This window comes from Ruegeria sp. BHSB058 (assembly GCF_059613285.1).
Genome location: NZ_JBXWSF010000016.1, coordinates 1 through 56,692, shown reverse-complemented (window position 1 = coordinate 56,692; position 56,692 = coordinate 1). Strand labels below are relative to the sequence as shown.

The 56,692-nt window shown below is 59.4% G+C and carries 55 protein-coding genes; 33 read left to right on the top strand and 22 right to left on the bottom strand.

Annotation, left to right across the window (positions count from 1 at the left end; all coding sequences use genetic code 11):
* Positions 1-11: 11 nt before the first annotated feature.
* The 12 genes from regB (at position 12) to AC2FNB_RS06440 (ending at position 15,124) form a co-directional block, all read left to right on the top strand.
* Positions 12-1,409, top strand: coding sequence for a sensor histidine kinase RegB (gene regB, locus AC2FNB_RS06495; RefSeq protein WP_480750016.1), 1,398 nt, complete (start codon positions 12-14; stop codon positions 1,407-1,409).
* A gap of 70 nt (positions 1,410-1,479) precedes the next feature.
* Positions 1,480-2,994, top strand: coding sequence for a PAS-domain containing protein (locus tag AC2FNB_RS06490; protein WP_496745204.1), 1,515 nt, complete (start codon positions 1,480-1,482; stop codon positions 2,992-2,994).
* A 41-nt stretch (positions 2,995-3,035) separates the two neighbouring features.
* On the top strand, positions 3,036-3,509 hold the full coding sequence (gene tsaE / locus AC2FNB_RS06485) for a tRNA (adenosine(37)-N6)-threonylcarbamoyltransferase complex ATPase subunit type 1 TsaE (RefSeq protein ID WP_480750018.1): 474 nt from the start codon (positions 3,036-3,038) through the stop codon (positions 3,507-3,509).
* A complete protein-coding gene (locus AC2FNB_RS06480) occupies positions 3,506-4,510 on the top strand; it encodes an aminoglycoside phosphotransferase family protein (RefSeq protein WP_496745202.1) in 1,005 nt (334 codons plus the stop codon). The genes tsaE and AC2FNB_RS06480 overlap by 4 nt, the downstream gene beginning before the upstream one ends.
* Positions 4,507-5,193 carry a nucleotidyltransferase family protein gene (locus tag AC2FNB_RS06475; protein ID WP_496745200.1) on the top strand — a complete coding sequence of 229 codons (687 nt, stop codon included), beginning with the start codon at positions 4,507-4,509 and terminating at the stop codon, positions 5,191-5,193. The genes AC2FNB_RS06480 and AC2FNB_RS06475 overlap by 4 nt, the downstream gene beginning before the upstream one ends.
* Positions 5,186-8,113 (top strand): double-strand break repair protein AddB, encoded by a 2,928-nt coding sequence (gene addB / locus AC2FNB_RS06470; protein ID WP_496745198.1) that lies wholly within the window; start codon positions 5,186-5,188, stop codon positions 8,111-8,113. Before AC2FNB_RS06475 ends, addB begins: the two co-directional genes overlap by 8 nt.
* Entirely contained in the window at positions 8,110-11,472 is a 3,363-nt protein-coding gene (gene addA, locus AC2FNB_RS06465; RefSeq protein ID WP_496745196.1) for a double-strand break repair helicase AddA, read from the top strand. Before addB ends, addA begins: the two co-directional genes overlap by 4 nt.
* A gap of 60 nt (positions 11,473-11,532) precedes the next feature.
* Positions 11,533-11,853, top strand: coding sequence for a thioredoxin (gene trxA / locus AC2FNB_RS06460; RefSeq protein WP_480750023.1), 321 nt, complete (start codon positions 11,533-11,535; stop codon positions 11,851-11,853).
* 162 nt (positions 11,854-12,015) lie between these two features.
* Positions 12,016-13,383: an MFS transporter gene (locus AC2FNB_RS06455; RefSeq protein ID WP_496745194.1), complete on the top strand. Its 1,368-nt coding sequence runs from the start codon at positions 12,016-12,018 to the stop codon at positions 13,381-13,383.
* A gap of 97 nt (positions 13,384-13,480) precedes the next feature.
* Positions 13,481-13,831 carry a Lin0512 family protein gene (locus AC2FNB_RS06450; RefSeq protein WP_480750025.1) on the top strand — a complete coding sequence of 117 codons (351 nt, stop codon included), beginning with the start codon at positions 13,481-13,483 and terminating at the stop codon, positions 13,829-13,831.
* On the top strand, positions 13,828-14,190 hold the full coding sequence (locus tag AC2FNB_RS06445; RefSeq protein ID WP_496745192.1) for a Lin0512 family protein: 363 nt from the start codon (positions 13,828-13,830) through the stop codon (positions 14,188-14,190). The genes AC2FNB_RS06450 and AC2FNB_RS06445 overlap by 4 nt, the downstream gene beginning before the upstream one ends.
* Positions 14,191-14,302: 112 nt before the next feature.
* The gene (locus tag AC2FNB_RS06440; protein WP_496745190.1) at positions 14,303-15,124 is read left to right on the top strand and encodes a class I SAM-dependent methyltransferase; all 822 of its coding nucleotides are present in this window, start codon (positions 14,303-14,305) and stop codon (positions 15,122-15,124) included.
* A 101-nt stretch (positions 15,125-15,225) separates the two neighbouring features.
* Here the strand turns inward: AC2FNB_RS06440 and AC2FNB_RS06435 are convergent, their stop codons facing one another.
* Positions 15,226-15,420 (bottom strand): DUF1127 domain-containing protein, encoded by a 195-nt coding sequence (locus tag AC2FNB_RS06435; protein ID WP_480750028.1) that lies wholly within the window; start codon positions 15,418-15,420, stop codon positions 15,226-15,228.
* Between the two features lie 198 nt (positions 15,421-15,618).
* Between AC2FNB_RS06435 and hslV the strand changes: the two genes are divergently transcribed.
* Positions 15,619-16,176, top strand: a complete 558-nt coding sequence (gene hslV, locus AC2FNB_RS06430) for an ATP-dependent protease subunit HslV (RefSeq protein WP_480750029.1) — start codon at positions 15,619-15,621, stop codon at positions 16,174-16,176.
* Positions 16,177-16,180: 4 nt separating this feature from the next.
* On the opposite strand, the gene AC2FNB_RS06425 is transcribed toward hslV, so the two are convergent.
* The 3 genes from AC2FNB_RS06425 to AC2FNB_RS06415 form a co-directional block, all read right to left on the bottom strand.
* The gene (locus tag AC2FNB_RS06425; RefSeq protein ID WP_480750030.1) at positions 16,181-17,422 is read right to left on the bottom strand and encodes an MFS transporter; all 1,242 of its coding nucleotides are present in this window, start codon (positions 17,420-17,422) and stop codon (positions 16,181-16,183) included.
* Positions 17,423-17,546: 124 nt separating this feature from the next.
* Complete coding sequence (locus AC2FNB_RS06420; RefSeq protein ID WP_496745187.1) at positions 17,547-19,076, bottom strand: adenylate/guanylate cyclase domain-containing protein; 1,530 nt, start codon at positions 19,074-19,076, stop codon at positions 17,547-17,549.
* Positions 19,077-19,214: 138 nt separating this feature from the next.
* Positions 19,215-20,075, bottom strand: a complete 861-nt coding sequence (locus AC2FNB_RS06415) for a LysR family transcriptional regulator (protein WP_496745185.1) — start codon at positions 20,073-20,075, stop codon at positions 19,215-19,217.
* A gap of 116 nt (positions 20,076-20,191) precedes the next feature.
* Between AC2FNB_RS06415 and acdA the strand changes: the two genes are divergently transcribed.
* Entirely contained in the window at positions 20,192-21,412 is a 1,221-nt protein-coding gene (acdA, locus tag AC2FNB_RS06410; RefSeq protein ID WP_496745184.1) for a 3-sulfinopropanoyl-CoA desulfinase, read from the top strand.
* 24 nt (positions 21,413-21,436) lie between these two features.
* Here the strand turns inward: acdA and AC2FNB_RS06405 are convergent, their stop codons facing one another.
* Complete coding sequence (locus tag AC2FNB_RS06405) at positions 21,437-22,285, bottom strand: class I SAM-dependent methyltransferase (protein WP_496745182.1); 849 nt, start codon at positions 22,283-22,285, stop codon at positions 21,437-21,439.
* A 125-nt stretch (positions 22,286-22,410) separates the two neighbouring features.
* Entirely contained in the window at positions 22,411-22,806 is a 396-nt protein-coding gene (locus AC2FNB_RS06400) for a DM13 domain-containing protein (protein WP_480750035.1), read from the bottom strand.
* 191 nt (positions 22,807-22,997) lie between these two features.
* Here AC2FNB_RS06400 and hslU point away from each other — a divergent pair, with 191 nt between their 5' ends.
* The 3 genes from hslU to AC2FNB_RS06385 all read left to right on the top strand — a co-directional run bounded on the left by hslU (position 22,998) and on the right by AC2FNB_RS06385 (position 26,769).
* Positions 22,998-24,305, top strand: a complete 1,308-nt coding sequence (gene hslU / locus AC2FNB_RS06395; protein ID WP_496745180.1) for an ATP-dependent protease ATPase subunit HslU — start codon at positions 22,998-23,000, stop codon at positions 24,303-24,305.
* 140 nt (positions 24,306-24,445) lie between these two features.
* Positions 24,446-25,552: an alpha/beta hydrolase gene (locus AC2FNB_RS06390; RefSeq protein WP_496745178.1), complete on the top strand. Its 1,107-nt coding sequence runs from the start codon at positions 24,446-24,448 to the stop codon at positions 25,550-25,552.
* On the top strand, positions 25,549-26,769 hold the full coding sequence (locus tag AC2FNB_RS06385; RefSeq protein ID WP_496745176.1) for an MFS transporter: 1,221 nt from the start codon (positions 25,549-25,551) through the stop codon (positions 26,767-26,769). Before AC2FNB_RS06390 ends, AC2FNB_RS06385 begins: the two co-directional genes overlap by 4 nt.
* Here AC2FNB_RS06385 and AC2FNB_RS06380 read toward each other — a convergent pair.
* The 3 genes from AC2FNB_RS06380 to AC2FNB_RS06370 are packed head-to-tail and all read right to left on the bottom strand — an operon-like array spanning position 26,766 to position 29,049.
* The gene (locus AC2FNB_RS06380) at positions 26,766-27,353 is read right to left on the bottom strand and encodes a Smr/MutS family protein (protein ID WP_480750039.1); all 588 of its coding nucleotides are present in this window, start codon (positions 27,351-27,353) and stop codon (positions 26,766-26,768) included. The two genes, AC2FNB_RS06385 and AC2FNB_RS06380, sit on opposite strands and share 4 nt — an antisense overlap.
* Positions 27,353-28,396 carry a murein transglycosylase A gene (gene mltA / locus AC2FNB_RS06375; RefSeq protein WP_496745174.1) on the bottom strand — a complete coding sequence of 348 codons (1,044 nt, stop codon included), beginning with the start codon at positions 28,394-28,396 and terminating at the stop codon, positions 27,353-27,355. The genes AC2FNB_RS06380 and mltA overlap by 1 nt, the downstream gene beginning before the upstream one ends.
* Positions 28,393-29,049 (bottom strand): Tim44/TimA family putative adaptor protein, encoded by a 657-nt coding sequence (locus AC2FNB_RS06370; protein ID WP_480750041.1) that lies wholly within the window; start codon positions 29,047-29,049, stop codon positions 28,393-28,395. The genes mltA and AC2FNB_RS06370 overlap by 4 nt, the downstream gene beginning before the upstream one ends.
* 108 nt (positions 29,050-29,157) lie before the next feature.
* On the opposite strand from AC2FNB_RS06370, the gene AC2FNB_RS06365 reads away from it, so the two are divergent.
* Together AC2FNB_RS06365 and secB are read left to right on the top strand one after the other, a co-directional pair.
* The gene (locus tag AC2FNB_RS06365; protein WP_496745172.1) at positions 29,158-29,658 is read left to right on the top strand and encodes an FxsA family protein; all 501 of its coding nucleotides are present in this window, start codon (positions 29,158-29,160) and stop codon (positions 29,656-29,658) included.
* Between the two features lie 54 nt (positions 29,659-29,712).
* On the top strand, positions 29,713-30,222 hold the full coding sequence (gene secB, locus AC2FNB_RS06360) for a protein-export chaperone SecB (RefSeq protein ID WP_496745170.1): 510 nt from the start codon (positions 29,713-29,715) through the stop codon (positions 30,220-30,222).
* A 27-nt stretch (positions 30,223-30,249) separates the two neighbouring features.
* Here the strand turns inward: secB and dnaQ are convergent, their stop codons facing one another.
* From dnaQ to AC2FNB_RS06340, 4 genes are read right to left on the bottom strand one after another with little or no spacing between them, the layout of a single operon-like run.
* A complete protein-coding gene (gene dnaQ, locus AC2FNB_RS06355; protein ID WP_480750044.1) occupies positions 30,250-30,978 on the bottom strand; it encodes a DNA polymerase III subunit epsilon in 729 nt (242 codons plus the stop codon).
* Positions 30,971-31,564, bottom strand: a complete 594-nt coding sequence (gene coaE / locus AC2FNB_RS06350) for a dephospho-CoA kinase (RefSeq protein ID WP_496745168.1) — start codon at positions 31,562-31,564, stop codon at positions 30,971-30,973. Before coaE ends, dnaQ begins: the two co-directional genes overlap by 8 nt.
* On the bottom strand, positions 31,561-32,394 hold the full coding sequence (locus tag AC2FNB_RS06345; RefSeq protein WP_496745166.1) for a shikimate dehydrogenase: 834 nt from the start codon (positions 32,392-32,394) through the stop codon (positions 31,561-31,563). Before AC2FNB_RS06345 ends, coaE begins: the two co-directional genes overlap by 4 nt.
* Positions 32,391-32,990: a Maf family protein gene (locus AC2FNB_RS06340; protein ID WP_496745165.1), complete on the bottom strand. Its 600-nt coding sequence runs from the start codon at positions 32,988-32,990 to the stop codon at positions 32,391-32,393. Before AC2FNB_RS06340 ends, AC2FNB_RS06345 begins: the two co-directional genes overlap by 4 nt.
* Before the next feature lie 408 nt (positions 32,991-33,398).
* Here AC2FNB_RS06340 and hemJ point away from each other — a divergent pair, with 408 nt between their 5' ends.
* The 7 genes from hemJ (at position 33,399) to AC2FNB_RS06305 (ending at position 40,777) form a co-directional block, all read left to right on the top strand.
* Positions 33,399-33,848 (top strand): protoporphyrinogen oxidase HemJ, encoded by a 450-nt coding sequence (hemJ, locus tag AC2FNB_RS06335; RefSeq protein ID WP_496745163.1) that lies wholly within the window; start codon positions 33,399-33,401, stop codon positions 33,846-33,848.
* Between the two features lie 124 nt (positions 33,849-33,972).
* Positions 33,973-35,244, top strand: a complete 1,272-nt coding sequence (gene rho, locus AC2FNB_RS06330) for a transcription termination factor Rho (RefSeq protein ID WP_480750050.1) — start codon at positions 33,973-33,975, stop codon at positions 35,242-35,244.
* Positions 35,245-35,275: 31 nt separating this feature from the next.
* Positions 35,276-36,562: a tRNA uridine-5-carboxymethylaminomethyl(34) synthesis GTPase MnmE gene (gene mnmE, locus AC2FNB_RS06325; protein WP_496745161.1), complete on the top strand. Its 1,287-nt coding sequence runs from the start codon at positions 35,276-35,278 to the stop codon at positions 36,560-36,562.
* 12 nt (positions 36,563-36,574) lie between these two features.
* The gene (mnmG, locus tag AC2FNB_RS06320; RefSeq protein WP_496745159.1) at positions 36,575-38,443 is read left to right on the top strand and encodes a tRNA uridine-5-carboxymethylaminomethyl(34) synthesis enzyme MnmG; all 1,869 of its coding nucleotides are present in this window, start codon (positions 36,575-36,577) and stop codon (positions 38,441-38,443) included.
* Positions 38,440-39,063 (top strand): 16S rRNA (guanine(527)-N(7))-methyltransferase RsmG, encoded by a 624-nt coding sequence (gene rsmG, locus AC2FNB_RS06315; RefSeq protein WP_496745157.1) that lies wholly within the window; start codon positions 38,440-38,442, stop codon positions 39,061-39,063. The genes mnmG and rsmG overlap by 4 nt, the downstream gene beginning before the upstream one ends.
* Complete coding sequence (locus AC2FNB_RS06310) at positions 39,056-39,859, top strand: ParA family protein (RefSeq protein WP_480750054.1); 804 nt, start codon at positions 39,056-39,058, stop codon at positions 39,857-39,859. The genes rsmG and AC2FNB_RS06310 overlap by 8 nt, the downstream gene beginning before the upstream one ends.
* Positions 39,860-39,880: 21 nt before the next feature.
* Positions 39,881-40,777, top strand: coding sequence for a ParB/RepB/Spo0J family partition protein (locus tag AC2FNB_RS06305; protein WP_496745155.1), 897 nt, complete (start codon positions 39,881-39,883; stop codon positions 40,775-40,777).
* On the opposite strand, the gene AC2FNB_RS06300 is transcribed toward AC2FNB_RS06305, so the two are convergent.
* The 4 genes from AC2FNB_RS06300 to rph are packed head-to-tail and all read right to left on the bottom strand — an operon-like array spanning position 40,767 to position 43,595.
* Positions 40,767-41,120, bottom strand: a complete 354-nt coding sequence (locus tag AC2FNB_RS06300; RefSeq protein WP_496745153.1) for a YbaN family protein — start codon at positions 41,118-41,120, stop codon at positions 40,767-40,769. The genes AC2FNB_RS06305 and AC2FNB_RS06300 overlap by 11 nt on opposite strands.
* A gap of 3 nt (positions 41,121-41,123) precedes the next feature.
* Positions 41,124-42,281 (bottom strand): radical SAM family heme chaperone HemW, encoded by a 1,158-nt coding sequence (hemW, locus tag AC2FNB_RS06295; protein ID WP_496745151.1) that lies wholly within the window; start codon positions 42,279-42,281, stop codon positions 41,124-41,126.
* Positions 42,271-42,885 (bottom strand): RdgB/HAM1 family non-canonical purine NTP pyrophosphatase, encoded by a 615-nt coding sequence (gene rdgB / locus AC2FNB_RS06290; protein ID WP_496745149.1) that lies wholly within the window; start codon positions 42,883-42,885, stop codon positions 42,271-42,273. Before rdgB ends, hemW begins: the two co-directional genes overlap by 11 nt.
* Positions 42,882-43,595, bottom strand: coding sequence for a ribonuclease PH (gene rph / locus AC2FNB_RS06285; protein ID WP_480750059.1), 714 nt, complete (start codon positions 43,593-43,595; stop codon positions 42,882-42,884). The genes rdgB and rph overlap by 4 nt, the downstream gene beginning before the upstream one ends.
* A 111-nt stretch (positions 43,596-43,706) precedes the next feature.
* Here rph and hrcA point away from each other — a divergent pair, with 111 nt between their 5' ends.
* Both hrcA and AC2FNB_RS06275 read left to right on the top strand, forming a co-directional pair.
* Positions 43,707-44,771, top strand: a complete 1,065-nt coding sequence (hrcA, locus tag AC2FNB_RS06280) for a heat-inducible transcriptional repressor HrcA (protein ID WP_480750060.1) — start codon at positions 43,707-43,709, stop codon at positions 44,769-44,771.
* A 10-nt stretch (positions 44,772-44,781) separates the two neighbouring features.
* Positions 44,782-45,345: a nucleotide exchange factor GrpE gene (locus AC2FNB_RS06275; RefSeq protein WP_480750061.1), complete on the top strand. Its 564-nt coding sequence runs from the start codon at positions 44,782-44,784 to the stop codon at positions 45,343-45,345.
* Positions 45,346-45,408: 63 nt separating this feature from the next.
* Here AC2FNB_RS06275 and mutS read toward each other — a convergent pair whose 3' ends face one another.
* Positions 45,409-48,024 carry a DNA mismatch repair protein MutS gene (gene mutS / locus AC2FNB_RS06270; RefSeq protein WP_496745221.1) on the bottom strand — a complete coding sequence of 872 codons (2,616 nt, stop codon included), beginning with the start codon at positions 48,022-48,024 and terminating at the stop codon, positions 45,409-45,411.
* A gap of 161 nt (positions 48,025-48,185) precedes the next feature.
* Between mutS and AC2FNB_RS06265 the strand changes: the two genes are divergently transcribed.
* Positions 48,186-50,441, top strand: a complete 2,256-nt coding sequence (locus AC2FNB_RS06265; protein ID WP_480750062.1) for an NADP-dependent malic enzyme — start codon at positions 48,186-48,188, stop codon at positions 50,439-50,441.
* 3 nt (positions 50,442-50,444) lie between these two features.
* Entirely contained in the window at positions 50,445-51,320 is an 876-nt protein-coding gene (locus tag AC2FNB_RS06260) for a ribokinase (RefSeq protein WP_496745146.1), read from the top strand.
* On the opposite strand, the gene msrA is transcribed toward AC2FNB_RS06260, so the two are convergent.
* The gene (gene msrA / locus AC2FNB_RS06255) at positions 51,317-51,979 is read right to left on the bottom strand and encodes a peptide-methionine (S)-S-oxide reductase MsrA (protein ID WP_496745144.1); all 663 of its coding nucleotides are present in this window, start codon (positions 51,977-51,979) and stop codon (positions 51,317-51,319) included. The two genes, AC2FNB_RS06260 and msrA, sit on opposite strands and share 4 nt — an antisense overlap.
* A 161-nt stretch (positions 51,980-52,140) precedes the next feature.
* Here msrA and AC2FNB_RS06250 point away from each other — a divergent pair, with 161 nt between their 5' ends.
* Complete coding sequence (locus AC2FNB_RS06250) at positions 52,141-52,854, top strand: sulfotransferase-like domain-containing protein (protein ID WP_496745142.1); 714 nt, start codon at positions 52,141-52,143, stop codon at positions 52,852-52,854.
* 49 nt (positions 52,855-52,903) lie between these two features.
* Here the strand turns inward: AC2FNB_RS06250 and AC2FNB_RS06245 are convergent, their stop codons facing one another.
* The 3 genes from AC2FNB_RS06245 to AC2FNB_RS06235 form a co-directional block, all read right to left on the bottom strand.
* Positions 52,904-53,188 (bottom strand): SCP2 sterol-binding domain-containing protein, encoded by a 285-nt coding sequence (locus AC2FNB_RS06245; protein ID WP_480750066.1) that lies wholly within the window; start codon positions 53,186-53,188, stop codon positions 52,904-52,906.
* Positions 53,189-53,261: 73 nt separating this feature from the next.
* Complete coding sequence (locus tag AC2FNB_RS06240) at positions 53,262-53,666, bottom strand: DUF1810 domain-containing protein (RefSeq protein WP_480750197.1); 405 nt, start codon at positions 53,664-53,666, stop codon at positions 53,262-53,264.
* Positions 53,667-53,698: 32 nt separating this feature from the next.
* Positions 53,699-54,925, bottom strand: coding sequence for an argininosuccinate synthase (locus tag AC2FNB_RS06235; protein WP_496745140.1), 1,227 nt, complete (start codon positions 54,923-54,925; stop codon positions 53,699-53,701).
* A 118-nt stretch (positions 54,926-55,043) separates the two neighbouring features.
* On the opposite strand from AC2FNB_RS06235, the gene AC2FNB_RS06230 reads away from it, so the two are divergent.
* Both AC2FNB_RS06230 and AC2FNB_RS06225 read left to right on the top strand, forming a co-directional pair.
* Positions 55,044-55,832 carry a hypothetical protein gene (locus tag AC2FNB_RS06230; RefSeq protein WP_496745138.1) on the top strand — a complete coding sequence of 263 codons (789 nt, stop codon included), beginning with the start codon at positions 55,044-55,046 and terminating at the stop codon, positions 55,830-55,832.
* Between the two features lie 60 nt (positions 55,833-55,892).
* Positions 55,893-56,692: pyridoxal-phosphate dependent enzyme (locus AC2FNB_RS06225; protein ID WP_496745136.1), on the top strand; the 800-nt coding region annotated here is incomplete at its 3' end.

Below are 56,692 nucleotides of genomic sequence, written 5' to 3'. Positions count from 1 at the left end.
ATAATCAACCGATGCCGAATTCCAATATGAGCCTTTGGCGCGGACAAGAGCGCAGCAGCTGGATTCGCCTGCGAACGCTTATTCTGTTGCGCTGGGTGGCTATCGCCGGTCAGATCATCGCAATCACCGTCGCACAGCGGTTCTATGACCTCCAACTGGAACTGGGGCTTTGTTATTTTGCCATCGGAATCTCGGTCATGGGCAACCTGGTCGCGATTTTTCTGTTTCCCGAGAACAAACGGCTGTCAGAGTTCGAGAACTTTCTGATGGTATTGTTCGACCTGCTGCAACTGGCATTCCTTTTGTATCTCACGGGAGGTCTGCACAACCCGTTTGCATTGTTGTTGCTGGGTCCGGTGACCATTTCGGCCAACGTGATGAGCTTGCGTTCGACCATGATCATTGGCGCGGTGGCGGTCATTCTAGTGACGCTTTTGGCTATTTTTCACCTGCCCCTCAGAACCGACATGGGCTTTATCCTGCGAATCCCCGACATATTCGTGTTCGGCAACTGGGCCGCCATCGTTATCGCGATCGTGTTTCTGGGAGGATACTCCTATCGGATCAGTTCCGAGGTTCAATCCATGTCCGAGGCACTGGCAGCGACCCACATGGCGCTGGCGCGGGAACAAAAGCTGACCGATCTCGGCGGTGTTGTTGCCGCTGCAGCACACGAATTGGGAACACCGCTGGCAACCATCAAACTGGCGAGCTCTGAACTTATCGAAGAACTTGATGACCGGCCAGAGCTGCGCGAAGACGCGGTTCTAATCCGCGAACAGGCGGACAGATGCCGGGATATCCTTCGCAACATGGGGCGAGCGGGAAAGGATGATCTGCATCTGCGTCAGGCGCCTTTGTCGACGGTGATCCACGAATCCGCCGAACCGCATGTGAACCGTGGAAAGATCGTACATTTTCACGAAGGCCCAAGTGCTGGTGGCGATGTGCAGCAACCCTCGATCCTGCGCAAGCCCGAGATCATTCATGGGCTTCGAAACCTGATCCAGAATGCGGTGGATTTTGCACGCAAGAATGTCTGGGTCGAAGCGGAATGGACCGACAATTGGATCATCATCAACATCATGGATGACGGACGCGGTTATCCGCACCACATGATAGGTCGAATCGGTGATCCTTTCGTGCGCAAGCGCCGCGCGGAATCCGACCACAAGGAGCGCCCGGAATATGAAGGCATGGGTCTGGGATTGTTCATCGCGAAAACATTGCTGGAACGCAGTGGTGCCGAACTGAAATTCGCCAACGGCGCTGATCCGTATCAAACTCTCACCGACTTGTCCGACCGCCGCGGCGCCATCGTTAAGGTTATCTGGCCGAGAAACCTGATCGATGCACAAACCGGAGATCACCCGGTTCCGTCCGGGCACAATCAGCAGATCCCGATTTGAGTTAACGAACCATTAACCATTCCTGCCCAAGGATCACTCATGGTCGTACGGAATTTCGCAGCATTCACTCATGGTTGATTGGCTCCTGCTGGCAGGGCTTTGCACTGTGACTTCGGTCCTTGCCGTCCTGTGGCTGGCACCGCGAAAGCGGTCCCGAAATATGGCCTATGGGCTTTTGTCGCCCGACATGCTGCACAATTCGGTTTTCCTCTTTGCGGGGAATGATCTGGTTACGCATTCCGACATTTCGCTGGCTGGGCACGAAGACGTCACGGACTGGGGTGGTCTGAGGCGATTGTTAAGACGCAATTTTCCCGCGTTTCCGGAAAGTCCCGAAGATGTCTGCGTCGCAGGTACGATCGTGGTTCCCGCAATCAACAGCATCTTGATGCAGGACGTTTTGTGCGAATGGATAGACGGGATCGTGCGCGTGCAAATCCGTGACCTGCCCGAGCAGCACGAAGGGCGCCAAGTGCAAGACAGCTCTAATACGCCTCTGCGGTTGACAATGGACAAGGCTCCCTATCCGGTCTGGCTGACAGATCACAAGAACACGGTAAGCTGGTGCAACACCGCCTATGTGTCGTTGGCCCGCAAGATTCGCGGCAAAGACACCGACCTGACCGCGCCTATGTTTCCAGACGCGGACGAGGATATGCAGCCCGGGAAGAAATACCGGTTCTCGCTGACGGCCGGTGATACCGAGAGAAAGCTGTGGTTCGACCTTTCGATCGTTCCCCATGACGAGGGAACTCTCTGTTATGCCGTCGATGTCAACGCAATCGTGGAGGCCGAGGTCGCCCAGCGCAAGTTCGTACAAACATTGGCAAAAACCTTTGCACAACTTTCGATCGGTTTAGCTATCTTTGATCGCAACCGGCAACTGGCCCTGTTTAATCCAGCTTTGGTTGATCTGACCTCGCTGCCTGCGGATTTTTTGAGCTGCCGGCCAAAAATCTCTACTTTCTTCGACCGCTTGAGAAATCAAAACATGATGCCGGAACCCAAGAATTATGGCGGGTGGCGAAAGCAAATGAACGATCTTCTCGAAGCGGCCACTGATGGCAGTTTTCAGGAAACTTGGTCCTTGCCTTCTGGGTCGGTCTATTGTGTCAGCGGCCGGCCACATCCCGACGGCGCTGTTGCGTTCCTGTTCGAAGACATCACCGCCGAGATAACCCTGACGCGACAGTTTCGTGCCGAACTGGAACTGGTCCAGGCGATATTCGACAAGCTTGCTGACGCAATCGCTGTGTTCTCACCGGATGGGTCGTTAGCTTTTTCCAACTGCGCCTATTACCACCTTTGGGGTACCGAACCGGACGCAGGATTAATCCAACAGAGCGTCCAGGAAATAACCCGAACTTGGCAAGATCAGTGCCTTGCCACACCGGTCTGGGGAGAGATCCGCAACTTCGTCACCGACAGCGACAAGCGTGCCGAGTGGTCGGCGTGCGTCAGTCTGCGGGATGGAACGCCGGTGTCTTGCACGGTCAGCCCCATTCAGAATGGCGCGACCATTGTTCGGTTTGCTGTTATGGCGGACCCGCCTGACATATCTGTACCGGAGCAAGCCTGCACCTGAACCTGCTTGCAGCGGGGTCCCGCCGACGCCATTGTGGCGCCATGACGCCTGCCCCGTACCAAATCACTCTTGCGACCGCGGACGACACTGCCGCGTTTGCCGCCCTGTTGGGGGCCGAACTGACGCGCGGCGACGTTTTGTTGCTGGCCGGCGAGATTGGCAGTGGCAAGACTCATTTCGCCCGCAGCCTCATCCAGTCACTGCTGATCGAAACTGAAGATGTCCCTTCGCCAACTTTCACCCTTGTTCAGACTTATGACACGCAGAAAGGTGAAATCTGGCACTCGGACTTGTATCGATTGACCGATATCGACGAGCTTGAGGAACTGGGATTGACCGACGCATTTGAAACCGCGATCTGCCTTGTCGAATGGCCGGAAAAACTGGGTCCGCTCGAACCTGCCGGCGCATTGAGGCTGCTGTTTGAAACGGACCCGGAAAACGAGGAAACCCGGCACCTGAGGGTCACATGGTCTGATCCGAAATGGAACCTGCTTTTGGAGATACTTGAATGACGAACAGAAAGGTTCTGGCCGAAACCTTCATTGCCCAGACCGATTGGGCAAACGCGACTTCTGCACCGCTGGCCGGGGATGCCTCCAACCGCGGATACAAACGCCTGACCGATCCCGAAACAGGTCGCACCGCGGTTCTTATGGATGCTCCTGCGGACATGGGAGAAGACGTCCGCCCATTCGTCTCAATTGCCAACCACCTGTTGTCCGTGGGGTTGAGCGCGCCCCAGATCTACGCCGAGGATTCCGAAAACGGCTTTCTTTTGCTCGAAGATCTGGGTGACGACCTGTTCGCGCGCGTTCTCGAACGGGAATCGGAGCTTGAACCCGAATTGTACGAGGCCGCGACGGACGTACTTGTACAATTGCATCAGGCACCGCTGCCGCCGCTCGACAGCTATGACCCGACACTGATGACCGAACTTGCAGCGCTGGCTTTCACAAAATATGCCTTTGGCATCATCCAAGAGGTAAACCAGCATACCCAGGAACGGTTCGAAAACCGGTTTTCGGACATACTGCTGCGCGAGACGCAAGGCCCCAAGGTTCTTATTCAACGAGACTACCACGCCGAAAACCTGATCTGGCTGCCGGATCGTGAAGGCGTGCGTCGCGTTGGCTTGCTGGACTTCCAATGCGCCATGCTGGGCCATCCGGCGTACGATCTCGTGTCCCTGCTTCAGGATGTTCGCCGTAAAGTTTCAGCAGGTGTCGAGATGAAGATGATCAATCACTATGTCGAGGCCACCGGATCGAACGATCATGATTTCCGAACTGCCTATGCCGTTTTGGGCGCGCAACGGAACCTCCGGATCCTTGGCGTGTTCGCCCGATTGGCAACCGAAAACGGCAAGCCGAGATATGTTGATCTCATTCCTGCGACATGGGCGCTCTTGATGCGCGATCTGGAGAACCCTGCGCTGGCTTCAGTCGCCGGTTTCCTGCGCGAAACGCTCCCGCCACCGACACCGGAAAACCTCGAAAAGTTGCGAAACAAATGACCTACGGCCCGGATGCAGCGATGCTATTTGCGGCAGGGTTCGGCACGCGCATGGGCGCGCTGACCAAGCACACACCCAAGCCGCTCATCAAGGTCGCAGGCCGCCCGCTGATCGATTACACGCTGGATCTGGTTCGGGCCGCGGGTCTGAACCGCATTGTGGCAAACTTGCACTATTTACCGGATCAGCTGGCTGCGCATTTGGTACCCCGTGGCGTTTTGTTGTCGCGAGAAGAGCCCGAGATTCTGGATACCGGTGGTGGTCTTCGGGCTGCGTTGCCATTTCTGGGTGCCAATCCAGTATTCACTCTGAACACCGACGCAATCTGGGCCGGCCCAAACCCGCTGGAAATGCTGCGCACCGCGTGGAACCCTGACATCATGGATGCGCTATTGATGTGTATACCGGTGGCACATGCGCTGGGGCATTCCGGCGCCGGAGATTTCATGGCTGACGCCGAGGGTCGCATTCGGCGCGGCCCTGGCCTTATCTATGGCGGCATACAGATCACCAAGACCGAAGGGTTGGCACAGTTCACGGAGTCTTCCTTTTCATTCAACAGGTTATGGGACGTGATGCAGCAGCAGAACCGCCTGTTTGCGCTCCGATATCCGGGTCGTTGGTGCGACGTCGGCCATCCTGTGGGCATTACCCTGGCCGAAGAGTTGCTCGCCGATGTTTGAAGCCAACGCCAGCCCGCGCGTATTTGCTGTCGCGCCCGGCGTGGATTTCCCAAAGGCGCTTGTGACCGGGCTGATGGCGCGCACCGCACATCTGCCACCCGAAACGCTGGCGCGGGCGCAAGTGGTCGTCAACACCCGCCGCATGGCGCGTCGCGTGCGCAACCTGTTCGACGCGGGTCCAGCCTGTCTGTTGCCACGCATGAGTTTGATCACTGATCTGGGCGAAAGCGCGGATCTGTCCCGATTACCGCCGGCAATCCCGCCGCTGCGACGCCGGTTGGAATTGACGCAACTGATCGGCAAGCTCTTGGACCAACAACCGAATCTAGCGGCCCGCGCCTCGCTTTACGATCTGGCCGACAGCCTTGCGACGCTGATCGACGAAATGCAGGGCGAAGGTGTATTGCCCCAAGCCATCCAACAGTTGGATGTCAGCGACATGTCCGGGCACTGGGCGCGGGCTCAGACTTTTATCTCGATCGCCGACCAGTTCATCACTTCCGGGGACGACGCGCAGGACGTTCAGGCGCGGCAACGGCGGGTTGTTGAAGACCTGATTGACCGTTGGCAGGCAGATCCGCCGCGCCATCCGATAGTACTGGCTGGATCGACCGGCTCGCGCGGGACCACGCTGATGCTGATGCAGGCTGTGGCTCGCTTGCCGCAAGGCGCTTTGGTTCTGCCCGGGTTCGACTTTGACCAACCAGATTACGTCTGGTCTGGTCTGGATGACGCGTTGTTGTCCGAAGATCACCCGCAATTCCGGTTTCGCAAATTGATGCGTGGATTGGGGATCGAACCGCACCAAATCACCCGTTGGACGGATGACGCGCCCCCATCGCCTGCCCGCAACCGTCTGGTTTCCTTGGCTTTGCGCCCTGCCCCGGTCACTGACGCCTGGATGGCCGAAGGCCCAGACTTGGCCGACCTGGTCCCCGCGACAACCGACGTGACGCTGGTCGAGGCGCAATCTCCCCGTGCCGAAGCGCTGGCCATTGCCCTGCGTCTACGACAGGCGGCGGAAACCGGTCAGACGGCAGCGCTGATCACGCCCGACCGGATGCTGACACGACAAGTCAGCGCCGCGCTGGACCGCTGGGCCATTGTGCCTGACGACAGTGCCGGTTTACCACTTCAGCTTTCGCCGCCGGGACGGTTCTTGCGACATGTTGCCGGGCTGTTTGTCAATCGGCTGGATGGTGAAGCGCTTCTGACGTTGTTGAAGCATCCCCTGTGTCACGCCGGTGGTGAGCGTGGCGCGCACCTGTTGCACACCCGTGATCTTGAACTCGACCTGCGCCGCAATGGCCCGCCTTATCCTGACAGCGCCAGCCTTACCGGTTTCGCGATCCGCAAAGAAATGCCCGAAGGTTGGATGCAATGGCTGACCACGCATTTCTGCGATCAGCAAGTGACCGTTGAGCTGCCGCTGGCCGACTGGGTTCACCGCTTGCGCGGGTTGGCCGAGAAGATTTCGTCAGGAAGCACAGGTGAGGGGGGAACTCTCTGGGACATGAACGCCGGTCAAAAGGCGCTTGCTGTGATCACGTCGCTGGAGGACGAGGCCGCGCATGGTGGTACCATGGTCGCTCGCGATTTTGCCGATCTTCTTGGCGCGCTGCTAGCGGGCGAAGAGGTGCGCGACCGCGACGCGCCTCATTCCAGCATCATGATCTGGGGTACGCTTGAGGCGCGGGTGCAGGGGGCCGACCTGCTCATTCTCGGCGGCCTGAACGAAGGGAGCTGGCCCGAGGCCGCCACCCCTGACCCCTGGTTGAACCGTCAGATGCGCGACAAGGCGGGGTTGCTGCTGCCCGAACGGAGGATCGGCTTGTCGGCCCACGATTTCCAACAGGCCATCGCCGCACCCGAAGTCTGGTTGACCCGTGCCAGTCGCTCGGACGACGCCGAAACGGTGCCTTCGCGCTGGCTTAACCGACTGATCAACCTGTTACAGGGTTTGCCAGACGCGGATGGCCCCGACGCTCTGGACGCTATGCGTGCTCGCGGCCGTCAATGGTTGGATTGGGCGGCAAAGCTGGAAGAGGCACCGCGTCTGGATCCGGCCCCGCGCCCCTCTCCGCGGCCGCCCGTATCGACGCGCCCGACGCAGCTGTCGGTCACCGAAATCAAGAAGCTGATCCGGGATCCGTACGCGATCTATGCCCGTCACGTGCTGTCGCTGAAACCGCTCGATCCGCTGGTTCAGGCGCCGGATGCCTTGCTGCGAGGGATTGTGATCCACGAAATTCTCGAAGCATTCATCCGTGACAGCGTTCTGGATGGCGCGCTTTTGACACGTGATGCGTTTCTGAAACGCGCAGAAACCTTGCTGTTGGAACATGTAGCCTGGCCAACGGCGCGAAAGCTATGGCTGGCGCGTCTGGCGCGGATTGCCGACGCGTTTCTGGCCGCCGAGATCACCCGCCGCAGCGATGCCGGGCCTGTTGCGTTCGAGGCCAAGATGAAAAAACGCCTCGATCCATTGGATTTCACGCTCGTAGGGCGGGCCGATCGGGTTGATCAGACAGCGCGGGGGTCGTTACGGATATACGACTACAAGACCGGTATGCCCCCAACCGAAAACCAGCAATCGAAATTCGACAAACAGTTGCTGATCGAGGCCGCGCTGGCAGAAGAGGGCGGGTTTGAAGGGTTCGATCCGATGCCGGTGGCTCAGGCCGTTTTCATCGGCATGGGCGGGACGTACAAGGAAGTTCCGGCGCCCTTGGAAAAAGAACCGGCCGATAAGGTTCTTTCGGAACTCAAACAACTGATTTCCGCTTACTTAGAGCCTGATCAGGGATATTCCTCGCGCCGAATGCTGCACAAGGATTCCGACACTGGCGACTACGATCACCTGGCCCGTTTCGGTGAATGGGACCGAACCGCAAATCCCGTCCCGGAGGACCTGACATGACCCCTCGGAACGAAGCGACCGAGCGGCAGGTGCAGGCGGCGCGGCCCAATGCCTCGACCTGGTTGGCGGCCAACGCAGGGTCGGGCAAGACGCGGGTACTGACCGATCGTGTTGCGCGACTTTTGCTGAGCGACGTGCAACCACAGCACATCCTGTGCCTGACCTATACCAAGGCAGCGGCCAGCGAGATGCAGAACCGGTTGTTCAAACGGCTGGGGAAATGGGCAATGCTGGACGACGACAAGCTTTTGTCAGAGCTGACAGAACTGGGTGTCGAGCATGCGATCGATCCTGCCCGTCTGGCACACGCCCGCACGCTGTTCGCCCGCGCCATCGAAACACCGGGTGGCCTGAAGATCCAGACCATCCACTCTTTCTGTGCCTCGCTCTTGCGCCGCTTTCCGCTTGAGGCAAGGGTCAGCCCTCAGTTTACCGAGATGGAAGATCGGGCCGCCGCCTTGCTGCGCGAAGAAATCGTCGAGGATTTTGCCGATGGCCCGCAAGCACCGCTGATCGACGCGGTTGCGCGTTTTGTCACCGATACCGGTTTTGACAAGCTGACACAGGCAATCACGACAAACCGTAACCTGTTTGCCAATCCTTGTACTTGGGACGATCTGCTGCGCCTGTTTGACCTACCCGAAAGCTTCAATGAGCAACGCCTGCTGGATCACGTGTACCTAGGCGGCGAAGTTGAATTAATTCGGTCGCTACTGCCTGCGCTGACCGAAAGTGGCGGCAACAACGCCAAGGCTGCGTCGAAACTTGCCGGATTCACAGACGCAACGCTGGCTGGGCTGCCTATTCTGGAAGACGTGCTGTTGACCGGCGCAGGTGCGAAAGAACCTTTCACGGCAAAGATAGGCGGCTTTCCCACAAAAGCCATGCGGGAAGGAGCACTGACTGACGCGATGCCGGCGCTTGAGTCGCTGATGCTCCGGGTTGAGAACGCGCGAGAAAGGCGGCTGGCGTTGGTTGCGGCGCAGAAATCATTGGCCCTGCACAAATTCGCCACCGCGTTCCTGCCGGAATACGAGCGGCGCAAGCAGTTGCGTGGCTGGCTGGATTTCGACGACTTGATCCTGAAAGCACGGCAGCTGTTGAACGACCCCGCGGTCGCGGCCTGGGTGCTGTATCGTCTGGATGGCGGTATCGACCACATTCTTGTGGACGAAGCACAGGATACCAGCCCGGAACAATGGGACGTGGTCGAGAAACTGGCGCAGGAGTTTACCAGCGGAGAGGGCGCGCGCTCGGACGTGGAACGCACGATTTTCGTCGTCGGCGACAAGAAACAGTCGATCTATTCCTTTCAGGGCGCCGATCCGCAGGCCTTTGACCGGATGCAGGGTGCGTTTGGCCGAAAACTTTCAGAATCAGGCTCTAACCTGGAGAATCTGACGCTTGAATTCTCCTTCCGCTCATCCACGGCCATCCTGCAACTGGTGGATCTGGTGTTCGACAATTGCGCTGATGCCGGATTTCACAAAGACGCTCTGCATCGCGCGTTCAAGGCCGACTTGCCGGGGCGGGTGGACCTATGGCCGGTGGTCGAAAAGGTCGATGATGAAGAGGATGGCGATTGGACCGATCCGGTCGACCGGCCCAGCGCGCGGCATCATACGGTCGTACTTGCCGAGCAGGTGGCCCAGTCGATCAAGGCGATGATCGAGCGTGGTGAAACCATCCCCGAAGACGGTGACACACCCGGCACATTCGTTCGCCGCAAGGTGCGACCGGGCGATTTCCTGATCCTCGTGCAGCGCCGTTCGGACCTCTTTGCCGAGATCATTCGCGCCTGCAAATCCGCAGGCCTGCCGATTGCGGGCGCCGACCGTTTGAAAGTGGGCGCGGAACTGGCCGTAAAGGATCTGGCAGCGCTTTTGAGCTTTCTTGCCACGCCCGAGGACAGCCTGTCTCTGGCCACTGTGCTCAAATCACCGTTGTTTGGCTGGTCCGAGCAGCAGCTTTTCAATCTGGCGCATGCACGCAAGGAGAAATACCTCTGGGCCGCACTGCGCCAACGCGAAAGCGAGTTTCCGGGAACGCTCGCGGTGCTCAATGATCTGCGGGGCCAGACCGATTTTCTCAGGCCCTACGATCTGATCGAGCGCATCCTCACGCGCCACGACGGGCGTCGAAAACTGCTGGGGCGGCTGGGGCCCGAGGCCGAGGACGGAATCAACGCGCTGCTCAGTCAGGCGCTGGCTTATGAACGGACGGATATCCCAAGCCTGACGGGTTTCCTTGTCTGGATGCAAACCGACGACCTGGAAATCAAGCGCCAGATGAGCGGAGTGGGTGACATGATCCGGGTGATGACGGTTCACGGTGCCAAGGGGCTGGAGGCGCCGATCGTGATCTTGCCGGATACGGGTGCGCGCAGGGCGCCAACGGATGACGAAGTGATGCGGGCCGAGGGCACACCGCTTTGGAGGGTGTCTCGGGACGCTTCGCCAAGGATCGTCGCGCAGGCACGCGAAGAGGCGCAGGCTAAACAGATGGCCGAACGGTTGCGTCTTTTGTATGTGGCTCTAACACGGGCGGAAAAGTGGTTGATTGTTGCGGCGGCGGGCGATGTCGGCAAGGACGGGACTAGCTGGTACCAGATGGTCGAAGCGGCAATGGATCGGGCTGGCGCCACTATCGTCGAGGGTTCCGGGATCCGGCGGCTGTCACATGGCGATTGGGATGGGTTGCCCTTTGCGGATATTGTCGCTTCACCGGAGGAAGCCAAAATTGAATTGCCAGAGGTGTTCTGGCGTTCCGCGCCTTTGCTCGAACTGGCGTCGGAAACCATCAGCCCTTCGGATCTGGGCGGCGCAAAGGCGCTGCCGGGGGATCTGGGGCTGGATGAAGAGGCGGCCAAATTGCGGGGGACCCGGATCCATTTGCTGCTGGAGCATCTGCCGGGAATCGCCCCTGAAAATCAGGCCCGGCTATGCGCTCGTTTGTTGCCCGATATGCAAGAGGCCGAACGCGAGGAGTTGAGAGCCGAGGCCGCGGCGGTGCTGAACGCACCGCATCTTGCACCGGTATTCGCGCCGGACACACTGGCCGAAGTTCCGGTGACCGCAAAGCTGTTTTCGGGCCGGATGCATGGCGTTATCGACCGGCTGATCGTAACGGAAACCGACGTGCAGGCCATTGATTTCAAAACGAATGCGACAGTTCCGGATGCCCCGGAATCCTGCCCCGAAGGCCTATTGCGACAGATGGGGGCCTATGCCCAGGCGCTGGCGCAGATCTATCCCGGAAAGACGATCCGCACGGCAATCCTGTGGACCCGCACCCCCAGTCTGATGTGGTTGCCCCACGATCTTGTGAGTGATGCACTTGGGCGCACCAAGATATCTTGACCTCCCATAGTGGCGGACCTACTTTCATTTCCCAAGCGCATTCCATTCAGGAGACAGAATATGTCCACCGTAGCCGTCACTGACGATACCTTTGATGCCGAGGTCAAGAACTCGGATGTTCCCGTTGTCGTAGATTTCTGGGCCGAGTGGTGTGGTCCCTGCAAACAGATTGGCCCCGCTCTGGAAGAGCTGGCGGTTGAATATGGCGGCAAGGTGAAAATCGCCAAGGTCGATGTCGACAGCAACCCGAACTCGGCTGCTGCAATGGGTGTTCGCGGCATTCCGGCGCTGTTCATTTTCAAGGATGGTCAGGTCGTGTCGAACCGCGCCGGCGCTGCGCCGAAAGCGGCACTGCAGAGCTGGATCGACGAGTCGATCTGAGCCCGGCCAAAACCCGAATTAGGTGAAGCGCCCAACCGGGCGCTTCTTTTTTGTACGAATTGTACCGGGTTTTCAGGGGGCCTTGTCCATTTTGTACAATTCATTTGCGGGCTTTCACGTTGCAACGGCCGCCCGCATTCTCGTGCTATAGTCGCTTTCATCATGGCAACGCACGACAACAGACGCTGGTGGATACTTGGGGCGATGGGTGCCATCCTTGGGGTGGTGCTGCTGGATGAAACCGTCATCGGCGTCGCGTTGCCGACCATCCGGCGCGACCTTGGCCTGTCCCAATTGCATGCGCATTGGGTGGTCAATGTCTATCTGCTGATGCTTGCGGGTCTGGCCGCTGCTGCCGGGAAAATCGGGGATATCATCGGAGCGCGAGTTCTGCTGAACTCGGGGTTGCTGTTTTTCGGAGCGACGTCGATCCTTGCCGGGTTTGCCGAAAGTGGCAGCGCGTTGATCTTTGCGCGGGCTGCACAGGGCGTTGCGGCGGCGATGATCTTTCCGCTTTCGCTTGTTCTGGTCACGCATTCCTTTCCGAAAAAAGAGCGTGGTATGGCGTTGGGGCTGTATGGCACCATCGGCACCTGCTTCATGGCGCTGGGGCCGATGGTCGGGGGTCTGCTGACCGAATATCTGTCGTGGCGATGGATTTTCTGGATCAATCCTCCGATCGTGCTGGTCGTGTTTGCCATCGTCTGGGCGTTCTGGCACGACACGCCGAACGCGAAGGACACCCGCTTTGACCTGGTCGGGTTCCTGTTGTTGATTGCTGGCCTGGTGTTGTTGATCTTTGGCATCATGGAGGGGCCCGATCGCGGATGGTCACAGCCGGACACGCTGATCCCGCTTTTCCTTGGAGCGGTATTGCTGGTTCAGTTCGTGCGTCACGAAAGGCGGGCCGAGTCCCCGCTGATTGCGGTCGAACTGTTTGCAAGCCCGAATTTTCTTGCGTCGAATCTGGTTATCTTCACCGCCCAGTTCGTGAAGATCGTGATGCTTGTTTTTGGGGCGATGTATTTCCAAACGGTCATGGGATTCTCGCCGTTCAAGGCGGGGGCCGCCTTTTTGCCCGCCGTGGTGCCGCAGATCATCGTGGCGACGGTTACGGGGAAGTTGGCGGACAAATACGGATCGCGGATGCCATCACTGGTTGGTGCGTCGGGGGCATCCATTTCCATGTCGGTTCTTGCCATCGGCCTTGCCCTGCAGGATTTCTTGCTGATCATGTCCGGGTTGTTTTTCTGGGGCATGGTCGTGACCTTTCTGTTCGTTCCGCCCCGGCGGGCGGTCCTGCTTTCGGTGCCGGAACACATGCATGGGCAGGTGAGCGGTGTCACCATGACCTGTCAGCTTATGGGCGGGACAATCGGGATCGCGGCATGCAGCACCGTTTATACGTCCACCGGTTCGATAACATCGGTGTTCACGGTGTCCGCTATACTGGCGGCGGGCGTTTTCCTGTATGGATTGATCGCGCTGGATCGCGCCACACCGGCGACAGACGAACCGGAACCCGGGTGAGCGTTTGAAACTGGACCGATCAAGCCGCAAGGTCTGGCCCCTTGAGGATGCCGTGCGGGCATGCATTGTGGCCCGGTAACAGAAGGCAGGAGCAGGCATGGCCAAGACACGGGTGCTGGTGGAATTCGGGATGGGTACATCGCTGAGGCGTGAGGACTATACCGAGGCGGCGAAACGCGCGCTGAAAGACGCGCTGTGGCACAACTCGGTCAACATGGCCGAACTGTTCGGCTTTGCGAAAGAGGCAATGATCATCGATGCCGAGATCGGCGTGCAGCGCCCCGATCTGGTCGATGTTGCGGTGCTGAAGGCGGTGTTTCCCTATGGCCAGCCCAGCATCACCGTGACCGAAGGCGGTCTGGATATCGACAAGCCGCATACTGACGGGCGCACCGTGATCGCAAATGCGGCGATTGTTGTCTCGTTTGACATGGAGCCTGCGGCATGACCGAAAGACGTATCATTTTGGAAATGGGAACCGGCAACGACCTGTATGGTCAGGACTATACCAAGGCCGCGCGCCGGGCGGTGCAGGACGCGCTGCATCATTCCTCGATCACGCTGTTTTCGAAGCTGGGCGTGGATCATGCCGAGATGCGGGTTCAGGTGACCATCGGCGTGCAGGAACCCGGCAAGGTGGATTGCGACCTGGTTGCGTCCGACCTGCCACGGGGCCGGGCCGAGGTGCGGGCGGTCAAGGGTGGTCTGAATGTCAGGGATGCCGGGGCCGGAACATGCCACGTGGTTGCCACCGCCGCGGTCGAGGCGTTTCTGCCGGACATGGCGGGGAAGTATCGGCTGAGCTGATCGGGGCCGTGTGGTCGCGGTGCAGCAAATACGATCAGGTTGAGCTAAAATGGGAAAGATTCCCGCTTTTGATCGGCTGGTATCGGGTGACTTTTTCGGAAAGGGCCAGTGCATGACAGATCGAGTTTCAAGCCACTACGACGGCGGCGGCGGTCTGGCCGGGAAGATCGCCCAAGGTTTGCGGCGGAACGGATTGGAGCCGCATGAATTGAGGCCATCGGACCTTGAATCCGTCGATGAGTTTCACTTTCGCGGCCGGGCGGCAACTCTGGAGCTGATTGACCGCATGACACTGACCGAAGAATCGAAGGTTCTGGATATCGGCTCGGGGCTTGGGGGGGTGTCACGCACGATTGCCGAGGTTGTCGGTTGTCCGGTGATCGGTATCGACCTGACTCCGGAATTTTGCGAGGCGGCAACCGAGCTGTCGCGCTGGGTTGGGCTGTCGGGCAATACCACGTTTCAGCAGGGCGATGCGCTGAACCTTGCGTTTGATGATCACGCGTTTGATGCCGTCGTGACCGTGCATGTCGCTATGAACATTGAAAACAAGATGCGGATGTACAAGGAGGCCCGCCGGGTTCTGTCGGCGGGAGGGACATTCGCGGTTTATGACATTCTGCAGGGAGATGGCGGGGACATGCTGTATCCGGCGCCCTGGGCGCGGGACCCCTCGATCAGTCATCTGGCAACCCCGGACGAGATGGAAGCCCTGCTTGCCGGTGCCGGGTTTGAAATCGTGCAGGCGATCGATTCAACCAAAGAAAGCCTTGAGTGGCTGGAGGACAGAACCGCGCAATCCGACATGGCAAAGCCGCTGCCTGTTACGACGGAGCTGTTGTTCGGGGCGGAGTTTCGGGACATGACGCGCAACCAGCTGCGCGGGCTGAAGGAGCGGCGGATGCTGACCGTCAGCTATATCTGCAAGGCGTGATCCGCGCCGGCCGATTGCAGGTTTGGATCTGGCGGATTGGCAAAAGAAAAAGCCGCCCGGTTGCGAGCGGCCATTCTAGCTGTATCCAATCATGATGCAGATCAGATCTTGGCGATGTCTGCACGGGTCAGACCGATGTCATCCAGCTGGGCGTCGGACAGTTTCGTCAGTTCCCGGCGGGTCTTACGGGTTTCGTTCCATTCGACGATGGTGTTTTTAACGTCGATCAGTGCGTCCACTACGTGGAGAACGGTGACTGCTCCGAGCGGCGCATGGATATTTGCGGTGGTTGCCATTTGCGCGATCCTTCTAAGTGAAACAGCCGATCCTTCATCGGTTGTGATCCCCATCTAGGATCATGGATCGAGATTCACAAATGCCCGCTCGTCAGCCCCGAATTGCATTTTGTGCATATCTTTGACGCGCGTGCCATGACGGTTGCGCCCAATCGCCGACCGGCCCATATACTGCGGGCAAGAGATACGGAGGCATTCATGGCAGACAGCGACTTTCCCGGCTGGCACGGAACCACGATCATCGGCGTCAAGAAGGGCGGCGAAATCGTCGTTGCGGGGGACGGTCAGGTCAGCCTTGGGCAGACCGTGATCAAGGGCACCGCGCGCAAGGTGCGGCGGCTGAGCCCGGGCGGATTCGAGATTGTCGCTGGCTTTGCCGGGTCGACGGCGGATGCGTTCACGTTGCTGGAACGACTGGAGGCCAAGCTGGAGGCGACGCCGGGCCAGCTGGCGCGCGCCTCGGTCGAGCTGGCCAAGGACTGGCGCACCGACAAGTACCTGCAAAAGCTTGAGGCGATGCTGATCGTCACTGATGGCAAGGATCTGTTCGTGATCACCGGGGCCGGGGATGTGCTGGAGCCCGAGCATGACGTGGCCGCGATCGGGTCGGGCGGCAATTTCGCGCTGGCGGCCGCACGCGCGATGATGGACAGCGACAAGACCGCCGAGCAGGTCGCGCGCGAAGCGATGGCGATCGCCGCCGATATCTGCGTTTACACCAACGGCAATCTGACGGTCGAGACGATCTCGAAATAGGTGCTCAGGCCAGCAGCGCCTTGACGTCTTTGGTTTTCCATTGCCGGTACATGCCGATAAGGCCCAGCCCGGCGGCGACGATCACGATGTAGTAGGGCAGGCGGATATCGATGCTCATCAAGCCGCCGCCGATCAGGGACATGACGCCACCGGCCAGACAGAAAACGGCGGTTCCGACGCCCATCACCCAGCCCTGATCGGACTCGCTGACGCTGGAGGACAAAAGCCCCAGGAAGGTCGGGTACGACACGCCAAACAGGAAATAGAATCCAAAGACCGGAACATAGACCAGAATGGCGGACGGGATAAAGGCAAAGGCCAGCCCGCAGATCATCATGACCACCAGCGAGGTTCGGACGATGGCGTGCTTGCTGAACCTTTCCTGTGCCGGTTTCACCAGGAAGGTCGAGGAGAAGGCCAGCGCAAAGCCGATGACGACCATCGCCATGCTGCCGCCAAGCACGCCGTATCCGAAGGCGCTGGTCAGGAAATTGTCGACGAAGACGTAAAAGGTCACGTTCGCGATCATGAACAGCGAATAGACCGGCATGAGTTTCAGCAATAGCGGGTGTTTTCCAATCGCCAGCAGGCTGTCGGTGATGTCGCGCGGGCGAAACACGAAGGGCGCGCGTTCGGCGCGGGTGTCCTTGAAGAAGGCAAGAACCAGAAAAATGGCGATCAGCACCAGAACGAAAGCGCCGTAAAACGGTGTCTTGAAAGTTGCAGCGCCGCCCAGAAGCGCCTTGTCGGACAGGATCGCACCGATGATCGGACCACCGACGAGGCCAAAGCTGACACCGGTCACGATATAGCCCATGTTGCGGTCACGGTCGGCGGCATCGGTGCTGCCGTCGATCATCGCGGCCTGCGCGATGGGCTGGTTTCCGGCGGTGAAGCCGGTGACACTGCGGCCGATGATCAGCAACAGCAGGCTGTTGAGATAAAGCGACAGGATGGTCAGGGCATAACCCAGCAATGCGCCGCCAAGACAGATGAGCAGCGCATTCTTGCGCCCGATGGAATCGGACACCTTGGAGACGTAGACAACACCAAGAAACCACGCGAGAAAGAAGCACCCGATGACGAGGCCGTAATAGAAATGGCGGCTGCCGGTGGGGGTGTCATGAGGCAGGAAGCTTGATGTCGGTTCCATGATCATCGAGTTGATGATCGGGAAGACAAGGCCCTGACCGATGAGATCGACAAACACAACAAACAACAAGGTAATCTTGGCAATGGTTGACATGCTGCCCCTCCGGTCTGAAGCCCTGATGGGCAGTGTAGCAGCACCGGTTGGTTTCACCTAGCGGTCAGGCCTGGCCGTTGCATGTGGCGGTGAATGGCCCGCAAAGATGCCGCCCGGCAAAGGGTCAACCATCCAGTTCGGAAAGCAGGCGCCTAAGCGCTGCCAAAGCTTGTTGTCGGGAATCCAGGCCCATCCGGCTGCGATCAACGGTAAAGTCGTAACCCTTGCCTTCGTGATGGAGGACATTCGAATTCGGTTCGTCAAGTTCGTGGAGCCCCCGCACCGCGTATATGCGTATGGGATGGCGAAAGCCCTTGACCGTGATCGGCTCGCGCTCTTCGACAGGCAGCCAATCTTTCACAAGGGAATAGGTTTCCGCGGCCAGCAGTATCCCGCCCGGATCGGCCTCGGCTTCCAGCCTTGCGGCCAGATTCACCTCGTATCCGATGATCGTGTGGTCCATTCGGTCGTCAGAGCCGAAATTGCCCACGGTGCAATATCCGGTATTGATGCCCATGCGGGCCTGAAATGGCCGGTCGATCAGGCCCCGTCGATGCCAGCCGGCCTGCAATTCAGCCAATCGGCGCTGCATGGCAATGGCCATTCTGACACAGGCCGATGCGTCCTCTTTGGCCCCGCGGCTTTCCGGATCGCCAAAATAGAACATCATTGCGTCGCCGATAAACTTGTCAAAATAGGCCCCGTGATCCTGCGCAACCAAGGACATCTCGGACAGGTATTCATTCAACAGGGCGGTCAGCTCTTCGGCTTCCAGCTGGTCGGTGATTTCGGAAAAATCGGCAATGTCGGAAAAGAAGATTGTCAGTTTCTTGCGGCGGGAGTCGAGCACGACCTGTTGCCCTCCGTCCAGTATCGACTGGTAGAGCTGCGGCGGCATGTATTTGGAAAGCTGGCTCGACAGGTGTTGCAGCGCGGCGTTGGCCTGCTGCATCCGGGTCACCAGATGGGTGTTTTCGACGGCGATATTTGCCTGTGCGACAAAGGTTTGCAGTATGTCGAACTGCTCGGTCGTGAGCCCGCCTGTCGTCAGTCGAAGAACGGCCAGAGCACCGACTGTCGTGTCGCCCTGGGCAATCGGCATCATCGTGACGGCGCGATAGCCGGAGGCCAGAAAGTTGCCCGCACCCATCGGAAACATGTCCTGCGCATCGGCGACGTCGGCAATGTCGATGGCCTTGCCGTTCAGGATCACGTGGCCGTGGATTGTTTCGGGATGAAGCGGCGCCGGAAAGCGGCCGCGCCATGCCTCGACCCCCGCCTGATCGGGGCCGGCGATTGCAGCCGCTTTGACTTCGTTGCCGTCGCGAAGTGCGATGCTGATGGTGGCATCGGGAAAAAGTTTCAGACCGGCGCGGACTATGGCGTTGAAAACGGGCTGCGTATCGGTCGGCGAGCGGCTGATCACGTCAAGGATTTCCGACGTGGCGGCCTGACGATCAAGAGCGTCCCTCAGCTTTTTGTTCAGAGTGTCGTCTGCGAGGCCTGGCTTGATCAGGTTCTGCCTGTCGCCTTTGGAGTTGTCTGATGTCTCATGCCGCGGCATCGCGCCCCCCAGAATGAACACGGATCGAGTTTCAACCAGTGTATACGAGCGTCGGGGGTTTTCCCAATTTTCGGGAATGCGCGGCGACATCGCGGGCCGCATCAACCGGTATTCGTTGCCCGCCAAACGTTGAAGCAGCCAGGTATTCTGGTGCTGTCGGGCCGAATATTGTCCATTTCAGAACCGAAACCGGGCTTGGGCAAACTGACCGTTCCTGATTGACACCCATCATTCACGGAACAAGGCCGCGAGACGGGCAGAGCGCCGGGCCAGGACACTGTCGCACGCGGTGACGAGGACCAGCCTGCGCTGAAGCGTTGCTGGTGCCTTGAGCGTTTTCACTTCGGGGATGCGGTAGCGTTCCACGTCCGGAACGGGAAGCAGGGTAAAGCCAAGCCCGGCCGAAACACATTCCATGATGGCTTCGAGGTTATCCAGAACGATTGTCCTTGCATCGGTGGGACGCTTTTGTTCCAGCATGGCTTTGGCAATCAGTTTTCCGATCCCGGTATCGGGCATGAAGTGGAAGAAAGCGCTGTCGGACAAGAGACCGGGAAGCCCATCTGCAAGCAGTGAGCCGTGGGCGGCAAAGACAAAGGGCTCTTGCCGCAGGACGTGTGATGACAACTGGTCGGGAAGCCCGTCGGCATCGGTTATGACGGCGGCATCCAACTGGCCCGAGACAACCTTGCCCTGCAATGTGGCGGACAACCCGGTTTCGAAATCGAACGCGGCGCGCGGTACGTCCCGATTGGCCATCCGCAGAAACCCCGGCAGCAATCGGACGGCTGCCGTGGTGACAAACCCGAGCCGGAACCGACCAACCAGATCATCGCTGGGACGGCAGATTTCGATCAGTTTCTCTTCGTGCCGCAGGAGGGGCGTTGCTTCTTCGACGATGGCGCGGCCGATCGGGGTCAGGCGCGGCGGTCTTACCGAACGGTCGAACAGATCCACGCCCAGCGCCTCTTCCAGAGCTTTCATCTGCATGGAAAGGGCGGACAGCGTCATGCCGAGTTGTTCCGCTGCTTCGCTGAACGAGCGAAGCTGCGAGATCCTGGTTAGGCTTCTGAGGGATCGTGTGTGCATTATTTCAATATTCTTGAATTACTAGTCCACTTTTATACGATAGGAATGAAATAAAAGGTCTGCTAGGTTGAGGCAATCACATTTCCGTGAAATCGATGCTCGCAGGAGCCGTTTCGATGACCCACCCGCTTGTTGCAACCGCCAGAGAACTGACCTTGGAATTTGAACGCCGCGCGTCCCATTGGGACAGGACGCGCAGCTATTGCTGGAGTAACGTCTCGGCCCTGTCGGATGCCGGCATCATGGGCATGACGATCCCGACGGAACTGGGCGGCCAAGGCGCGAGTTTCCTTGACGTGGTCGAGGTGGTCGAGGAAATCGCGAAGGCCTGCACGCTGACGGCGCGCGTGGTGGTCGAGGCCAACATGGGCGGCATAAGCGCCGTCATGGCCTATGGCTCGGAAGAGCAGAAAGCGTTCTGCGCCCGGCATGTTCTGGCGGGCGACAAGCCGGCGATCTGCATCACGGAACCCGAAGCCGGCAGCGCGGCAACCGAGATGCGGACAACCGCGCAAAAACGTGGAGACACCTATGTTCTGAACGGGCGAAAGCACTGGATCACGGGCGGCGGCGTGTCGAAGCTTCACCTGATCTTTGCGCGCGTTCTGGATGAAGGCGGCGAGTATCTGGGTATTGGCGGGTTCATCGTGTTTGCCGATCCGATCAAAGCGGACCTGCCGAGGGGATTCCAGATCGTCGGTCGCGAACACACGCTTGGACTTTGCGGGATGCCCGAGGCAGAGTTGCGGTTTGACGATCTTGAGGTGCACGAAAAGTGGCTGTTGAAACCGCCCTCTGGTCTAAGGCGCGGGTTTTCGGATCTCATGAATGCCTATAATTCGCAGAGGGTCGGCGCCGGGACCATCGCGATGGGCGTTGCCGCTGGCGCCTTGGGTCGCGCAAAGCAATACCTTTTGCAGCGGGAGCAGTTCGGCCGCCCATTGGCCGAGTTCCAGGGGTTGCAATGGATGGTGGCCGACATGGATACGCAGATCCATGCCGCACGTCTTTTGCTGCATGACGCCGCGCGTTCCTGCGGCCCGGACGGGAACGGGTTTCCCGATATGGCAAAAGCGGCGCGGGCAAAGCTTTTTGCCACGGAAATGGCAATCAAGGTTGTCAACGACGCGCTTCAGATGTTTGGCGCGCGGGGGTACAGCGACAGGGAGCCGTTGGAACGGATGTACCGGGATGTTCGCATGTTCACGATCGGTGGCGGAACCGCACAAATCCTGCGCAACCAGATCGCCAGCTCGGCCTTGGGCATCAAGTGCCCGCAAACCCGCGGCGGATATCAAAGCGCGGGCATCACAGCTCAGGGTTTTGCCGCAGAATAGGTTGGCGGGTTTTGGCGACGTGGTTCACCCGGTATTCGTTGCCTGAAAGAAGTTGAGGCGGGCCGGTATGTTGACGCTGTCCGGACCCTCGAAGGCGCGAAAATTCTCAAGCACCTGTGCCTGAATGACCTGAATGTCCTTTGGGCCGCCGTTGTATTTCTTCAGTATCCGCGCAGCGGGACCAATGTTGGAGGCCAGCGCGGCCACCTGCGCCAACGATCCCGGATAAGCCAATGTGGTCTCGGCAACCTCGCCCGTTGCGTCCTCGAAACCCGCGCGTTTCAGGATGTCGAGCACGTGACCGATGTCCTGAAATCCAAGCGGCCCCGGTGCGTTCGGAACGGATGGATCGGGCGGGCCAAGCTGACTGATCGCGGCCTGGCACGGGGCCTGAAACCAGAGGTTGTCTTTCATCGGCGCCCAGGCCGCGACCACCATCCGACCACCTTTGCGCAGATGGGCGCGGATATTGGCGAAGGCCGATACCGGGTCGGAAAAGAACATGACCCCGAACCGGGACGTCACGATATCGAATGGCGCGCCGGGGATCGTATCGGATTGCGCATCCAGCAGGCTGTATTGCGATTTTACAGCTGTTCCACCCGCCCTGGATTTTGCGTGGGCCAGCAGCGGTTCGGAGATGTCCAGCGCCGTGATGGCGCCGCCGGGGGCGAGATGTCGCGAAAATGCTCTGGCGGTTGCGCCGGTTCCACAACCGATGTCGAGCGCACGTTCACCCGGTTTCGGACGCAGGCGGTGGATGAGTTCCCGGTTCACGTTGTCAAACACGGCGTCCAGTTCTTCTTCAAACCTTATCCATTTCAGGCCCGAAGCCGAGCTCCAGTAATCTGCTTGTTCCTTGTTGTCAGCCATCACGCACCTCAAACCCTGCACCTGAGCCAACATAACACAGGTTCGTTTTGCGTGAGCCGCCAATGAAAAGGGGCCGGGCCAAGGCCCGACCCCCCCAGGGCGTCATGATGTGAGTGGCGGCGCCCTTAGTGGATCGCGGCAACGCCCAGAGGAACACCGGCGACTTCGCACCAGATGTAGACCTCGTTGAACTTGGAGACATCCAAGGTCGGCGGCACGGCATAGCGCTGTTTGCCCGTGAGCTTGAGCAGCGCGCCCAGCTTGGTGTCGGGGTCATAGTGACCGTCCTTGCCGAAGGCCACGCGCGGATCGGGGCCGCCATCAAGCGAGAAATCGCGGCCCAGTTCGACGATATAGCGGTCGTCCTGCTTGATCAGTTTCACCGAACCGGATGTTTCGTGGTTGGAACGGCCTTCGAATTTGCCCTTTGCTTCGGCGGCCAGGGCGGAGGTCGGGGCGGCAACGGTCAGTGCCACGCCGGATGCGGCGGCGGCCATAAGCAGTGAGCGGCGATTCATCATTGGATACTGTCTCCCTTGGTTTCTAGCAGGCTGATATTGCCTTGAGCGCAAATTGGATATTTCGTCGGCGGATGTAAGGGGCAGTCACCATTCGGTGAAAACCGGTGTTTTTCCGTGATCTGTTCGTGATCGGCTTGCGTTTCCGCGCCTCATGCTTAGGTTCCGGGGCGCAACAACCGGATTGAGAGCAGATGACCGACCTGACCCCGCGCGAGATTGTTTCGGAGCTTGACCGTTTCATCATCGGACAGAAGGACGCCAAGCGCGCCGTGGCGGTGGCGCTGCGCAACCGCTGGCGGCGCAAGCAGTTGCCCGATGACCTGCGGGAAGAAGTGTATCCAAAGAACATCCTGATGATCGGACCCACCGGTGTTGGCAAGACCGAGATCAGCCGCCGGCTGGCCAAGCTGGCGCGCGCGCCCTTCATCAAGGTCGAGGCGACCAAGTTCACCGAAGTGGGATATGTCGGCCGCGACGTGGAACAGATCGTGCGCGATCTGGCCGATGCCGCCATCCTGCAGACCCGCGAGCACATGCGCGAGGACGTCAAGGCCAGCGCCCACAAGGCCGCCGAAGAGCGGGTGATCTCGGCGATTACGGGCGAGGATGCGCGCGAGGGCACCCGCGAGATGTTCCGCAAGAAGCTGAAGGCCGGAGAGCTGGACGACACGGTGATCGAGCTTGAAGTCGCGGATCATTCAAACCCGATGCCGATGTTCGACATTCCCGGCCAGCCGGGCAGCCAGATGGGCATGATGAACCTGGGCGACATTTTCGGCAAAGCCTTTGGCGGCCGCACCACCAAGCGGCGCATGACCGTGGCCGAAAGTTACGAGGTGCTGATCGGGGAAGAGGCCGACAAGCTGCTGGATGACGAGGCGGTGACCCGCGCCGCGCTGGAGGCGGTCGAGCAGAACGGCATCGTGTTTCTGGATGAGATCGACAAGGTCTGCGCCCGCACGGATGTGCGCGGCGGCGATGTCAGCCGCGAGGGCGTGCAGCGCGATCTGCTGCCGTTGATCGAGGGTACCACGGTGTCGACCAAGCACGGCCCGGTCAAGACCGACCATATCCTGTTCATCGCCAGCGGTGCGTTTCACATCGCCAAGCCGTCGGACCTGTTGCCGGAACTGCAGGGCCGCCTGCCGATCCGGGTGGAGTTGCGGGCGCTGACCGAGGAGGATTTCGTGCGAATCCTGACCGAAACCGACAATGCACTGACCCGCCAGTACACGGCGCTGATGGGCACCGAGGAGGTCGATGTGTCTTTCACAGAGGATGGTATCGCGGCACTTGCCCGGATTGCGGCGGAGGTCAACCAGAGCGTCGAGAACATCGGCGCGCGGCGGCTTTACACGGTGATGGAGCGGGTGTTCGAGGAACTGTCCTTTGCCGCGCCGGATCAGGCGGGAACGCAGGTCACCGTGAATGCGGAATTTGTTCAGAAGAATCTTGGCGAGCTGACCAAGTCGACCGATCTGAGCCGCTACGTTCTTTGATGCCGCAATGGGGGGCGCTGCCCCTCTTGCCCTGCGGGCAATTCACCCCGGGGTATTGAAGACCAGAAAGAAGCGCGACCCGGGGCGGGGGATGGACGCCGGTCATTTTTCGGCTAGCGTGGCGCGCAAGATTCGGGAAAGTGAGTCCTGTGCGGCGGCTGGCGATTTATCTGATAGTTCTGACCCTGTCGGCCTGTTCGGACCGAACCGTTTCGGTCATTGTGCCGGATGCGGTGGAGATCGGGGCGCCGCGCACCGTTTTCGCGACCTCGACACGGGCGCGGGAAAGAAACGGAACCTATGGGTTTCGCAGGGCCGAGCGGTTGCAATATCTGGAAATGACGGTGACGGTGCCCCCGTCACACAAGCCGGGGCAATTGGTTTATTCCTATGACGAGCCTGACGCGCGCACGCAATTCGTGCTGGCTGGCCTTGAAGAACTGGACTCGCCCGCCGAGTTGGGCAGGCGCATCCTTGAAAAGCGGAATGGGTCCGGCAGGGATGTGACCATTTTCGTGCACGGCTATAACGCCACCCAGACCGAAACGGCGTTTCGGGCGGCGCAACTGGCGGAAGATATCGGGATGCCCGGATCGCTGCTGATCTATTCCTGGCCCAGCCGGGCAAGCGCGTTCGGATACGCCTATGACATCGACAGCATGCTGTTTGCGCGCGACGGTCTGGAAGAGACCATTCGCCAGCTCGACGCGCAAGGCGTCGGCAAGATCGGTATCGTCGCGCATTCGATGGGATCGGCATTGACGATGGAGATGATGCGACAGGCGGAGCTGAAGGAGCCGGGATGGGCGGCGCGCACGCTTGACGGTGTTGTCCTGATCTCTCCGGATCTGGATGTGGATGTGTTCAAATCGCAGATGGACCGGATACCCAACCCACCCAAGCCGTTTGTGGTGATGGTGTCCAAGAAGGACAAGGCGCTGAACATCTCGGCGCGTCTGCGCGGCACCAACGACAGCAAGCGATTGGGCAATCTGGCGTCGGTCGATCAGCTGGCAGATTATCCGGTCGACATCATCGACACGACGGCCTTTAGCGACGATGCGGAGTCGTCTCATTTCGTGGCGGCGACCTCTCCGGCGCTGATATCCATCCTGAGTTCCGCGCGCCGGTTGAGCGATACGTTCGGTCCCGAGGAGGCAACGATCGGGTTCCTGACCCCGGCGGGAAAACGGCGGCGGGGGCAAGCGACAGAGACTGTCCTGGCCCCGGTGGATGACGGCGGATGAAACTGTCGTCGCTGTCAGGCTATCTTGCCGAGAATGCGCGGTGGCTGGCAGCCGGGGTTTTGCTGACCTTTCTGTCGAGTTTCGGGCAGACCTTTTTCATTTCGATCTTTGCCGGCGAGATCCGGGCCGAATTCGGCTTGAGCCACGGGCAATGGGGCGGGATCTATTCGCTGGGGACCATGGTGTCGGCGGCGGTCATGGTCTGGGCGGGGTCGTTGACGGATGTCTTTCGGGTGCGCGTATTAGGACCGGCGGTTCTGGCCGGGCTGGCCATGGCGGCGGTGGCAATGGCGCTGAATCCGGTGGCTGCGCTGTTGCCGGTGGTGATCTTTCTGCTGCGCCTTTTCGGGCAGGGGATGAGCAGTCATATCGCCATGGTCGCCATGGCGCGCTGGTTCACCACGACGCGAGGCCGGGCGATGGCCATTGCCACCACCGGGTTCGCGGTTGGCGAGGCGCTGTTGCCGCTGCTTTTTGTGGCGCTTATGGCGGTGATCGACTGGCGGTTCCTGTGGCTGGGCGCCGCGCTGGTCGCGCTGATGGGGGCGCCGATCCTGATCCGGCTGCTGGCGCAGGAGCGCACGCCGCAGAGCATGTCGGACAGCTATTCCGCCGCCGGGATGGAGGATCGTCACTGGACCCGGCGCGAGGCGCTGACGCATCCGCTGTTCTGGTTCATGGTTCCGGCGCTTTTGGGGCCGGGAGCGTTTGTTACGGCGTTCTTTTTCCACCAGGTGTACCTGGCCGAGATCAAGGGGTGGCTGCATATCGAGCTGGTGGCGCTGTTTCCCTTTTACACCGGGCTGTCACTGTTTTCGATGTTCGGGGCGGGTTGGGCGCTGGACAAATGGGGCACGGCGCGAATGATGCCCTTTTATCAGCTGCCAATGGCGCTGGCCTTTCTGATCCTTGCATCTGCCCAGAGCATTGGCGGGGCGTTGGTGGGCCTGTTCTTTCTGGCGCTGACGACGGGCGCGAATACCACGCTGCCGGGCGCGTTCTGGGCCGAGTTTTACGGCACCCGTCACATTGGTTCGATCAAGGCGGTGGCGGCGGCGGTGATGGTGCTGGGGTCGGCCATCGGACCGGGCGTGACCGGGGCGCTGATCGACCTTGGCATCGGGCTTGAGACGCAGTTTGTCGGGATCGCCGCCTATTTCGTCTTTGTCTGCGTCATCACCCGGGTCGGCATTCACCGCGCGGTGCGTTCGTTTTAGCGGCTACGGCGCAAATACACGTAGTAGGCGCCATCACCACCGTGGCTGATATGGGCCGGTGTTACCTGCATGACGGCCTGCGCCAGCGGCGGCAGTCGCAGCCATTGCGGCACCTGGTTGCGCAACACGCCGCGCGGCGTGGGAATGGGGCCGGGCTCATCCCGGTCCTTGCCTTTGCCGGTAATCACCAGCACCAACCGCTTGCCCGACGCCTGAGCGCCGAGAATGAACCGGACCAGTGCCGGATGGGCGGCGTCGACGCGCATGCCATGCAGATCAAGGCGCCCCTCGGGCTTGAGCTTGCCACGCTTCATTCGGGCGAATGCCTTACGGTCCATCTGCAGCGGCGCGGCAGCCAGATCCTCGGTGATCGTGGGTTTCAGCGCGTGCCGCTGTGGTTTTGGCGTGGCGAACTGGCCCAGGTCGAAGGGTTCGACCCGCGCCGGGAGCGGTTTTGCGGGTTTCGGTTTGGGCAGGGTCCGGGGGTGGACCGAGTGCGGTATTTCGGGGTGCAGACGCTCTGTCTTTTTTGCGACCCTGCGCCAGAGCTCAATCTCTTCTGCCGTCAGTTTGCGCCGGGTCATCAGAAATCGTCCGGCAGCAGGGCATAGGCGCGCTGGATTGGCAGCAGAACCACCATCCGGCCCGGATCCTTGAGGGTACCGGCGGCCTTGCCAGCCTCGTCACCGGTGCCAAAGAAGATGTCCGCCCGCTGCGCGCCCTTGATGGCCGAGCCGGTATCCTGCGCAATCATGAGGCGGCGGATCGGGTCCTTGCCGTCCTTTTCCAGCCAGACGGGCGAACCCAGCGGTGTAAAGGCGGGATCGGCGGCAATGGTGCGCATCGCGGTGACCGACCGGTTCATCGCGCCGAGCGGGCCAAGGTGCGGCGCGACACGGTTCAGCTTGCGGAAAAACACATAAGACGGATTGTGATACAGTAACTCGATGCCTTCAGCCGGGTTCTTTCTGACCCAGCTCTTGATCATCTGCGCGCTGACCTGATGGGCAGCAAAGATGCCGCGATTTACCAGTTCCATTCCGATGGAGCGGTACGGGTGCCCGTTTGCGCCGCCATAGCCAATCCGCAGCGAGTTGCCATCGGGCAGGCGGATGCGGCCGGACCCCTGAATTTGCAGAAAGAACAGCTCGACCGGGTCATCGACCCATGCAATTTCCAGCCCGCGCCCTTCGAGGGCGCCGCTGGTCAAAAGCTCTCGGCGGCTGAGCCACGGAGAGGTTTCGCGCGCCTCGGGCGGCATCCGGTAGATCGGATAGCGGAACCTGTCGGTTCGGTGCAGCGAGCCGTCGAGTTCGGGTTCGAAATAGCCGGTGAACAGCGCGTCCTTACCGTCCCGGATCAGGATCGGGCGAAAGAACAATTCGAAGAAGGACCGCGCCGCATCGCCCTGATGCATCTGTGCAATCGAACACAGGGCCTGCCAGTCTGGATCGCCCAGATCCTCGCAAGTGTTGAGAAACACGGACAGGGCGGCGGCGTGATCGTCCTGCGCCCAGCCGTCAAGATCGTCGAAGGACAGGACGTCATATGTCGGCTCGGCCCCGGCACCGCTGGCCGCGGTCATGAGGGCACCCGCCAGAACAAATGACCGGAGGCCGGCAATCATGCGTCCGTGGCGACCAGCATCCAGTTCGGGTCGTCGCTGCCCATCACGCGGGCAAATGTCCAGCTGTCCTTTTGCCGCTTGACGGTATTCGGGCTGCCTTCGACGATGTCACCGCCCTTGTCGCGCACGACCGAGGTCAGTTCGCCAACGAAACGCATTGTGATTTCGGCGCGGTTGCTGTCCTTGTCGAATTTCGCATCCGAAAGCGTGGTTTCGCGGACACCCACGAATTCGGCCTCGATCGTCAGGCCCTTGTCTTCGCGGTCGGCCACCACCGAGACGAAGGTGTCGAACACCTCTTCCGACAGGAAGGGCTGAATCTCGTCGAGATTGCCGCGCTCGAACCCCATGACGATCAGTTCGTAAGCGCCGCGCGCGCCCTGAACGAATTCGCTGACCGAAAACGAAGGTTCGACCCGTTTCATCGCTGCCAGTTGTTCCGCCTCTGGGCTGTCTTCGGGGACATGGTCGATGATGTCCTGATCAGGGCCGCCTTCGATCACTTCGAAATCACGGCGCGACTTGCCCGCAGGTTGGCGCGGCACAGGCGGTTTTTCAAAGCCTTCCCGCGTGCCCAGAACACTTCTGAGTCGCAAGATCAGGAAAACGGCGATGCCGGCCAGCACCAGAAGCTGGATCAGGGGTGAATTCATTTTGTCCTCATTTCGGAACAGAGACTTTGTGCACAGGGCCTTAAACCACTATGTAGGGGACACATGGCGGCAAGTCCACCACCCGCCATGTAGGAAAGGACGTGACAAATGTATCTGTTTTTGGCCTTTTTGCTGGTGCCAATCATCGAGATCGCTCTGTTTATCAAAGTCGGCGGTTGGATCGGGCTGTGGCCGACGCTGGCACTCGTGGTACTGACCGCGATTATAGGTATCGCCCTTATCCGCGCACAGGGTCAGGAAATGATGGTACGCGCACAAAACGCCTTTACGACAATGTCCGACCCGACAGAACCGATCATGCATGGGATCATGATCATCATCGCGGGCACACTTCTGATGGCTCCCGGTTTTTTTACGGATGCCGTCGGGGTTGCGCTGCTGATCCCTCCGGTCAGATCTGTGGTTTTCAACTATCTTCGCAAAGTCACTCAACCCTCACGAATACACCCTCAAACCCGAACGCATTTTCGTTCGAGAGGCGCGCGTTTCAATCGAGGGGACATAATTGACGGAGAGTTTACCGAAGTTCAGCCACAAAACACCGCAAATGACCCAATTTCGCAGATTCGAGACAACCGGCGGCATTGAGTCGATAACGGTTACTTGATAAGCAGCGGTGATCAAAAAAACCGGAGTACTTCAATGACCGAAAACAGTGCCGAGGGCGGCCAGCCCGAAGGCGTACAAGCCCCGCAAACCCCTCAGGTCCAGATGCGCGTTCTGGGACAGTTCATTCGCGATATGTCCTTTGAAAACGTGATGGCACAAAAGGGCGTGTCAGGCGAAGTGCAGCCCGAGATCCAGGTACAGGTCAATCTGGATGCCAAGAAACGGCAGGCCGACCATCAGTACGAAGTGTCGATCAAGCTGAAGTTGACCTCGAAGGTCAAGGCGATGGACGAGGTTCTGTTTCTGTTCGAGATCGACTATTGCGGTCTGTTCCATGTCGAAGGCGTGCCGGAGGATCAACTGCATCCGTTCCTGCTGATCGAATGCCCGCGCATGCTGTTCCCGTTCCTGCGCCGGATTGTCAGCGACGCGACTCGCGACGGTGGCTATCCACCGGTGAACCTCGACAATATCGACTTTGTGCAACTGTATCGCAACGAGTTGCTGCGTCGTCAGGCCGAGACCAAAAAGGCCGACGCCTGAGTTCGGATTGTGCGCCTGGCCTGCCGGTCAGGCGCGTTTCCACAGGGCGTTCTCGCCCAGTTTTTCCAGAAATGCCTCGTGCGCCTGTTGCTCGGCCTCGGTGATCCGGCCTGGTAGAGGGGTTGGACGGGCCGTTGGACGCCATGCCTCGGCATCGCCTGCGCGTGGTCCATTTGTGCCTGTGGCGGACAGGCCGAAATCGGGCTGCCGCCCGCCGATCAGTTCCAGATAGACCTCGGCCAGGATTTCCGAGTCAAGCAGCGCGCCGTGCAGGATTCGGTTCGAATTGTCGATATTGAACCGGCGGCACAGCGCATCCAGCGAGGCGGGCGAGCCGGGAAACCGTCGGCGGGCGATGGCGAGCGTATCAATGGCCTGCTCCCACGGGATGTGCGGCAGGCCTATCCAGCCCAGTTCGGCGTTGAGAAACTTCATGTCGAAGGCGGCGTTGTGGATCACCAGTTTTGCATCACCCACAAAGTCGCGAAACCCTTGGCCAACCTTGGAAAAGATTGGCTTGTCGCGTAGCGTGATCTGCCCGGGTTCGGGGTTCTGCGGCGGTTCCAGAAGGTCGGGGCCGATGCCGTGAACGCCGAACGCCTCGGCAGGCATGGACCGTTCTGGATTGATATAGACGTGATAAGTCTCGCCGGTAGCGACGTGGTTCCACAACTCGATGGCACCGATTTCGACGATCCGGTCACCGCTTTCGGGATCGAACCCGGTGGTTTCGGTATCGAGTACAATTTCACGCATCTGCCAGCCCCGCCCGTATCTGCCTGACGACATCCTGCACCTGAGCGCGCGCGTGGTCCAGTGTGTCGGTGACGATGACGAAATCGGATCGCGCGCATTTTTCGTCATTGGGCATCTGTTTCACCCGTATCTGTTCGAATTGCGCCTCGGTCATGGTGCCGCGCTCCATTACCCGCTGTTTCTGCACCTCGGGCGGGACCGAGACGCAGGCCACGGCGTCCATCGCCGCGTCACCACCGGTTTCAAAAAGCAGGGGGATGTCGAAGACAACGATATCGGCCGTTGCCTGCGCGCGAAACTCTGACCGGTCGGCGGCGACGAGGGGGTGGACAATCTGTTCGATGATCTTCAGCGCGTCGGGGTTTTCGCCGATGATCCGTTTCAGGGCGGCTCGGCTGACTGTGCCGTTTTCGATGGCGTCGGGAAAGGCCCGGCGCATGGGTTCGACGGCCGCCCCGCCAGACGCATAGAGCCGGTGCACGGCTGCATCCGCATCCCACAGGGCACAGCCCTCGTCCGTGAACATCTGGGCCGTGGTGCTTTTGCCCATGCCGATGGAGCCGGTGAGGCCTAGCGCAAAACTCATGCCAGCGCCGCCGCCCGGGTGGCGGCATCGACCTGAGGCCGTTTTCCGAACCACTGTTCAAATCCGGGAACCGCCTGATGCAACAGCATGCCAAGCCCGTCGACAGTGGCGCACCCGGCCTGTTCCGCCGCTTCGAGCAAACGGGTTTTGAGCGGCGCATAGACGAGGTCGGTCACCAATGTACCGGTCCGCAACCCATCCAGCGGCACGAGCAGGTCCGGCTGGCCGACCATGCCGAGTGACGTGGTGTTCACCACCAGCCCCGCGCCACCGATCACATCACCGGACCTGTTCCAGTCCGCCACGCTAACGCGGCCACCGAAATCGGCTTGCAACTGTTCGGCACGGGCGCGGGTGCGGTTGGTAAGGATGAGTTGCGGTACTCCGGCCCCGAGCAAGGCCGAGATGACCGCGCGGGCGGCCCCGCCAGCACCAAAGACAACCGCCGGGCCGCTTTCCGGGTTCCAATCCGGTGCACCGGCACGCAGGTTCGCCATGAAACCATAACCGTCGGTGTTGTCAGCGTGAATGGTGCCATCCGCTTGAAAGACAAGCGTGTTTGCCGCACCGATCTGGCGGGCGCGGTCGGTTACGTGATCGGCGATCCGCAACGCGGCCTCTTTGTGCGGGACGGTCACGTTGGCGCCCACGAACCCGGCCTTGGGCAGGGTGCGCAACACCTGTTCCAGATCTTCCGGCGCCACGTCCATCGGGATGTAGTGACCGGGCAATCCGTAGGTTTTTAGCCAATGACCGTGCAATTTCGGTGAGCGGGAATGCGCGATGGGGTGTCCGATCACACCAGCCAGAGGTATCCGTGTCTTGGTCATCGGTCGATCAGCCCCCGCAAGGTCAGGAAATTGAGCAGCTCCAGCAGGGGCATACCCAAAACGTTAAAATAGTCGCCGTCAATGGCGGTGAAGAGGCGCACGCCTTCTTCTTCGAGTTTGTAGGCTCCGACAGCATGGCGGATGCTGTCCCAGTTCCGGGTTACGTAGCTTTCCAGATAGGCATCGGAACTGTCACGCATCCGCAACCGCACCTGACCGACATGCCGCCAGACCGGTTCGCGGTTCTGATAGATGACGGCGGCCGACAACAGCATGTGCCGCTGACCGCGCATTTCCCTGAGTTGCGCCAGCGCGTCATCGGGGCTTTCGGGCTTGGACAAGAGACGACCTTGGAAATCCAGCACCTGATCGCAGCCCAGAACCATCGCATCGGGGTTTTTGTCGCTGATCTTGCGCGTCTTCATCTCGGCCAGGGCATCGGCGATATCGCGGGGCGAGGCCTGTTCCGCCAGAAGGGCGCGTTTCATGGTATCTTCGTCAACGCGCGGCACATCCGTGATGAATGGCACGCCCGCGTTCCTGAGAAGCTGCGCGCGGATTTGAGAGCCGGAGGCAAGGACGATTGGGATAGTCATGTGGAAAACCCCGTGGGAAAAGCGATGAGTTCGTTTGAATGGTTTGTATGGTTTTCCGGTTGACACGCAACCCCGGGATTTCCGGTTAGAAGATCCGGGATTCGCGCTTTTTCTATCCAACCGGGACAAGGATAACTCGGGACCTCTGGACAACCGGGATATTCCGGAATTTTACGTGGTTTACCCTCAGGTGGATCACCAGGAAATTTGCTATAAACATCTGTAATATAAACAAAATACTCGTCTTTGTACTGAGCCTGTGGAAAACCGGAAAAGGCCTGATCCACTTGGGGAAAACCGCATGGGAAAACAAGTAATCCACGGATTTTCAACCCCCTTCAAAACCATCATCCTTTCTCTTTACATTCTTTTTTATTAGGGAGGGCCAAGCGAGCGGCGAGGACCCTGATGACCGATCTTCTTTACACGCTGTACCCCTGGGCCAAGTCCCTGCACATCATGGCAGTGATTTCCTGGATGGCAGGATTGTTCTATTTGCCACGGCTGTTCGTCTATCACGTGGAACAGGCACAGGACGTGGAAGGGGCACCCAGGATCTTCCTTGAGATGGAAGACAAGCTTTTGCGTGTTATCATGCGACCTGCGATGGTCGTGGCCTGGGTGGCTGGTCTGGTCATGGTGTTCACTCCGGGTGTAGTGGCCTGGGATTGGGCGTGGCCCTGGGCCAAGGGGGCTGCGGTGATCGCGATGACCTGGTTTCACCACTGGCTGATGGCGCGGCGCAAGGATTTCGCAGAAGGGCGAAACAGGCTGACCGGGCGGCAGTACCGGATGATGAACGAGGTTCCGACTGTTCTGATGGTGGTGATCGTTCTGGCGGTGATCCTGAAATTCTGAAGCCGGTTTGACTCCGGCCCGGAAGTCACATATCTAGAGCGCAACACGCCCGTCCGGGCGGAGTGTCTTCCTGTTTGAAAATCATATCTGTGCCACGCTGATGGTGGCCAAGGGTCGTATAACCATGACAACCGAATCCCTGAACCTTGCCGATCTCAAGGCCAAGAGCCCCAAAGACCTGTTGTCGATGGCTGAAGAGCTTGAGATCGAAAACGCCTCGACCATGCGTAAGGGCGAGATGATGTTCCAGATCCTGCGCGAGCGCGCCGATGAGGGCTGGGTCATCGGTGGCGATGGTGTGCTGGAAGTGCTACAGGACGGGTTCGGCTTTCTACGCTCGCCCGAAGCGAACTATTTGCCGGGCCCGGACGACATCTATGTCTCTCCCGATATGATCCGCCAATACTCGTTGCGGACAGGTGACACGATCGAGGGAGATATCAAGGCGCCGGACGAAAACGAGCGTTATTTTGCGCTGACCAACGTCACCAAGATCAACTTTGAAGATCCCGACCGGGCAAAGCACAAGATCGCGTTTGACAACCTGACGCCGCTTTACCCCGATGAGCGACTGAAGATGGAGATCGAGGACCCGACGATCAAGGACAAGTCGGCCCGTGTGATCGATCTGGTCGCTCCGATCGGAAAAGGCCAGCGGTCGCTGATCGTGGCGCCGCCGCGGACCGGTAAGACAGTGATCCTGCAGAACATCGCGCATTCCATCGAACGCAATCACCCCGAATGCTATCTGATCGTGCTGCTGATCGACGAACGCCCCGAAGAGGTGACGGACATGCAACGTTCGGTGAAGGGTGAGGTTGTGTCCTCGACCTTTGACGAACCGGCGACGCGCCACGTGGCCGTATCGGAAATGGTGATCGAAAAAGCCAAGCGTTTGGTCGAGCATAAACGAGATGTTGTTATCCTTCTCGACTCTATCACAAGACTTGGTAGAGCTTTTAACACCGTGGTCCCATCCTCGGGTAAGGTTCTGACCGGTGGTGTTGACGCGAATGCGTTGCAACGACCCAAGCGGTTCTTTGGTGCGGCGCGGAATATCGAAGAGGGCGGTTCGCTGACCATCATCGCCACCGCGCTGATCGACACCGGCAGCCGGATGGACGAAGTGATCTTTGAAGAATTCAAGGGTACCGGCAACTCGGAAATCGTTCTGGATCGCAAGATCGCCGACAAGCGGGTGTTCCCGGCCATCGACATCCTCAAGTCGGGTACACGGAAAGAGGACCTGCTGGTCAACAAGGGCGATCTGGCCAAGACCTTTGTGTTGCGCCGTATCCTGAACCCGATGGGCACAACGGATGCGATCGAGTTCCTGTTGTCGAAGTTGAAACAGACCAAGACAAACTCGGACTTCTTCGATTCAATGAACACCTGATCCGGTCTCAGGACAGACGCGAGGCCTTCGAATGGACACGATATTCGCTTTGGCCAGCGCACAGGGTAAGGCCGGGGTGGCGGTCATCCGCCTGTCCGGGCCTTTGGCGCATGACGCGGCGCGGTTGCTTACGGGCGGCGACCTGCCGCCACGCGGAATGCGGACGCGTGTTCTGAATGCTTCGGATGGAGAGCGGCTGGACGAGGGGCTGGTGCTGACCTTTCAGGGGCCGGCCAGCTTTACTGGCGAGGACGTTGTCGAGTTCCAGATCCACGGCAGTACGGCCGCGGTGAATGCGGTGCTGCGTTGCCTTTCAGATATGGAGGGGCTGCGTCTGGCCGAGCCCGGAGAATTCACGCGCCGGGCGCTGGAGAACGGCAAACTGGACTTGTCGCAGGTCGAGGGGCTTGCCGATCTTATCGATGCCGAAACAGAGGCGCAGCGCAAACAGGCGCAGACGGTTCTGGCCGGAGAGCTTGGACAGCTGGCGGAACGCTGGCGACGCAATCTGATCCGGGCGGCGTCGTTGTTGGAAGCAGTGATCGACTTTGCCGACGAAGAGGTGCCGACCGATGTTACGCCTGAAGTGCGGGCGCTTGCATCTGGTGTGATTGCTGATCTGGAAAAAGAGGTTGCGGGCGTCAGAATCGCCGAGCGTATTCGAACCGGGTTCGAGGTGGCGATTGTTGGCCCGCCGAATGCAGGCAAATCCACACTGTTGAACGCACTGGCGGGGCGGGAGGCGGCGATCACCTCGGAATATGCGGGTACAACACGGGATGTCATCGAAGTTCGTATGGACTTGTCGGGTCTACCGGTGACGCTGTTGGACACAGCCGGATTGCGCGAAACAACCGATCACGTGGAAGGTTTGGGAATTGCTCTTGCCCGCCAACGGGCGGATTCGGCGGACTTACGGGTTTTCCTGACCGAGACGGTTGATGGGCTGGGTATTCCGTTTCAGGCCGGTGATATTCACGTCTTGCCCAAGGCGGATGTTCGTGGGGACGAAACAAAGGGCGTTTCGGGGAAAACCGGACAGGGTATCGACCGGCTGATATCCCAGATATCGTATGTATTAGTAGAGCGAACTACCAGTGCTGGTATAGCCACGCGGGAACGGCATCGGGTTGCAATGAAGAAGGCAGCGATAGCGCTGACTGAGGCGTTGGCGATACTGGACTCTGGCCCCGACCTTTATGATATAGCGGCTGAGGAACTGCGCACGGCAATCCGGGCCTTGGAATCACTTGTTGGTAGAATAGATGTCGAGAACTTGCTGGACGAGATTTTTGCAAGTTTCTGCCTTGGAAAGTAGGGAGTGTTTCACGTGAAACATTCACAGTTTGATGTCGCCGTCATCGGCGCTGGTCATGCCGGGACCGAAGCTGCCCATGCCGCGGCGCGGATGGGTGTGCGTACGGCTTTGATCACCTTGTCCGAGACGGATATCGGGGTGATGTCCTGTAACCCGGCGATTGGTGGGTTGGGTAAGGGCCATCTGGTTCGCGAGATCGATGCACTCGACGGTGTAATGGGGCGCGTTGCCGATCAGGCGGGCATTCAATTCCGACTGCTCAACCGCCGCAAAGGTCCGGCAGTTCAAGGACCGCGCGCTCAGGCGGACCGCGCGTTGTACAGGGCCGCTATGCAGCGTGAGACATCAAGGCAGGAAAACCTTTCGGTCATCACCGGCGAAGCCGTTGATTTTCTGATGGAGCAAGGGCGGGTTAAAGGCGTCATTCTGGCAGATGGATCGGAAATACCTGCGAAATGCGTAATCCTCACGTCTGGCACGTTCCTGCGAGGCATCATTCATATTGGCGATGTTTCGCGCCCTGGTGGCAGGATGGGGGACCGCCCTTCGGTCAAGCTGGCAGAGCGACTGGACTGTTTTGAGCTGCCGTTGGCGCGTTTGAAAACCGGGACACCGCCGCGCCTGGATGGCCGGACGATTGACTGGTCCATCCTTGAGCGCCAGGACGGAGATGATGAACCGACGCTGTTTTCGTTCCTGTCGAAATCGGTAACGGCGCCACAAATCGCCTGTGGGATCACACACACCAACGCGCGGACCCATGAGATCATAGAAAAAAACCTATCTCGCTCGGCCATGTATGGTGGGCATATCGAGGGTGTCGGCCCAAGATACTGCCCGTCGATCGAGGACAAGATCGTGCGGTTTGCGGACAAGGACTCGCATCAGGTCTTCCTTGAACCCGAAGGGGTAAATGATCACACCATTTACCCGAATGGTATTTCGACATCGTTGCCCGAAGAAGTTCAGGTGGCTTATGTGCGTTCGATAAAAGGCCTTGAGAATGCGGAGATCCTGCAGCCAGGTTATGCCATCGAGTATGACTATGTCGATCCACGGGTTTTGAGCCCGCGTCTTTCCCTTTCACATGTGCCGGGGTTGTACCTTGCCGGGCAGATCAATGGTACCACCGGATACGAAGAGGCCGCTGCACAGGGTTTGGTCGCTGGTTTGAATGCGGCGCTGGAGGTTCGGGGTGAGGAGCCGCTGAATTTCACCCGAGCAAACAGCTATATTGGGGTCATGATAGACGACCTTACTACCCGTGGTGTTGCTGAGCCGTATCGGATGTTCACTTCGCGCGCCGAATTCCGGCTGTCCCTGCGCGCGGACAATGCCGATCAGCGCCTTACGCCGATTGGGATCGCGACGGGATGTGTGGGGGAAACCCGCAGGCTGGCGTTTGAGGATAAGCTGGAGAAGCTGGAAAGAACGAAGGGACAGTTGACCGAGACAACCTTTACCCCTCGGGAAATCCGGGGTGCGGGGATCGACGTCAATCAGGACGGCAACCGCCGGGACGGCATGGCGATCCTGGCCTTTCCGAATGTCGGGTTTGACGACCTGTTGCCCTTGATAGGTGGGCTGAGAGATGTACCGGAAGAGATCCGACGGCAGATAGAACGCGATGCGCTTTATGCGAACTACATCGTGCGTCAGCAGCGCGATGTCGAAGCCATGAAGCGGGATGAAGCGCATGAAATTCCGGATGGGTTCGATTATTCTGCGCTGGAAGGGCTGTCGAATGAATTGAAACAAAAGCTTGCTGCGGCCCGTCCAGTCAATATTGCCCAAGCCTCTCGGGTCGAAGGGGTGACACCCGCCGCGCTGACGCTGATTTTGGCACGCCTGAGGCGTGATCTGAAAGTTCGCGGCGCATGAACGGGACTACACCGGAGTTTGCGGACAAGCTGAATGTTTCACGTGAAACAATGGAGCGGTTGGAAATCTTCTCCAACCTGTTGAAACGTTGGAACCCGAAAATCAATCTGGTGTCAAAGAACAGCCTGAGCGAGCTTTGGGACAGGCACATTCTGGATTCAGTGCAGGTCTTTCGTTGCGTCGATGTGCAGGGACATTGGGTGGATCTTGGCAGCGGTGGTGGGTTTCCTGGTATGATTTGTGCGATCTTGGCCAAAGAATCGTCCCCTGAAACAAGGTTTACGTTTGTCGAAAGCGATCAACGCAAGTCAGCATTTTTGCGCAATGCAGCGCGTGAATGCGGGGCCAGTTGCACCGTGCTTAGCCGAAGAATCGAAGCGATTGACCCGTTGAACGCAGATATCCTGTCGGCGCGAGCGCTTGCCGACCTAAAAACGCTTTTGTCGTTTTGCAACAGGCATCTGCGGCAAGACGGAACGGCGCTGTTACCGAAAGGCGAGAATTGGAAAAAAGAAGTTTCCGACGCCCGCAAAGAATGGAAATTTGAAGCGGAGCCGATTACTAGTATTACTGAGCCTCAGGCAGTTATCCTGAAAATCAAAGGAGTCTCACGTGGTTGATCTGTATCGTCCAGCAGGCCCTCGGATCATTGCGGTTGCAAATCAGAAGGGTGGGGTAGGAAAGACCACAACGGCAATCAATCTGGCGGCAGGTCTGACCGAGATCGGATGCCGTGTTCTAGTGGTCGACCTTGATCCCCAGGGGAATGCGTCAACGGGGTTGGGCGTCGATAGCCGCGACTGGACTACCTATGATCTGTTGATAGACGAGGCCCCGCTGGAAACAGTCATTCAGGAAACGACGATTCAGGGGCTTTATATCGTACCGGCAACGGTGGATCTGAGCTCTGCCGATATCGAGCTGATTTCGAATGAAAAACGCAGTTTTTTGTTACATGACGCCTTGCGGCAGACCGCGATGGATCGATTCGGGTTCGACTATGTCCTGATCGATTGCCCGCCGTCGCTGAACTTGCTGACCGTGAATGCGATGATTGCGGCGAATTCCGTTCTGGTGCCGCTACAGAGCGAATTCTTTGCGCTGGAGGGGTTGTCACAGTTGATGCTGACAATTCGAGAGGTCCGCCAAACTGCGAATCCGGAGCTCAGAATCGAAGGTGTTGTGTTGACCATGTATGACAACCGCAACAACTTGTCCCGCCAAGTGGAAAAGGACGCGCGTGACAATCTGGGGGATATGGTATTTAAAACCAAGATACCCAGAAATGTTCGGGTCAGCGAAGCGCCATCATATGCGCTTCCGGTGTTGCAATATGACTCTGGCTCTCTGGGGGCTATGGCATATCGGCATCTGGCTCGGGAAATGGTGAGCAAACACAAAAAGGTCGCCGCATAGCGAGCAGAGAAGGAGGGTCAGATGAACGTCAAGAAAAGCAAGCCCCGGGGCTTGGGGCGTGGATTGTCTGCCCTGATGGCGGATGTGTCGCATGACAGTGCTGGTCATTCCTCGACCGAGCCGCGTCGCCCCGACATGCGGGTGCCGATCGAAAAGGTAAGGGCCAATCCCAATCAGCCCCGCCGGACGTTTTCACAGGAGCAGTTGAACGAGCTTGCGGCCTCGATCAAGGAGAAGGGCATTATCCAACCCATGATCGTGCGGCCAGCCGGCGACGGTGGGTACGAGATTGTTGCCGGAGAGCGTCGCTGGCGCGCTGCACAGCTGGCGCAATTGCACGAAGTTCCTGTTATCGTTAGAGAATTTGACGATACTGAGGTTCTGGAAGTCGCTATTATCGAGAATATCCAGCGGGCCGACCTGAATGCGGTGGAAGAAGCCGCCGGGTATCGGCAGTTGATGGAGAAATTCGGTCATACGCAGGAGAAGATGGCCGAAGCGCTGGGTAAAAGCCGCAGCCACATTGCCAACCTCTTGCGGTTGCTGTCGCTGCCAATGGATGTTCAGACGCTGGTGATCGAAGGAAAGCTTTCGGCTGGTCATGCGCGGGCTCTGATCACGGCGGAAAACCCATCCGAGTTGGCGCGGATCGTTGTGCGGGACGGATTGTCGGTGCGGGCCACTGAAGCACTGGTCAAGAAACAGCAGCAAGGAGACAGGCAACCTGGTGAGTCCCGCGCAAAAGGTCCGGATTCCGATAAGGATGCGGATACGCGTGCATTGGAAAAAGACCTGTCGGCGATTCTGGCGATGAAGGTGGTGATCAACCACAAAGCCGGAACTGAAACGGGGCAGGTCGTTCTGACCTATGAAAATCTGGATCAGCTGGACGATCTATGCGCCAAGCTCAGCCGCTAGGCCGGGTCCAGATAAAGATCAGGACCGCACCCAGAACCACGGCCTGAATGATCAGGACGTGGGAGGGAACGCCAAGAACAAGCGACAGCAAAAAGACGGCGGCGATCGACAGGGTCGCCGCCTTTTTTGCGCGCGTTTTGATTGCACCGGAGGTTTGCCAGTCGACGATCAGGGGGCCAAAGCTGCGATGTGTCAGCAGCCAGGTGTGCAGACGCGAGGAGGAGCGAGCAAAGAAGAATGCAGCGAGCAGCAGGAAGGGAACGGTCGGTAGCAGCGGAAGGAACACGCCGATCATGGCGAGCGCGACGCAGGTCAATCCCAAGAAGGCCCAGATGTAGTGCATCGCTCAGTCCACCAGAAGCTCGCGGATGACCGCGTTCAGAACCGCCCGCCCGTCACGAGTTGCGCGCAGGCGGTTTCCTTCTGTTTCGATCATTCCGATTTCGGTCAGATGGGATATCGTTTCGAAAGGCATAGTTTTGCCTGACAACAGTTGATAACGATCAACATCTAGGCCGTCGGACACCCGCAACCCCATCATGAGGTATTCGTTTGCTTGTTCCTGTGTGGTCAGTTCCGTTCTGGCGCTTTCGCCGTTGCCCGCCGCAGCCGCATTCAGCCAGGCGGAGGGGTTCAAGGCGGTTTCGGTTGCGAATTTGCGCCCGCCCAATGTGAGGCGGCCATGCGCGCCCGGGCCGATGCCAACGTAATCGCCGTAGCGCCAATAGATCAGGTTGTGCCGCGATTGAGCGCCGTCGCGGGCGTGGTTGGATATTTCGTAAGCGGGCATGCCATGCGCCTCGCAGACTTGTTGCGTAGCAAGATACATGTCGGCGGCGCTGTCATCCTCGGGCAGGCCGCGCAATTTTCCGACTGCATAGCGGTCGCCGAATGCGGTGCCCTCCTCGATGGTCAGTTGATAAAGCGACAGGTGATCGATAGCCATCGACAAGGCTTCAGTGAGCTCGGCGCGCCAACCTTCAAGCGTCTGGTGCTGGCGGGCATAGATAAGGTCAAAGCTGACGCGGTCGAAGCAATTGCGGGCGATGTCAAAAGCCGCGCGCGCTTCGGCGACGGTATGTATGCGGCCAAGGCGGCGGAGATCTTCGTCATTCAGCGCCTGAATTCCCATCGACACACGGTTGACCCCTGCATCGCGATAGGCGGCAAAGCGGCCCGCGTCGACCGAACCGGGATTGGCCTCGAGCGTGATTTCCATGTCGTTGGATGGCCGCCACAGGGCACGCGCCTTGTTTATGACAGCCGCGACTGTGGCGGGGTCCATCAGGGATGGGGTGCCGCCGCCAAAGAAGATGGTGTCGAGCACCCTGTTCGGGGTTTCCGCGGCGGAGCGTTCGAGCTCGCTCAGATAGGCGTTAAGCCATTGGTTTTGATTGATTTCACGTGAAACGTGGCTATTGAAATCGCAATAGGGGCACTTGGCCTCGCAAAACGGCCAATGCACATAGAGCCCAAAGCCCCCGTTGCGCCAATCATCCGCCAAAACAACCCTGCACGAATTTCTCCACCGCTTTTGCCCGGTGGCTGATCTTGTTCTTTTCCCAACGGTCCATCTCGGCAAAGGTCTGATCATAGCCGTCGGGCACGAACATGGGGTCATAGCCGAAGCCTTCGGCTCCGCGAATGGGCCAGACGAGTTGGCCCGGAGCGATGCCCTCGAACACTTCGTCATGACCATCGGGCCAGGCCAGCACCAGGGTGCAGCGAAACTGGGCGGTGCGAGGATGGGGGGCGTTGCGCTTCTCAAGCTCGGTATGGGCGCGGGCCATGGCCATCAGGAAATCGCGCCCATTTTCGGTTTCGGCCCAATCGGCGGTATAGACACCTGGTGCGCCGTCCAGCCCGTCAATGGTGATGCCGGAATCGTCCGACAGCGCCGGCAGGCCAGTGGCTTGGGCAGCGGCATGGGCCTTGATCCGGGCGTTTCCGACGAATGTATCCTCGGTTTCTTCCGGCTCCGGCAGGTTCATCTCGCCCGCGCCCACAACCTTGACCCCAAATGGGGTGAGGAGATGCGCCATCTCCTCCAGCTTGCCCTTGTTGTGGGTTGCCACCAGCAGTGTGTCGCCGTCGAAGTGCCGTATCATGCGGTGGCGGCCTTTTGGGCGGCAACCAGTTCACCGACGCCTTTTTCCGCCAGATCCAGCAATTGGTTCATCTGATCGCGGGAATAAACCGAACCTTCGGCACTCATCTGTACCTCGATCAGCTTACCCGAACCGGTCATGATGAAATTGCCGTCAACGCCCGCTTCGCTGTCTTCGGGATAGTCGAGGTCAAGCACAGGTTGGCCGGCATAGATACCGCAGGATACGGCGGCGACCGGGTCGATCAGCGGATCCGAGATTACATCGCCTGTCTTCATCAGCTTGTTAACCGCAAGGCGGAGCGCGACCCAGCCACCGGTAATCGAGGCGCAGCGGGTTCCGCCATCGGCCTGAATGACGTCGCAGTCGACGGTGATCTGACGTTCGCCAAGGGCCACACGGTCGACACCGGCACGCAGGGCCCGGCCGATCAACCGCTGGATTTCAACAGTCCGACCGCCTTGCTTGCCCGACGCGGCCTCGCGCCGCATCCGGGTGTTGGTCGCGCGTGGCAGCATGCCGTATTCGGCGGTGACCCAGCCCAGCCCCGAGCCCTTGATAAAAGGCGGCACACGATCTTCGATGGTTGCGGTGCACAGAACATGGGTGTCACCCATTCTGATCAGGCAAGAGCCTTCGGCATGTTTGGTGAATCCCGTCTCGATTGAAACCGGGCGCATTTCGCTTAAATCTCGTCCTGAGGGTCGCATGAGAAATCCTTTGTTTGCTGGTCTCGGGATACCGCCCGCACGTATGGCGATGCAACCCCGATTGACCTTTCCCGAACCTGCGATTTAATGGCGACCCAGTAAGAGGCGCTGATGAGTGAAGCAAACAAAATCCTGAACGAGATGAACGAACGGTCGCGCGAGGTTTTCCGGTTGATCGTGGAAAGCTATCTTGACAGTGGCGAGCCCGTTGGCAGCCGTACCCTGACCCGGACGTTAAGCGAAAAGGTCAGCGCCGCTACGGTTCGCAACGTGATGCAGGATCTGGAGTATCTGGGCCTGTTGAACAGCCCCCATATCAGCGCAGGCCGCGTGCCGACGCAGATGGGACTGCGCATGTTCGTTGATGGATTGCTGGAAGTTGGCGATCTGGGAGCGGACGACCGGCAGAAGCTGGACGCCACCCTGGGCGATAATGCGGGCGATGTCAGCGGCATGCTGGACAGGGTCGGATCGGCCTTGTCGAACGTGACGCACGGTGCATCTTTGGTGCTGACGCCCAAGCATGAGGCCGAGATCAAGCATATCGAATTCGTGTCGCTGGCGCATGATCGGGCGTTGGTGGTGCTGGTGTTTTCAGACGGGCATGTAGAGAACCGGTTGTTCTCGCCGCCGCCGGGACAGACGCCCAGTTCGATGCGAGAGGCGGCCAATTTCCTCAATGCCTTGATCGAGGGGCGGACGCTGACCGAGGTCCGTCGGATGATGCAGAGCGACATCGCCGCGCGGCGTCAGGAAATCGATGCGCTGGCGCGCGAACTCGTCGAGAGCGGCCTTGCCCTTTGGGATGGAGATGGCGAAGATTCGGCCCGCCTGATCGTGCGGGGACGAGCGAATCTGTTGGACGGTACCGGTCAGGAGGCAGAGCTGGAGCGTATCCGGAGCTTGTTTGATGATCTGGAACGCAAGCGCGACATTGCCGAATTCCTGGAATTGACCGAAACCGGCGAGGGTGTGCGCATTTTTATCGGTTCGGAGAACAAACTTTTCTCACTTTCGGGTTCCTCTTTGGTGGTGTCTCCATATATGAACGCTGATCGAAAGATCATCGGCGCGGTGGGAGTGATTGGCCCGACGCGCCTGAATTACGGACGGATCGTGCCGATCGTGGATTATACGGCACAACTGGTTGGAAAGCTGATTTCCGACCGGAGCTAGAGGTGGAAAGATGGCAGAGCCGAAGAACGAAGAGTTTCTGGACGATATTGCGACCGCAGAGGCCGAAGAACTGGCCGAGGAGTTGGCGGAAATCAGCGAAGAGGCGCTGGAGCTGGACGCGCTGCGCGCCGAGCGGGATGAACTGAAGGACAAGTTCATGCGCGCGCTGGCGGATGCGGAAAACGCCCGTAAACGGGGCGAAAAAGCGCGGCGGGATGCCGAGAACTATGGCGGATCAAAGCTGGCGCGCGACATGTTGCCGGTCTACGACAACATGAAACGTGCACTGGAAGCGGCAACCGAAGAGCAGCGGGATGTTTCGGCGGCACTGATCGAAGGCGTGGAACTGACCATGCGCGCGCTGCGCGACGTGTTCCAGAAACATGGGATTCAAGTGATTTCGCCCGAGGTTGGGGATCGGTTCGACCCACAGATGCACGAAGCGATGTTCGAGGCACCTTTGCCGGGTACCAAGGCGGGTGACATCATTCAGGTGTCAGCCGAGGGCTTTATGCTGCATGACCGTTTGCTGCGCCCGGCGCAGGTTGGCGTGTCGTCGATGCCAGCAAGCTGATCGGCTTCGCCGGCGCGCGACCAAGCCTCCGGCGAGAGTATTCTTCGAAAGATGAAGGGGCGGTCAGGTGTTGGCCGCCTCTTTCAGTTTGTAAATCAGGTCCAGCGCCTCGCGCGGGGAGAGTTCGTCGGGCAGGACATTCTTGAGAATGTCAGTGACAGGCGAGGATTTCGGCATTGGCGACGGCGGTGGCGGTGCAGCGGAGAAGAGAGGCAGATCGTCGATCAGCGCTTTTTGCCTGCCGCCTTCACGTTCGGATTTCTCCAACTGGTCGAGTACGACGCGGGCGCGTTCGACGACCGAGGGCGGCAGGCCTGCAAGCTGGGCGACCTGTACACCATAGGACCGGTCGGCAGCGCCCTTGCGGACCTCGTGCAGGAAAATGACCTCGCCTTCCCATTCGCGCACCGCGACGGTGGCATTGTCGACGCCTTCGAGGCTGCCGGCCAAGGCTGTCAGTTCGTGATAGTGGGTGGCAAACAGGGCGCGGCATTTGTTGGATGCGTGCAGGTGTTCCAGCGTGGCCCAGGCAATGGAGAGGCCGTCATAAGTGGCTGTGCCTCGGCCAATCTCATCGAGGATGACCAGCGCGCGGTCGTCGGCCTGATTGAGGATGGCGGCAGTTTCGACCATCTCGACCATGAAAGTCGAGCGCCCCCGTGCCAGATCATCGGATGCACCGACCCGGCTGAAAAGTTGACTGACAAGCCCGACATGGGCGGTGTCGGCCGGCACGTAGCTGCCCATTTGCGCCAGCAGGGCAATGAGCGCGTTCTGGCGCAGGAAAGTTGATTTACCGGCCATGTTCGGGCCGGTCAAAAGCCAGATTGCGGCGCCATTCTCGGCCGACAGATCGCAGTCGTTGGCGATGAAGGCGTCCCCGCCTTGTTGGCGCAGGGCGTGTTCGACCACAGGGTGACGGCCGCCTTTTATGTCAAAGGCGCGGGATGTGTCGACGGTGGGGCGGCACCAGTTTTCCCCGCGCGCTAGGTCGGCCAGCGCGGCGGTCAGGTCAAGCTCGGCCAGGCCGCGTGCCGCCTGGTTCAGTCGGGCCGCCTGATCGAGAATGGCGTCAGAAAGCCCTGAATAGAGCCGCTTTTCGATCTCCAGCGCCAGATTGCCCGCATTCAGGATGCGGGTTTCGATTTCGCTGAGCTCGACCGTGGTGAAGCGCACCTGATTGGCGGTTGTCTGGCGATGGATGTAGGTCTCGTTGAGGGGAACGCCGAGCATCTTTGAGGCGTGGGTTGCTGTGGTTTCGATGAAATAGCCCAGCACATTGTTGTGTTTGATCTTCAGCGAGGCGATGCCGGTGTGATCGATGTATTTCTGCTGAAACCCGGCGATGACGGAACGGCCCTGGTCGCGCAAAGTACGGGCCTCGTCCAGTTCCGAGTCATAGCCAGCGGCGATGAAACCGCCATCGCGGGCCAGCAGCGGGGGTTCAGCGACAAGCGCGGCGTCCAGAAGCCCGAGCAGGTCATCAAAACCGGTCAGGCTATGAACCGCATCGGACAGAATCGAAGGCAAGTCGTCAGCGGCGCAGAGGCCAGCGATTTGTTCCGCCTGTGAAAGCCCGTTACGGATGGCCGCCAGATCGCGCGGTCCGCCCCGATCAAGCGACAGCCGCGACAGGGCGCGGTTCAGATCCGGGGTTTTGCGCAATGCTTCGCGCAGATCCGAGGCCAGAAGGGTCTCTTCAACGCAAAAACCTACCGCATCGTGACGGGCGTGAATGATATCGGGCGATCGGGACGGGCTGGACAGGCGTTGTTCCAGCAGTCGCGCGCCGCCCGCCGTCACCGTGCGGTCAATGACCGACAACAGAGAGCCGGCGCGGCCACCGGACAACGAACGGGTGATTTCCAGATTGCGGCGGGTGGCGGCGTCGATCTGAACTACGCGGTCCTGGGCCTCTTTCTGGGGCACCTGCAATAGCGGCAGTTTGCCTTTTTGTGTGATGTCCAGATAGTCGACCAGAGCGCCCATCGCTGCGACCTCGGCGCGGTCGAATGTACCGAACGCGTCCAGCGCGCCCACGGCGAACAGGGTACAGATACGCTTTTCACCAGCTGTGCTGTCGAAACTTGCGCGCCCGATCGGGGTGATCGGAACGCCTAGGTCAAGGGTGGTTTCGACCAGCTTTCCATCCATTCCGTCAGCGACGATCAGTTCGGAAGGGGCCAGCCGCGCAAGTTCGGGGCTGAGCCGAACGGGTGAAAGGGGCATCACGTGGAACGCACCTGTCGATATATCCGCCCAGGCCAGGGCGGCCTGGTCACGAACCTCGGCATAGGCGGCCAGAAAGTTGTGTCGGCGCGCTTCGAGCAGCGCGTCTTCGGTCAGAGTTCCGGGGGTGACAAGGCGCACGACATCGCGCTTTACCACTGATTTAGAGCCTCTTTTCTTAGCCTCGGCCGGACTTTCCATCTGTTCGCAGACGGCAACGCGAAAGCCCTTGCGGATCAGTGTCAGCAGGTATCCTTCGGCAGAATGAACCGGAACCCCGCACATCGGAATGTCCTGGTCATTGTGCTTGCCGCGTTTGGTCAGCGCGATATCCAGCGCCTCGGCGGCATTCATGGCGTCTTCAAAGAACATCTCGTAGAAATCGCCCATCCGGTAAAACAGCAGGGCATCGGCGTGGGCCTCTTTGATTGCGAGATATTGCGCCATCATTGGCGTGACGTTGGACAAGACTGACATCTCCCGGCGTGTTCCGGGGGGACCTTACAAATCCGTAAACTGCGACGAAAGGCGAAAACGCATTGTCGTTGAGGCGGGCGCTTGCCTGCTGTAAGAGGCGGAAAAGCCCAACAGCGCGGAAAACGACATATCTCATGCCCAAAGCGAAGATCACCCCCGAAGAGGCGCTTGCCTTTCACCTGGAACCGACCCCCGGCAAATGGGAGGTGCAGGCCACCGTTCCAATGACCACGCAGCGAGACCTGTCACTGGCCTATAGCCCTGGCGTGGCAGTGCCGTGCGAAGCCATCGCGGCCAACCCCGAGACGGCCTATGACTATACCAACAAGGGCAATCTTGTGGCGGTGATTTCGAACGGGACGGCGGTTCTGGGTCTTGGCAATCTGGGGGCGCTGGGCTCGAAACCGGTGATGGAGGGCAAATCGGTCCTGTTCAAACGGTTCGCTGACGTGAATTCGATCGATATCGAGCTGGACACCGAAGACCCGGATGAATTCTGCCGTGCGGTGCGCCTGATGGGGCCGACCTTTGGCGGGATCAATCTGGAAGACATCAAGGCGCCCGAGTGCTTCATCATCGAACAGCGCCTGAAGGAAGAGATGGACATTCCGGTCTTCCACGATGACCAGCACGGGACGGCGGTGATCTGTGCGGCGGGTCTGATCAACGCGCTGCATATCTCGGGCAAGAAGATCGAGGATGTGAAGATTGTCCTGAACGGTGCCGGTGCTGCCGGGATTGCCTGTATCGAGCTGCTCAAGGCGATGGGTGCGCGGCATGAGAATTGTATCGTCTGTGATACCAAGGGTGTGATCTATCAGGGTCGGACCGAAGGCATGAATCAGTGGAAATCTGCGCATGCGATCGTGACCGAGTTACGCACACTGGAAGATGCGATGAAGGGCGCGGACGTGTTCCTGGGTGTGTCGGTCAAGGGCGCGGTCACGCAGGAGATGGTCGCCAGCATGGCTGACAACCCGGTCATCTTTGCGATGGCCAACCCCGACCCCGAGATCACGCCGGAAGAGGCACACGAAGTCCGCGTGGACGCGATCGTGGCCACCGGGCGCAGCGACTATCCCAATCAGGTCAACAACGTTCTTGGCTTTCCGTACCTGTTTCGTGGCGCGCTGGATATCCACGCCCGGGCCATCAATGACGAGATGAAGATTGCCTGTGCTCACGCCCTGGCCCGTCTGGCGCGCGAGGATGTGCCGGACGAAGTGGCGATGGCCTATGGCCGGAACCTGACATTCGGGCGCGATTACATCATCCCGACGCCATTTGACCCGCGCCTTATCCACCGGATTCCGCCCGCCGTGGCCCGTGCCGGAATGGACACGGGCGCCGCACGGCGGCCGATCATCGACATGGATGCCTATGAACTGGGCCTGAAATCGCGAATGGACCCGACGGCCAGCATCCTGCGCGGCATCAACGCACGGGCGCGTCAGGCGCAAAGCCGGATGATCTTTGCCGAAGGGGACGATCCACGGGTGCTGCGCGCCGCTGTCACCTATCAGCGGTCGGGCTTTGGCAAAGCGCTGGTCGTTGGCCGACCGGACGACGTCAAGCAGAAGCTGGAGGTTGCGGGCCTTGGCGACGCGGTGCGCGAGATCGAGGTGGTCAATGCGGCGAATACAACGCATCTGGAGGCCTACAAGGCGTTCCTGTACAAGCGCCTGCAGCGCAAGGGTTTTGACGGCAAGGACATCCACCGTCTGGCGGCGCGGGATCGGCACGTGTTTTCGGCCCTGATGCTGGCGCACGGCCATGGCGACGGGCTGGTGACCGGGGCAACGCGGAAATCAGCGCATGTTCTGGATCAGATCAACCATGTGTTCGATGCCGATGCTGCTCATGGCGCGGCTGGTATTACTGCGCTGATGCACAAGGGTCGTATCGTTCTGATCGGTGACACATTGGTGCATGAATGGCCATCCGAAGAGGATCTGGCAACCATTGCCGAGCGGGCCGCCGACGTTGCCCGCCACATGGGGATGGAGCCGCGTGTCGCCTTTGTCAGTTTCTCGACCTTTGGCTATCCGGTCTCGGAACGTACCGAGAAGCTGTACAAAGCGCCCCGGGTGCTGGAGGCGCGCGGGGTCGATTTCGAGTTCGAGGGTGAAATGACCGTCGATGTGGCGCTGAATGCCAGATCGCAAGAGGCCTATCCCTTTTCGCGCCTGACCGGGCCTGCGAATATCCTGATCGTGCCGGCCCGACACTCGGCTTCGATTTCGACCAAATTGATGCAGGAAATGGCGGGTGCAACGGTGATCGGGCCGATCCTGACCGGGATCGACAAGCCGATCCAGATCTGTTCGACCGTGTCGACAGCAAACGACATCCTGAACATGGCCGTTCTGGCCTCGGCCAAGATCGGGTAGACCGTGGCAATCTGGAACCTCGGCTCGATCAATGCGGACATGGTTTATGCCGTGCCGCACCTGCCGCAACCGGGTGAAACGCTGGCGGCCACGGATTTGTCGCGGTTTCTGGGTGGCAAGGGGGCCAACATGTCGGTTGCGGCGGCGCGGGCCGGGGCTGAGGTTCGGCATATCGGTGCGGTCGGGCCTGAAGGGCGCTGGGCGATTGACCGGCTGTCGGGTTATGGCGTCGATACCCGTCACGTCGCACAGGTGGAAGTGGCGACCGGCCATGCCATTATCGCGGTCGAACAGTCGGGTGAAAACCTGATCGTGCTGTTTCCTGGGGCGAACCGCGAGATCACCTTGGCGCAATTGGAACAGGCGCTGGACCACACGCAGAAGGGTGATCTGCTGGTATTGCAGAACGAAACCAACATGCAGGTTGAGGCTGCGAAGATGGGGCGCGACCTGGGGTTGCAGGTTTGTTACGCGGCGGCGCCATTCGATGCAGAGGCGGTCAGGGCCGTACTGCCTCATATCGATTTTCTGATTCTGAACGAGGTCGAGGCAGAGCAGTTGCAGACCGCGACCGGACTGGCGCCGCAACAACTGCCGGTGGCGCAGGTGGTCGTGACACTTGGGTCAAGGGGCGCGCGGTACTTTGACACTAACAAAGGTGAATCGCAGGGTTTTCCGGCCTTCAAAGTGCAGCCAGTGGATACAACCGGGGCCGGCGACACCTTTACCGGCTATGTGCTGGCCGGGATGGACGGGGGGTTGCCGATGGCGGAGGCGATTTCCCAAGCGATGCGTGCCGCAGCCATCATGGTCACGCGGCACGGCACGGCGGACGTCATCCCCGGTCTGGAGGAAGTCCGGAATACGAAGCTGGATTAACTTCCTGCAAATGGCGCGGCGTCGCCCCAAAGTTCCTTGACCCGTTGATCGCGTCCGCAAGCTTTGCGATAGGCCTTGTAGGCGCTTGCCTGACGCTTGGGGCCGAACCGGGTCAGAACCAATTTGGTGCCTTTGTAGTAGTCCTGATGATAGGCCTCGGCCGGATAGAAGGTCGAACTGTTCAGGATCGGGGTCACGATTTCTTGGCCAAGGGCTGTCTGTGCATCGGCCCTGGCTTGTTCGGCAATGGCCTTTTCGTCCGCGTTAGAGACGAAAACGGCGGTTCTGTAGCTATCGCCGCGATCACAGAACTGACCGCCGGCATCGGTTGGATCAATCGAGCGGAAAAACAGGCTTAGCAATGTGTCGCGCGACACTTGAGCCGGGTCGAACGTGATCTGCACCGCCTCGTAATGGCCGGTGCCCCCGGCGGAGACCTGTTTGTAGGTCGGGTCATCGATTTTTCCGCCGGTATATCCCGACACCGCCTCGATCACGCCGGGGACGTGTTCGAAATCGGATTCCACGCACCAGAAACAGCCACCGGCCACCGTCAGAGTCCGGGTCTCGGCGGCAACGGCGGGCAGGCAGCGCAACGCGGCGGCGATCAGGATCAAAGTGAACAGGGCAAAGGCTTTGAAATCACGGGTCAAGGTCATGGCGGATCTCCTTTGCAATCAGGCTGCATCCGCTTTGCGCACAAAACAATCCGCTGACATGTGTTCTCACACACAGGTGAAGCGTTGTTTACCCCTTGGCCTCGCGGGCCCTCGCGACTAGCTTGCCGCCAATTGGGAGAGAAGAACAAAGAGGTATCGTCGTGAAGATCGCGATGTGGTCGGGGCCGCGCAACTTGTCGACGGCAATGATGTACAGTTTCGGAGCTCGCACCGATTGCGCGGTGATCGACGAGCCGTTTTACGCGGCCTATCTTGCGATGACCGGGCTGAACCATCCGATGCGCGAAGAGATTTTGGCGGCGCAATCGCGGGACCCGGCTGAGGTAGCTGCAAGGCTGGCCGGGACAAACCCCGGCGCGCGCCCGTTCTGGTATCAGAAGCACATGACCCAGCACATGATCCCCGGAATTCCGCGCGACTGGATGAGGGGCGTGAGAAACGTGTTCCTGATCCGTCACCCGTCGCGGGTGATCGCAAGCTACGGAGCCAAACGCGAAAACCCGACGTTGGACGATATCGGGTTCTGGCAGCAGGCCGAACTGTTCGACGAGGTGCGCAACTGGGGCGGTGAGCCTGTGGTGATCGACAGCCACGACATTCGCGAAGACCCGGCTGGGATGTTGGAAAAACTGTGTGATGCGATCGGCGTCCCGTGGTCACCGCATATGCTGAACTGGCCGAGGGGCGGACATCCCGACGATGGCGTCTGGGCGGCGCATTGGTATGGTTCGGTCTGGAATTCGACCGGTTTTGCGGGTCCCGAAGGGGAATTGCCATTGGTACCGGAAAAGTTGCAGCCGGTGCTGGACGGCGCGCTGCCGTATTATGAGAAGATGAAGGCGGCCAAACTCTGAGTCGCGTTGGGGGAACAGCCGCTGCCACATTGTGGAAAACCGAGAGCAGTTATTTTAACAATTGCCCAAGCTTCATGGCAACGCTCATATCGCCCGTGATCTTGAGTTTGCCCATCATCACCCCGGTCATCGGATTGAGTTTACCGGTCAGCAGTTTGGTCAGGTTTTCGGCTGAGATCCGGATCGTGCAGTCGGTGTCGCGGTCCTGAGTTGAGGCTGCGTTTTCCGCCAGAACAATGACGCCATCTGCGCCGCAGTCGAATTTCAGCGTACCGTCGAAGGTCTTGCCGGTCAGACCGGACTGGATGCCGTTTGCAATGTCTTCAAGCGCCATGGTGACCTCTTGTCGTTTACGCAAGCGTTAGAAAGACACCGGGAACAAGGCAAGGATGACCAAGCGGCAGCGTTCAGCTGTGCTGGATCGCGGTCAGGGTCAGGGGGCAAGCTTCGCCATTGTAGAAGCAATCAAGGATATCCTGAAACTCGCCGGGCGCGCCGGGGACGGCGGTGAAGAGCGTCATGCAGGAGCGCAGTTTCTTGGCGTCGATGCCGCCGAGGATATCGGAGGCGTTCTTGTCTTTGTGGGTCAGCACCAGACGACTGACCTCGACAAGGCGGCGGCGCAGTTCCGGGTGATCGAGATAGGCGGTGGCCTCGTCCAGATCCTCGATCCCGTAGAGCTGCGCCATGTGGGACCGGCCCAGTTCGGCCAATTGCGGAAATACGAACCACATCCAGTGGCTGGTTTTCCGGCCCTCGGTCAGTTCGCGCAGGACAGCGGCCCAAACCGTGTCCTGCGCCTCGATGAACATGTCGAGTTCGTCGTTTATGCCGTCGTCGTCGATCACTTGGCAGTGCGCTTGTTGCGCGTGGCCAGCAGGCGCAGGCGCAGGGCGTTCAGCTTGATGAAGCCCGCCGCGTCTTTTTGATCGTATGCACCGGCGTCTTCCTCAAACGTCACATGCGCCTCGGAATAGAGCGAGTGTTCGGACCAGCGGCCCACGGTCGAGGCCAGACCTTTATACAGCTTCACGCGAACGGTGCCGGTCACGTGTTCTTGCGACTTGTCGATGGCGGCCTGCAGCATCTCGCGCTCGGGGCTGTACCAGAACCCGTTATAGATGAGTTCCGCATATTGCGGCATCAACTGGTCTTTCAGGTGCATCGCGCCGCGATCCATGGTGATCGACTCGATCCCACGATGCGCTTCCAGAAGGATAGTGCCGCCCGGCGTCTCATAGATACCGCGAGACTTCATGCCCACGAACCGGCCCTCGACAAGGTCCAGACGACCGATACCGTGTCTACCGCCATATTCGTTCAGCTTGGTCAGGATCGTGGCCGGGCTCATAGCCTCGCCATTGATGCTGACCGCGTCGCCTTTTTCGAAACCGATTTCGATGAATTCGGGCTCGTTCGGCGCGTCTTCGGGATGGACGGTGCGCTGATAGACGTAGTCAGGCGCCTGAACGGCCGGGTCTTCCAGAACCTTGCCCTCGGACGAGGTGTGCAGCAGGTTCGCATCGACAGAGAACGGAGCTTCGCCGCGCTTGTCCTTGGCGATCGGAATCTGGTTCTGCTCGGCAAATTCCAGCAGCTTGGTTCGGCTGGTCAGATCCCATTCGCGCCAGGGGGCAATCACCTTGATTTCGGGGTTCAGCGCGAAAGCCGCCAGTTCGAACCGCACCTGATCGTTGCCCTTGCCGGTTGCGCCGTGAGCGACGGCATCGGCGCCGGTTTCCTCGGCAATCTCGATCAGGCGTTTCGAGATCAGCGGGCGGGCAATCGACGTGCCCAGCAGGTATAGCCCTTCGTAGACCGCGTTGGCACGAAACATCGGGAAGACGAAATCGCGGACGAATTCCTCGCGGATGTCTTCGATATAGATGTTTTCGGGCTTGATCCCGAGCAGTTCGGCTTTCTTGCGGGCGGGGTCCAGTTCTTCGCCCTGACCGAGATCGGCGGTGAAGGTCACAACCTCGCACCCATACTCGGTCTGCAGCCATTTCAGAATGATCGAGGTATCAAGGCCACCGGAATAGGCCAGAACAACTTTCTTGGGCGCGGACATCTGACTTCCCTCTGATGCGAATGACGCTTGGCCCCTAACGGTTTTTGGACGTGGGGGCAAGCGGAGTGCATTGACGCATGATAGTAAATCGGGTGAAACAAGCAGGAACTTACAACAAATGGTTGAGGGACCGGTTTTTATGTTGGGTTGGAGTATTTTTCTGCATTCGGTACGTATGGTTTTCGGCAATCTCAAGCAGGTTCTTCAGATCACGATTGGGCCGGTTCTGGTAGCGCTGGTTTTGATAGTAGGTGCCTTTTTTGCGTTGGGCATCACACCAGAGGTGTTTGACGAAGGCACCACCAAGTTGCCGCCAGGGGTTACGACTGGGAGCTTTTTCCTGTTCCTTTCGATTTTCATGCTGATCATCTGGACGGTCATGTTCTGGATTGCGGTATCCTGGCATCGGTTCATCCTGCTGGAAGAATATCCCAGCGGGATATTCCCCGAGTTCCGGTTTGACCGGATACTGGCCTATTTCGGGCGCGGTATTTTGCTGGGGTTGTTGGGGCTGATTGCCATTTTGCCAATGGCGTTTTTGCTTGCGGCCGTCAGCGGTGGGTCCGCCGGGCTGCCAATCATCGTGATGATCGCTTATATGCTGTTAATTCTCGTTGTTTTGTTTCCACTGGCGATCATTCTGCCTGCTGCCGCAATCGGCCAACCGCTGAGCATGTCGGCGGCGTGGAACAAAACGACCGGCACGGCAGGAACCGTCGTTGTTCTGATCATCGCTTCGTTCCTGTTTCAGGTGGTTGTTCAGCTTGTCAGCACGGTCCTGATGATTGTTCCCGTTCTAGGCCCGCTTTTGGTTCTATTCGCCTCTCTGCTGATCCTTCCGCTGATAAATGTCAGCATCCTGACCACGATGTACGGCGTTTTTGTCGAGGGACGCGAGCTACGGTAAGCTGCGGGTACACATATGTATTCCTTGCCCTTTCAACGGTGATGGGGCAGGGAATTCGGCATGACTGATTTCATGACCCGCGCCCGCGCCGCCGAACAGGCGATGCGAACCGTTTTTCCAGCGACGCCGCTGCAGCGGAACGTGCACTTGTCCGAAAAATATGATGCCGATATCTGGCTCAAGCGCGAGGATCTTAGCCCGGTGCGATCCTACAAGATCCGCGGTGCCTTCAACGCCATGCGGAAGCAGGAGGGGCAGGATCTTTTCGTGTGTGCGAGCGCGGGCAATCACGCGCAGGGCGTCGCATTCATGTGCAGGCATCTGGATGTCAGGGGCGTGATTTTCATGCCGGTAACGACGCCACAGCAAAAAATCCAGAAGACCCGGATGTTCGGTGGCGACAATGTCGAGATCCACCTGACCGGTGACTATTTCGATCACACGCTGGCCTCGGCGCAGGAATGGTGCGCTCGGCAGGGCGGGCATTTCCTGTCGCCCTTTGACGATGAGGACGTGATCGAGGGGCAGGCTTCGTTGGCGGTCGAGATCGAAGAGCAGCTTGGCGGCGTGCCCGATCACGTTCTGTTGCCGGTTGGTGGCGGCGGCATGTCGGCGGGGGTATCGACGTGGTTTGGCGCCCGCACGCATTGCTTGTTCGTCGAACCCAAGGGCGGCGCTTGCCTGCGAGCGGCGCTGGCGGCGGGGCATCCGGTGTCGCTGGGCCGGGTGGACACGTTTGTTGACGGGGCTGCGGTAGGCCGGATCGGTGACAGGCCATTCGAACTGCTGAAATCGCGCCACCTGTCGGACGTTCTGGTCCTGTCCGAAGACCGCATTTGCACCACGATCATGGAGATGCT

Coding starts and splice junctions, on each gene's coding strand:
- regB (WP_480750016.1), top strand. CDS start 12: ATGCCGAATTCCAATATGAGCCTTTGGCGCGGACAAGAGCGCAGCAGC.
- AC2FNB_RS06450 (WP_480750025.1), top strand. CDS start 13,481: ATGGCCAAGACACGGGTGCTGGTGGAATTCGGGATGGGTACATCGCTG.
- AC2FNB_RS06300 (WP_496745153.1), bottom strand. CDS start 41,120: ATGCACTACATCTGGGCCTTCTTGGGATTGACCTGCGTCGCGCTCGCC.
- hslV (WP_480750029.1), top strand. CDS start 15,619: ATGGCAGACAGCGACTTTCCCGGCTGGCACGGAACCACGATCATCGGC.
- mnmE (WP_496745161.1), top strand. CDS start 35,276: ATGGACACGATATTCGCTTTGGCCAGCGCACAGGGTAAGGCCGGGGTG.
- AC2FNB_RS06340 (WP_496745165.1), bottom strand. CDS start 32,990: ATGACTATCCCAATCGTCCTTGCCTCCGGCTCTCAAATCCGCGCGCAG.
- msrA (WP_496745144.1), bottom strand. CDS start 51,979: ATGACCTTGACCCGTGATTTCAAAGCCTTTGCCCTGTTCACTTTGATC.
- AC2FNB_RS06240 (WP_480750197.1), bottom strand. CDS start 53,666: ATGTTCATCGAGGCGCAGGACACGGTTTGGGCCGCTGTCCTGCGCGAA.
- hrcA (WP_480750060.1), top strand. CDS start 43,707: ATGAGTGAAGCAAACAAAATCCTGAACGAGATGAACGAACGGTCGCGC.
- AC2FNB_RS06440 (WP_496745190.1), top strand. CDS start 14,303: ATGACAGATCGAGTTTCAAGCCACTACGACGGCGGCGGCGGTCTGGCC.
- trxA (WP_480750023.1), top strand. CDS start 11,533: ATGTCCACCGTAGCCGTCACTGACGATACCTTTGATGCCGAGGTCAAG.
- dnaQ (WP_480750044.1), bottom strand. CDS start 30,978: ATGCGTGAAATTGTACTCGATACCGAAACCACCGGGTTCGATCCCGAA.
- AC2FNB_RS06265 (WP_480750062.1), top strand. CDS start 48,186: ATGCCCAAAGCGAAGATCACCCCCGAAGAGGCGCTTGCCTTTCACCTG.
- AC2FNB_RS06275 (WP_480750061.1), top strand. CDS start 44,782: ATGGCAGAGCCGAAGAACGAAGAGTTTCTGGACGATATTGCGACCGCA.
- AC2FNB_RS06345 (WP_496745166.1), bottom strand. CDS start 32,394: ATGACCAAGACACGGATACCTCTGGCTGGTGTGATCGGACACCCCATC.
- AC2FNB_RS06480 (WP_496745202.1), top strand. CDS start 3,506: ATGACGAACAGAAAGGTTCTGGCCGAAACCTTCATTGCCCAGACCGAT.
- mutS (WP_496745221.1), bottom strand. CDS start 48,024: ATGATGGCGCAATATCTCGCAATCAAAGAGGCCCACGCCGATGCCCTG.
- acdA (WP_496745184.1), top strand. CDS start 20,192: ATGACCCACCCGCTTGTTGCAACCGCCAGAGAACTGACCTTGGAATTT.
- addB (WP_496745198.1), top strand. CDS start 5,186: ATGTTTGAAGCCAACGCCAGCCCGCGCGTATTTGCTGTCGCGCCCGGC.
- AC2FNB_RS06365 (WP_496745172.1), top strand. CDS start 29,158: ATGTATCTGTTTTTGGCCTTTTTGCTGGTGCCAATCATCGAGATCGCT.
- hemJ (WP_496745163.1), top strand. CDS start 33,399: ATGACCGATCTTCTTTACACGCTGTACCCCTGGGCCAAGTCCCTGCAC.
- rsmG (WP_496745157.1), top strand. CDS start 38,440: ATGAACGGGACTACACCGGAGTTTGCGGACAAGCTGAATGTTTCACGT.
- AC2FNB_RS06490 (WP_496745204.1), top strand. CDS start 1,480: ATGGTTGATTGGCTCCTGCTGGCAGGGCTTTGCACTGTGACTTCGGTC.
- AC2FNB_RS06400 (WP_480750035.1), bottom strand. CDS start 22,806: ATGATGAATCGCCGCTCACTGCTTATGGCCGCCGCCGCATCCGGCGTG.
- AC2FNB_RS06425 (WP_480750030.1), bottom strand. CDS start 17,422: ATGTCAACCATTGCCAAGATTACCTTGTTGTTTGTTGTGTTTGTCGAT.
- AC2FNB_RS06420 (WP_496745187.1), bottom strand. CDS start 19,076: ATGTCGCCGCGCATTCCCGAAAATTGGGAAAACCCCCGACGCTCGTAT.
- secB (WP_496745170.1), top strand. CDS start 29,713: ATGACCGAAAACAGTGCCGAGGGCGGCCAGCCCGAAGGCGTACAAGCC.
- AC2FNB_RS06380 (WP_480750039.1), bottom strand. CDS start 27,353: ATGACCCGGCGCAAACTGACGGCAGAAGAGATTGAGCTCTGGCGCAGG.
- AC2FNB_RS06230 (WP_496745138.1), top strand. CDS start 55,044: ATGGTTGAGGGACCGGTTTTTATGTTGGGTTGGAGTATTTTTCTGCAT.
- rdgB (WP_496745149.1), bottom strand. CDS start 42,885: ATGATACGGCACTTCGACGGCGACACACTGCTGGTGGCAACCCACAAC.
- AC2FNB_RS06405 (WP_496745182.1), bottom strand. CDS start 22,285: ATGGCTGACAACAAGGAACAAGCAGATTACTGGAGCTCGGCTTCGGGC.
- AC2FNB_RS06435 (WP_480750028.1), bottom strand. CDS start 15,420: ATGGCAACCACCGCAAATATCCATGCGCCGCTCGGAGCAGTCACCGTT.
- addA (WP_496745196.1), top strand. CDS start 8,110: ATGACCCCTCGGAACGAAGCGACCGAGCGGCAGGTGCAGGCGGCGCGG.
- AC2FNB_RS06245 (WP_480750066.1), bottom strand. CDS start 53,188: ATGGCGCTTGAAGACATTGCAAACGGCATCCAGTCCGGTCTGACCGGC.
- AC2FNB_RS06475 (WP_496745200.1), top strand. CDS start 4,507: ATGACCTACGGCCCGGATGCAGCGATGCTATTTGCGGCAGGGTTCGGC.
- AC2FNB_RS06385 (WP_496745176.1), top strand. CDS start 25,549: ATGAAACTGTCGTCGCTGTCAGGCTATCTTGCCGAGAATGCGCGGTGG.
- tsaE (WP_480750018.1), top strand. CDS start 3,036: ATGACGCCTGCCCCGTACCAAATCACTCTTGCGACCGCGGACGACACT.
- AC2FNB_RS06370 (WP_480750041.1), bottom strand. CDS start 29,049: ATGAATTCACCCCTGATCCAGCTTCTGGTGCTGGCCGGCATCGCCGTT.
- AC2FNB_RS06415 (WP_496745185.1), bottom strand. CDS start 20,075: ATGCACACACGATCCCTCAGAAGCCTAACCAGGATCTCGCAGCTTCGC.
- coaE (WP_496745168.1), bottom strand. CDS start 31,564: ATGAGTTTTGCGCTAGGCCTCACCGGCTCCATCGGCATGGGCAAAAGC.
- hslU (WP_496745180.1), top strand. CDS start 22,998: ATGACCGACCTGACCCCGCGCGAGATTGTTTCGGAGCTTGACCGTTTC.
- AC2FNB_RS06305 (WP_496745155.1), top strand. CDS start 39,881: ATGAACGTCAAGAAAAGCAAGCCCCGGGGCTTGGGGCGTGGATTGTCT.
- mltA (WP_496745174.1), bottom strand. CDS start 28,396: ATGATTGCCGGCCTCCGGTCATTTGTTCTGGCGGGTGCCCTCATGACC.
- AC2FNB_RS06445 (WP_496745192.1), top strand. CDS start 13,828: ATGACCGAAAGACGTATCATTTTGGAAATGGGAACCGGCAACGACCTG.
- rph (WP_480750059.1), bottom strand. CDS start 43,595: ATGCGACCCTCAGGACGAGATTTAAGCGAAATGCGCCCGGTTTCAATC.
- AC2FNB_RS06235 (WP_496745140.1), bottom strand. CDS start 54,925: ATGTCCGCGCCCAAGAAAGTTGTTCTGGCCTATTCCGGTGGCCTTGAT.
- rho (WP_480750050.1), top strand. CDS start 33,973: ATGACAACCGAATCCCTGAACCTTGCCGATCTCAAGGCCAAGAGCCCC.
- AC2FNB_RS06455 (WP_496745194.1), top strand. CDS start 12,016: ATGGCAACGCACGACAACAGACGCTGGTGGATACTTGGGGCGATGGGT.